54 protein-coding genes, 1 tRNA gene, 1 pseudogene and 1 riboswitch (1 of these 57 running past the window's edge) are annotated in these 55,091 nt (G+C 67.2%); of the genes and pseudogenes, 24 read left to right on the top strand and 32 right to left on the bottom strand.

Annotation, left to right across the window (positions count from 1 at the left end):
* Positions 1-265: 265 nt before the first annotated feature.
* Positions 266-643, top strand: coding sequence for a DUF5594 family protein (locus AC3WL8_RS31670; RefSeq protein WP_211980077.1), 378 nt, complete (start codon positions 266-268; stop codon positions 641-643).
* Positions 644-658: 15 nt separating this feature from the next.
* On the opposite strand, the gene AC3WL8_RS31675 is transcribed toward AC3WL8_RS31670, so the two are convergent.
* Both AC3WL8_RS31675 and AC3WL8_RS31680 read right to left on the bottom strand, forming a co-directional pair.
* Positions 659-1,561, bottom strand: a complete 903-nt coding sequence (locus AC3WL8_RS31675; protein WP_492379627.1) for an aldose epimerase family protein — start codon at positions 1,559-1,561, stop codon at positions 659-661.
* 77 nt (positions 1,562-1,638) lie between these two features.
* Complete coding sequence (locus tag AC3WL8_RS31680; RefSeq protein ID WP_211980075.1) at positions 1,639-2,853, bottom strand: polyhydroxyalkanoate depolymerase; 1,215 nt, start codon at positions 2,851-2,853, stop codon at positions 1,639-1,641.
* 252 nt (positions 2,854-3,105) lie between these two features.
* On the opposite strand from AC3WL8_RS31680, the gene AC3WL8_RS31685 reads away from it, so the two are divergent.
* Positions 3,106-3,759: a glutathione S-transferase family protein gene (locus AC3WL8_RS31685; protein WP_013957651.1), complete on the top strand. Its 654-nt coding sequence runs from the start codon at positions 3,106-3,108 to the stop codon at positions 3,757-3,759.
* Positions 3,760-3,792: 33 nt separating this feature from the next.
* Here AC3WL8_RS31685 and AC3WL8_RS31690 read toward each other — a convergent pair whose 3' ends face one another.
* Together AC3WL8_RS31690 and ubiD are read right to left on the bottom strand one after the other, a co-directional pair.
* Entirely contained in the window at positions 3,793-5,817 is a 2,025-nt protein-coding gene (locus AC3WL8_RS31690; protein WP_492379628.1) for an acetoacetate--CoA ligase, read from the bottom strand.
* A 108-nt stretch (positions 5,818-5,925) separates the two neighbouring features.
* The gene (gene ubiD / locus AC3WL8_RS31695; protein ID WP_011615865.1) at positions 5,926-7,455 is read right to left on the bottom strand and encodes a 4-hydroxy-3-polyprenylbenzoate decarboxylase; all 1,530 of its coding nucleotides are present in this window, start codon (positions 7,453-7,455) and stop codon (positions 5,926-5,928) included.
* A gap of 647 nt (positions 7,456-8,102) precedes the next feature.
* Between ubiD and AC3WL8_RS31700 the strand changes: the two genes are divergently transcribed.
* Positions 8,103-9,161 (top strand): lytic transglycosylase domain-containing protein, encoded by a 1,059-nt coding sequence (locus tag AC3WL8_RS31700; RefSeq protein WP_013957648.1) that lies wholly within the window; start codon positions 8,103-8,105, stop codon positions 9,159-9,161.
* A gap of 74 nt (positions 9,162-9,235) precedes the next feature.
* Here the strand turns inward: AC3WL8_RS31700 and AC3WL8_RS31705 are convergent, their stop codons facing one another.
* From AC3WL8_RS31705 to AC3WL8_RS31735, 7 genes are all read right to left on the bottom strand, one after another.
* Positions 9,236-10,417: a pyridoxal phosphate-dependent aminotransferase gene (locus AC3WL8_RS31705; protein WP_492379629.1), complete on the bottom strand. Its 1,182-nt coding sequence runs from the start codon at positions 10,415-10,417 to the stop codon at positions 9,236-9,238.
* Between the two features lie 146 nt (positions 10,418-10,563).
* The gene (gene nusB / locus AC3WL8_RS31710; protein ID WP_013957646.1) at positions 10,564-11,082 is read right to left on the bottom strand and encodes a transcription antitermination factor NusB; all 519 of its coding nucleotides are present in this window, start codon (positions 11,080-11,082) and stop codon (positions 10,564-10,566) included.
* Entirely contained in the window at positions 11,075-11,575 is a 501-nt protein-coding gene (gene ribH / locus AC3WL8_RS31715; RefSeq protein ID WP_013957645.1) for a 6,7-dimethyl-8-ribityllumazine synthase, read from the bottom strand. The genes nusB and ribH overlap by 8 nt, the downstream gene beginning before the upstream one ends.
* Before the next feature lie 72 nt (positions 11,576-11,647).
* A complete protein-coding gene (ribBA, locus tag AC3WL8_RS31720) occupies positions 11,648-12,757 on the bottom strand; it encodes a bifunctional 3,4-dihydroxy-2-butanone-4-phosphate synthase/GTP cyclohydrolase II (protein WP_013957644.1) in 1,110 nt (369 codons plus the stop codon).
* A gap of 295 nt (positions 12,758-13,052) precedes the next feature.
* Entirely contained in the window at positions 13,053-13,298 is a 246-nt protein-coding gene (locus AC3WL8_RS31725; protein WP_013957643.1) for a hypothetical protein, read from the bottom strand.
* Complete coding sequence (locus AC3WL8_RS31730) at positions 13,295-13,882, bottom strand: hypothetical protein (RefSeq protein ID WP_492379630.1); 588 nt, start codon at positions 13,880-13,882, stop codon at positions 13,295-13,297. Before AC3WL8_RS31730 ends, AC3WL8_RS31725 begins: the two co-directional genes overlap by 4 nt.
* A 19-nt stretch (positions 13,883-13,901) precedes the next feature.
* Entirely contained in the window at positions 13,902-14,198 is a 297-nt protein-coding gene (locus AC3WL8_RS31735) for a hypothetical protein (protein WP_013957641.1), read from the bottom strand.
* 467 nt (positions 14,199-14,665) lie between these two features.
* Between AC3WL8_RS31735 and AC3WL8_RS31740 the strand changes: the two genes are divergently transcribed.
* The gene (locus AC3WL8_RS31740; RefSeq protein ID WP_492379631.1) at positions 14,666-14,908 is read left to right on the top strand and encodes a hypothetical protein; all 243 of its coding nucleotides are present in this window, start codon (positions 14,666-14,668) and stop codon (positions 14,906-14,908) included.
* A gap of 9 nt (positions 14,909-14,917) precedes the next feature.
* On the opposite strand, the gene AC3WL8_RS31745 is transcribed toward AC3WL8_RS31740, so the two are convergent.
* From AC3WL8_RS31745 to glyA, 11 genes and pseudogenes are all read right to left on the bottom strand, one after another.
* Positions 14,918-15,538: a riboflavin synthase gene (locus tag AC3WL8_RS31745; RefSeq protein ID WP_492379632.1), complete on the bottom strand. Its 621-nt coding sequence runs from the start codon at positions 15,536-15,538 to the stop codon at positions 14,918-14,920.
* A 60-nt stretch (positions 15,539-15,598) separates the two neighbouring features.
* On the bottom strand, positions 15,599-16,714 hold the full coding sequence (ribD, locus tag AC3WL8_RS31750) for a bifunctional diaminohydroxyphosphoribosylaminopyrimidine deaminase/5-amino-6-(5-phosphoribosylamino)uracil reductase RibD (RefSeq protein ID WP_013957638.1): 1,116 nt from the start codon (positions 16,712-16,714) through the stop codon (positions 15,599-15,601).
* A 52-nt stretch (positions 16,715-16,766) separates the two neighbouring features.
* A pseudogene (locus AC3WL8_RS31755) lies at positions 16,767-17,313 on the bottom strand (GspH/FimT family pseudopilin).
* A 550-nt stretch (positions 17,314-17,863) separates the two neighbouring features.
* Entirely contained in the window at positions 17,864-18,397 is a 534-nt protein-coding gene (locus AC3WL8_RS31760; protein WP_492379633.1) for a GspH/FimT family pseudopilin, read from the bottom strand.
* Entirely contained in the window at positions 18,397-18,852 is a 456-nt protein-coding gene (locus AC3WL8_RS31765; RefSeq protein WP_153953703.1) for a type IV pilin protein, read from the bottom strand. The genes AC3WL8_RS31760 and AC3WL8_RS31765 overlap by 1 nt, the downstream gene beginning before the upstream one ends.
* Positions 18,849-22,691: a pilus assembly protein gene (locus tag AC3WL8_RS31770; RefSeq protein ID WP_492379634.1), complete on the bottom strand. Its 3,843-nt coding sequence runs from the start codon at positions 22,689-22,691 to the stop codon at positions 18,849-18,851. The genes AC3WL8_RS31765 and AC3WL8_RS31770 overlap by 4 nt, the downstream gene beginning before the upstream one ends.
* Positions 22,692-22,726: 35 nt before the next feature.
* Positions 22,727-23,335: a pilus assembly PilX family protein gene (locus AC3WL8_RS31775; protein WP_153953701.1), complete on the bottom strand. Its 609-nt coding sequence runs from the start codon at positions 23,333-23,335 to the stop codon at positions 22,727-22,729.
* The gene (locus tag AC3WL8_RS31780; protein WP_492379635.1) at positions 23,332-24,366 is read right to left on the bottom strand and encodes a PilW family protein; all 1,035 of its coding nucleotides are present in this window, start codon (positions 24,364-24,366) and stop codon (positions 23,332-23,334) included. Before AC3WL8_RS31780 ends, AC3WL8_RS31775 begins: the two co-directional genes overlap by 4 nt.
* 1 nt (position 24,367) lies before the next feature.
* On the bottom strand, positions 24,368-24,997 hold the full coding sequence (gene pilV / locus AC3WL8_RS31785) for a type IV pilus modification protein PilV (RefSeq protein WP_013957631.1): 630 nt from the start codon (positions 24,995-24,997) through the stop codon (positions 24,368-24,370).
* A gap of 131 nt (positions 24,998-25,128) precedes the next feature.
* Positions 25,129-25,596: a transcriptional regulator NrdR gene (gene nrdR, locus AC3WL8_RS31790; RefSeq protein WP_010813743.1), complete on the bottom strand. Its 468-nt coding sequence runs from the start codon at positions 25,594-25,596 to the stop codon at positions 25,129-25,131.
* Positions 25,597-25,751: 155 nt separating this feature from the next.
* Positions 25,752-26,999, bottom strand: a complete 1,248-nt coding sequence (glyA, locus tag AC3WL8_RS31795; protein ID WP_013957630.1) for a serine hydroxymethyltransferase — start codon at positions 26,997-26,999, stop codon at positions 25,752-25,754.
* Between the two features lie 127 nt (positions 27,000-27,126).
* Positions 27,127-27,272: riboswitch (ZMP/ZTP riboswitch) on the bottom strand.
* 155 nt (positions 27,273-27,427) lie between these two features.
* On the opposite strand from glyA, the gene ybgC reads away from it, so the two are divergent.
* From ybgC to AC3WL8_RS31850, 11 genes are all read left to right on the top strand, one after another.
* Positions 27,428-27,832, top strand: a complete 405-nt coding sequence (ybgC, locus tag AC3WL8_RS31800) for a tol-pal system-associated acyl-CoA thioesterase (RefSeq protein ID WP_010813741.1) — start codon at positions 27,428-27,430, stop codon at positions 27,830-27,832.
* Positions 27,829-28,512: a protein TolQ gene (gene tolQ / locus AC3WL8_RS31805; protein WP_035821070.1), complete on the top strand. Its 684-nt coding sequence runs from the start codon at positions 27,829-27,831 to the stop codon at positions 28,510-28,512. The genes ybgC and tolQ overlap by 4 nt, the downstream gene beginning before the upstream one ends.
* A 71-nt stretch (positions 28,513-28,583) precedes the next feature.
* Complete coding sequence (gene tolR / locus AC3WL8_RS31810) at positions 28,584-29,027, top strand: protein TolR (protein WP_078197462.1); 444 nt, start codon at positions 28,584-28,586, stop codon at positions 29,025-29,027.
* Between the two features lie 36 nt (positions 29,028-29,063).
* A complete protein-coding gene (gene tolA / locus AC3WL8_RS31815; protein ID WP_492379636.1) occupies positions 29,064-30,089 on the top strand; it encodes a cell envelope integrity protein TolA in 1,026 nt (341 codons plus the stop codon).
* Positions 30,090-30,294: 205 nt separating this feature from the next.
* Positions 30,295-31,668, top strand: a complete 1,374-nt coding sequence (tolB, locus tag AC3WL8_RS31820) for a Tol-Pal system beta propeller repeat protein TolB (protein ID WP_013957626.1) — start codon at positions 30,295-30,297, stop codon at positions 31,666-31,668.
* A gap of 15 nt (positions 31,669-31,683) precedes the next feature.
* A complete protein-coding gene (gene pal / locus AC3WL8_RS31825; protein ID WP_013957625.1) occupies positions 31,684-32,190 on the top strand; it encodes a peptidoglycan-associated lipoprotein Pal in 507 nt (168 codons plus the stop codon).
* A gap of 17 nt (positions 32,191-32,207) precedes the next feature.
* Positions 32,208-32,966 (top strand): tol-pal system protein YbgF, encoded by a 759-nt coding sequence (ybgF, locus tag AC3WL8_RS31830; protein WP_153953697.1) that lies wholly within the window; start codon positions 32,208-32,210, stop codon positions 32,964-32,966.
* A 127-nt stretch (positions 32,967-33,093) separates the two neighbouring features.
* Entirely contained in the window at positions 33,094-33,777 is a 684-nt protein-coding gene (queC, locus tag AC3WL8_RS31835) for a 7-cyano-7-deazaguanine synthase QueC (RefSeq protein ID WP_013957623.1), read from the top strand.
* 27 nt (positions 33,778-33,804) lie between these two features.
* Complete coding sequence (locus AC3WL8_RS31840; protein WP_013957622.1) at positions 33,805-34,920, top strand: YeeE/YedE family protein; 1,116 nt, start codon at positions 33,805-33,807, stop codon at positions 34,918-34,920.
* A gap of 56 nt (positions 34,921-34,976) precedes the next feature.
* Positions 34,977-35,052 (top strand) — tRNA-Lys (locus AC3WL8_RS31845).
* 117 nt (positions 35,053-35,169) lie between these two features.
* Positions 35,170-38,070, top strand: a complete 2,901-nt coding sequence (locus AC3WL8_RS31850; protein ID WP_211980066.1) for an EAL domain-containing protein — start codon at positions 35,170-35,172, stop codon at positions 38,068-38,070.
* 21 nt (positions 38,071-38,091) lie between these two features.
* Here AC3WL8_RS31850 and AC3WL8_RS31855 read toward each other — a convergent pair whose 3' ends face one another.
* The 3 genes from AC3WL8_RS31855 to AC3WL8_RS31865 form a co-directional block, all read right to left on the bottom strand.
* Positions 38,092-38,598, bottom strand: coding sequence for a DUF3318 domain-containing protein (locus AC3WL8_RS31855; protein WP_013957616.1), 507 nt, complete (start codon positions 38,596-38,598; stop codon positions 38,092-38,094).
* Positions 38,595-38,975, bottom strand: a complete 381-nt coding sequence (locus AC3WL8_RS31860) for a phage holin family protein (protein WP_010813730.1) — start codon at positions 38,973-38,975, stop codon at positions 38,595-38,597. Before AC3WL8_RS31860 ends, AC3WL8_RS31855 begins: the two co-directional genes overlap by 4 nt.
* Before the next feature lie 178 nt (positions 38,976-39,153).
* Entirely contained in the window at positions 39,154-39,480 is a 327-nt protein-coding gene (locus AC3WL8_RS31865) for an ElaB/YgaM/YqjD family protein (RefSeq protein WP_010813729.1), read from the bottom strand.
* Positions 39,481-39,734: 254 nt separating this feature from the next.
* Here AC3WL8_RS31865 and AC3WL8_RS31870 point away from each other — a divergent pair, with 254 nt between their 5' ends.
* Positions 39,735-40,373 carry a peroxiredoxin gene (locus AC3WL8_RS31870; RefSeq protein ID WP_211980065.1) on the top strand — a complete coding sequence of 213 codons (639 nt, stop codon included), beginning with the start codon at positions 39,735-39,737 and terminating at the stop codon, positions 40,371-40,373.
* A gap of 151 nt (positions 40,374-40,524) precedes the next feature.
* On the opposite strand, the gene AC3WL8_RS31875 is transcribed toward AC3WL8_RS31870, so the two are convergent.
* Positions 40,525-41,718 (bottom strand): acyl-CoA dehydrogenase, encoded by a 1,194-nt coding sequence (locus AC3WL8_RS31875; protein ID WP_013957614.1) that lies wholly within the window; start codon positions 41,716-41,718, stop codon positions 40,525-40,527.
* A 247-nt stretch (positions 41,719-41,965) separates the two neighbouring features.
* Here AC3WL8_RS31875 and AC3WL8_RS31880 point away from each other — a divergent pair, with 247 nt between their 5' ends.
* Complete coding sequence (locus AC3WL8_RS31880; RefSeq protein ID WP_013957613.1) at positions 41,966-42,775, top strand: IclR family transcriptional regulator; 810 nt, start codon at positions 41,966-41,968, stop codon at positions 42,773-42,775.
* Positions 42,776-42,800: 25 nt separating this feature from the next.
* On the opposite strand, the gene kynA is transcribed toward AC3WL8_RS31880, so the two are convergent.
* From kynA to kynB, 3 genes are read right to left on the bottom strand one after another with little or no spacing between them, the layout of a single operon-like run.
* Entirely contained in the window at positions 42,801-43,688 is an 888-nt protein-coding gene (gene kynA, locus AC3WL8_RS31885) for a tryptophan 2,3-dioxygenase (protein ID WP_013957612.1), read from the bottom strand.
* Positions 43,689-43,701: 13 nt separating this feature from the next.
* A complete protein-coding gene (gene kynU, locus AC3WL8_RS31890; RefSeq protein WP_153953692.1) occupies positions 43,702-44,958 on the bottom strand; it encodes a kynureninase in 1,257 nt (418 codons plus the stop codon).
* 35 nt (positions 44,959-44,993) lie between these two features.
* Complete coding sequence (gene kynB, locus AC3WL8_RS31895; protein ID WP_013957610.1) at positions 44,994-45,644, bottom strand: arylformamidase; 651 nt, start codon at positions 45,642-45,644, stop codon at positions 44,994-44,996.
* A gap of 158 nt (positions 45,645-45,802) precedes the next feature.
* Between kynB and AC3WL8_RS31900 the strand changes: the two genes are divergently transcribed.
* Positions 45,803-46,288, top strand: coding sequence for an Lrp/AsnC family transcriptional regulator (locus AC3WL8_RS31900; protein WP_013957609.1), 486 nt, complete (start codon positions 45,803-45,805; stop codon positions 46,286-46,288).
* Positions 46,289-46,294: 6 nt separating this feature from the next.
* Here the strand turns inward: AC3WL8_RS31900 and AC3WL8_RS31905 are convergent, their stop codons facing one another.
* Both AC3WL8_RS31905 and AC3WL8_RS31910 read right to left on the bottom strand, forming a co-directional pair.
* Positions 46,295-46,750: a MarR family winged helix-turn-helix transcriptional regulator gene (locus AC3WL8_RS31905; protein ID WP_211980063.1), complete on the bottom strand. Its 456-nt coding sequence runs from the start codon at positions 46,748-46,750 to the stop codon at positions 46,295-46,297.
* A 16-nt stretch (positions 46,751-46,766) separates the two neighbouring features.
* A complete protein-coding gene (locus AC3WL8_RS31910; protein ID WP_013957607.1) occupies positions 46,767-47,324 on the bottom strand; it encodes a flavin reductase family protein in 558 nt (185 codons plus the stop codon).
* A 159-nt stretch (positions 47,325-47,483) separates the two neighbouring features.
* On the opposite strand from AC3WL8_RS31910, the gene AC3WL8_RS31915 reads away from it, so the two are divergent.
* From AC3WL8_RS31915 to msrA, 5 genes are all read left to right on the top strand, one after another.
* Positions 47,484-48,554 (top strand): 2,5-dihydroxypyridine 5,6-dioxygenase NicX family protein, encoded by a 1,071-nt coding sequence (locus tag AC3WL8_RS31915; RefSeq protein WP_492379637.1) that lies wholly within the window; start codon positions 47,484-47,486, stop codon positions 48,552-48,554.
* Positions 48,551-49,372 carry an alpha/beta fold hydrolase gene (locus AC3WL8_RS31920; protein ID WP_013957605.1) on the top strand — a complete coding sequence of 274 codons (822 nt, stop codon included), beginning with the start codon at positions 48,551-48,553 and terminating at the stop codon, positions 49,370-49,372. The genes AC3WL8_RS31915 and AC3WL8_RS31920 overlap by 4 nt, the downstream gene beginning before the upstream one ends.
* 88 nt (positions 49,373-49,460) lie before the next feature.
* Positions 49,461-50,714, top strand: a complete 1,254-nt coding sequence (locus tag AC3WL8_RS31925) for an acyl-CoA dehydrogenase family protein (RefSeq protein WP_211980062.1) — start codon at positions 49,461-49,463, stop codon at positions 50,712-50,714.
* Positions 50,711-52,246, top strand: a complete 1,536-nt coding sequence (locus tag AC3WL8_RS31930; protein ID WP_492379638.1) for a class I adenylate-forming enzyme family protein — start codon at positions 50,711-50,713, stop codon at positions 52,244-52,246. The genes AC3WL8_RS31925 and AC3WL8_RS31930 overlap by 4 nt, the downstream gene beginning before the upstream one ends.
* Before the next feature lie 78 nt (positions 52,247-52,324).
* Complete coding sequence (gene msrA, locus AC3WL8_RS31935) at positions 52,325-52,867, top strand: peptide-methionine (S)-S-oxide reductase MsrA (RefSeq protein ID WP_013957602.1); 543 nt, start codon at positions 52,325-52,327, stop codon at positions 52,865-52,867.
* 35 nt (positions 52,868-52,902) lie between these two features.
* Here msrA and AC3WL8_RS31940 read toward each other — a convergent pair whose 3' ends face one another.
* Positions 52,903-53,649 (bottom strand): IclR family transcriptional regulator, encoded by a 747-nt coding sequence (locus AC3WL8_RS31940; RefSeq protein WP_211980060.1) that lies wholly within the window; start codon positions 53,647-53,649, stop codon positions 52,903-52,905.
* Between the two features lie 160 nt (positions 53,650-53,809).
* Between AC3WL8_RS31940 and AC3WL8_RS31945 the strand changes: the two genes are divergently transcribed.
* On the top strand, positions 53,810-55,091 hold the 5' portion of the coding sequence (locus AC3WL8_RS31945; RefSeq protein ID WP_492379639.1) for an acyl-CoA carboxylase subunit beta. It continues 338 nt past the right edge of the window; only the first 1,282 of its 1,620 coding nucleotides appear in the window; its start codon is at positions 53,810-53,812; its stop codon lies off the right edge, out of view.

Genomic DNA, 55,091 nt, shown 5'->3' on the forward strand with positions numbered 1-55,091 from the left:
CAGCTATCCCCAGGGGATAGCTGGCACAGCCGGCCTTCCAACGGCTGGAACACGTAGCCTACCTAAAAGGCCTTTTATAACCTTTTAAAGGTAAGGGGAATATGGAGCCCTGGGTCACCAGTGCTACTAGGGCGATGTGGAGCCACTCACCTGGCTGCTGGGTGTACCGGCCAGCCTGACGCCGGCTGGCGTGTAGCGGCTGGCACGATGGCGCACGGCTGTGTGCCGCCATCATTCCAACTCGCAACGTCAGGACGCCGCCACCTTGACCACCGATTTCTTCGCCCGCTTTGAAGCGGAATGCGTGCCGCGCATCGCCGCCGCGATTGGCCAGCATGACCGGCGCTTGCAACTCCACTCCCTGCCCGCCGAGGCCCCCGGCCGGCCGCCGCGCTTGCGCGTGACCGGGGAGGGTCCGCCGGACCTGCGGCGCCACCCTTATGCGCTGGATATCACGCTGGCGTGGGATGGGCTGGAGGTGCAGCGCTTGTTCGCGGGGGGTGGCGAGGTGCGCCTTGCCGGTTACCTGGCGGCGTTGCCGGCCAAACTGCGCGCCTGGCAGGAACCGCGCGGGATCGACTTCCGCTCGCTATCGCAGGCTGACCCGGCGATCCTGATCGGCGGGCTGGAATTCGAGCACTGAGCCTGGTGCACTGGCTCAGCCAGCCACCCGCAGCCGGCATACCGCGCTTTCCGTTTGCCCCGGCGCGATCCAGCGCAGCCCCTGGCCGTGGTGGATCGCGTCGGGCAGGCCTGCCCACGGTTCCACGCAATAGAAGTCAGAGGTTTCGTTTTCGGACCAGGTCGTCACGGCATGCCATGGCGCGCTGCCGGCGAGGTCGAGTTCGAACGTGACGCGGCGGTCTGGCATCGCCAGCGTGGCGGACGGGCTGTCGCGGAAGACGTGGAACGTGTCCTGCAGGCGTGGATCGTCCAGCTGGTAAGTCGTCTCGCCTGGCTCTGCGGGCCCGGGGCTGCCATCGGGTAGCTGGCGCATGCGGTCCGTGCCCGGCAATGCCAGCGATGCGGTGGCACGTTGCGCGTGCGGCAGCGCGAAATAGAAATGGTGGCCGGGATAGCAGGGCAGGCGCTGCGTGCCGGTACTGGTGGTGCGCAGTGTGACCTCGAGGCCGTCGGGCAGCAAGCGGTAGATGGCGTCGAAGGCGAATGTAAAGGGGTAGCCGGCGCGCGTTGCATCGCTGTCGCGCAGCGTCATCGTGATCGCGCCTTGTGCGTCGATGGCGCTCACGTCGAAGGGCAGGTCGCGCGCAAAGCCGTGCTGCGCCAGCGTGTGCACCGTCCCTTGTCCGTCGCGCCACTGCCCGGGATTGCCATTGGCAAAATGCCGGCCGATAAACGGAAACAGCAGCGGGTTGCCGCCGCGGACCTTGGCCGGGCGGGACCAGTCGGCGGCGTCCGGCCAGTAGAGGATGTCCTGTCCGCGGTGCACCCAGCGGACCAGCCGGCCGCCGTGTTGCGGGGCGAGCAGCAGGAACGTGTCGGCAGCGCCGATCCGGACCAGTGGCTGGCCCTGGAAGTCTTGTGTCGGAAGCAATGGCATGTTGATCGTTGGTGCCGCGCCGTTCGCGTGCCGCCCGGCGCAGCTGCCATGATAAGCCAGGCCAGCGCGCTGCCGTCCTAGCTGCTGGTGTAGATGGTGTTGCGCACCAGCGGGTACACCTGCGTCTCCCATCGCCTGCCGTTGAACACGCCATAGTGCCCGACTCCGGTCTGCACATGATGCATGCGCATGTAGGGGCTCAGGCTGGCGCACAGGTCTTGCGCCGCCACGGTCTGGCCGATGGCGCAGATATCGTCGCGCTCGCCCTCCACGGTCAGCAGGGCGGTGCGGTGGATGGCGCGCGTGCACACACGGCGACCGCTCACGTCAAGCAGGCCCTGGGCCAGCAGGAAGCGCTGGAATACCAGGCTGACGGTTTCCAGGTAGAACTCCGCGGTCAGGTCCATGGTGGCGAAGTACTCGATGTAGAAGTCGCGGATGGCGTCGGCCTTGTCGTGCTCGCCGCGCTCGCGCAGGGCGTAAAGCTCGCGCAGCGCCTGTTCGTGCCGCTCCGGGTTCATGCTCATGAAGGCCAGCAGCTGCACGTGGCCCGGGTAGACGCGCCGCATCGCGCCGGCAAAGCGCAGCGGCACCATGCCAATCAAGGTGCGCTCAAACCATTCGAGGGATTGGCTCATGGCCAGCACGTTGACCTTGGTCGGATTGACGCGCGCGTCGATGGGGCCGGCCATCAGCGTCAGGCTGGGCGGCTGGGCAGGGTCTTCGTCCTCGGCCATGAGTGCGGCCGCCGCCAGCGCTGCCACGGTTGGCTGGCAAATCGCCACCAGATGCGTGCCGCCGCCCAGCGTCTGCAGGAAGCCGATCAGGTGCTGCACGAATTCATCGAAGCCGAAGCGCCCGGCCAGCAGCGGAATGTCGCGGGGGTTGTGCCAGTCAGTGAGATAGACGTCGTGGTCGGCCAGCATGGTCTGGACCGTGCCGCGCAGCAGCGTGGCGAAGTGGCCGGACATCGGCGCCACCAGCAGCACGCGCGGCTGGCCGACGATGCCGTGGCGGCGGAAGTGCAGCAGCGAGCAGAACGGCGTGCGCGCGACGACTTCCTCGGTGACCGGCACCGGCTGTCCGCCGACGGTGGCGTGGTCGATGCCGAAGGCCGGCCGGTGGTGTGTGAGCCGCACCAGCGCGATGAGCTCGCAGGCGGCGCGCAGGCGGGGCACCGCATCGAAACCGCCGGACCTGGGATTCGCCGCCAGCGTCGCGGCAGCCAACTCCGCCAGCGTGCAGGCCGGCAGTATCATGTCCGCGTAGATCTGGTAGGCGTGGTACAGCATGGCTCGGCTCCCCGCTATTCTGGTACTTGCCAGCCGCAATATGTATGCCATCAGTTTAGACCTGGCACGCGCCTTGCGCTTTGTGCGGTGAGCGGGGCGGACGATGCCGCGCAAGTAGCGAGGCATGCGCCTGGCGCATGGGCGTGGCGCCGCTTCGCGGCGCATTGCGCGCAGCGGCTTCAGACTGGTGCCTGCCGGATGCACTGCATAGGTGCGCGGCCACGAGCGGCAACAAGCAGTAAAGGAGGCGCGATGTCCAAGACCACACTCACCATCAGCAGCAAGACCTATTCCTCATGGTCGCTGCGCGGCTGGCTGCTGGCGCGCTTTGCCGGCCTGGAATTCGAAGAAGTGGTGGTGCCGCCGGACGACGCCGCGGCGCGTGCGGAAATCCTGCTGCTGTCCCCGTCGATCCTGGTGCCGTGCCTGCGCCACCACGGCGTGACGGTGTGGGACACGCTGGCTATCGCCGAATACCTGAACGAAATCCACCCCAAGGCCGGCCTGCTGCCGGAAGACCGCGCCGCGCGTGCCCACTGCCGCGCCATCTGCGGCGAGATGCATTCCGGGTTTGCCGCGATGCGTTCGGCGCTGCCGATGAACCTGAAGGGGCATTTCCCCGGGATGAAGGTGTGGTCGCGTGCGCAGGCGGACATCGACCGCATCACGGCGATCTGGACCGAATGCCTGACGCGCTATGGCGGGCCTTACCTGTTCGGCACGCGCACCATGGCCGACGCCATGTACGCGCCGGTGGTGACGCGCTTTGTCACCTATGGCGTGATGCTCGATCCCGTGCCGGTTGCCTACTGCAAGCAGATCCTGTCGATGCCTGAACTGCAGGAGTGGATCGCGGCGGCGCGCGAGGAACCCGACGAAATCAGCGAACTCGATGTGGAGTTCTGATGTCCTCGCTGGCAACCGCCGCGGCCGCCGGCGTTACGCCGTGGCGGGGTCGGCCTGCCGTGCCTTCAGGAAGCGCTCGGCATAGTCGAAGTACCAGTCGAGCGTGTCCGGGTTGGCCATCGCGTCGCGGTTGGCGATTCCCTGCGGCGCATGGCCGAGCAGCAGCTTCTTGATCGGCACTTCCATCTTCTTGCCCGACAGCGTGCGCGGCACGCCGGGTGCCTGCACGATCTCGTTGGGCACGTGGCGCGAGGACAGCGCTTCGCGGATGCGCAGGCGCAGGGTGTCGCGCAGCGCATCATCCAGCACAAGGCCTTCGCGCAGCACCACAAACAGCGGCATATAGGATTCGCGGCCCAGGTATTCCAGGTCGACCACCATGCTGTCGAGCACTTCCGGCAGGTCTTCCACCACGCGGTACAGCTCGCTGGTGCCCATGCGGATGCCGTGGCGGTTGATGGTGGCGTCCGAGCGCCCGTAGATCACCGCGCCGCCGCGTTTTGTGATCTTGATCCAGTCGCCATGCCGCCAGACGCCGGGATAGGTGTCGAAATAGCTGTCGCGATAGCGCTTGCCGTCGGCGTCGCCCCACAGGTAGAGCGGCATCGACGGCATCGGCTCGGTGCAGACCAGTTCGCCCACCGCGTCGAGCAGCGGCTGGCCGTTGTCGTCGAAGGCCTCCACTTTGGCGCCCAGGCAGCGGCATTGCATCTCGCCGGAATAGACCGGCAGCAGCGGGCAGCCGGCGACGAAGGAGCCGGCAAAGTCGGTGCCGCCCGACATCGGCACCAGCCAGATGTCTTCGCGCACATGGCGGTAGATCCAGTCGTAGGCTTCCACCGGCAGCGGCGAGCCGGTCGAGCCGAGCCCGCGCAGGCGCGACACGTCGGCGATGCGTGCAGGTTCGATGCCGGCCTTCATGCAGTTGGTGAAGAAGGCCGCGCCGGCGCCGAACAGCGTCACACCGGCGTCGTCGACAAAGCGCCACAGCACGCCCGCGTCGGGCCAGGCCGGGTTGCCGTCGTAGAGCGCGATGGTGGTGCCCAGCAGCAGCCCGGCCACCTGCGCGTTCCACATGATCCAGCCGCTGCTGCTGTACCAGTGGAAGACATCGTCCGGGCCCAGGTTGTTATGGAAGGCCATCAGCTTGAGCTGCTCGATGACGATGCCGCCATGGCCATGCACGATCGGCTTGGGCATGCCGGTGGTGCCGGACGAATAGACGATCCACAGCGGATGGTCGAACGGCACCGGCTCGATCGCCAGCGGCACGTCGTGCGCCAGCACCTCCTGCCAGGCATGCGCGCGCACGCCGGCAGGCGGCGCTGCAGGGCTGCCGATCTGCGGCACCAGCACCAGGTCGGTCAGCGAGGGCAGGGCGGCGATCAGGTCGGCAAGCACCGGGGTGCGGTCGTAGACCTTGCCGCCATAGCGGTAGCCGTCGACGGCGATCAGCACCTTGGGCCCGATCTGGCGGAAGCGGTCGATCACCGCCACCTGGCCCATGTCCGGCGCGCAGCCCGACCAGACCGCACCCAGGCTGGCGGTGGCCAGGAAGGCGACGATGGTGGCGGGGATATTAGGCAGGTAGCCGGCAACGCGGTCGCCGCGCTGCACGCCCATCTGGCGCAGCGCATGCGCCAGCGACGCCACCTGCGCTTGCAGCGTGTCCCAGCTGAGATCGGCCAGCGGCTGGGCCTCGCCGGCATGGCGGATCGCGGCGCGCTGGCGGGCGCTGCCCGTACCGGCGTGGCGGAATACCTGCTGCACGTAGTTCAGCGTGGCGCCCTCGAACCAGCGCGCGCCCGGCATGGTGCGGCGGTCCAGCACCTGCGTGGCGGGCGTGTCGAAGCGTACGTCGAAATAGGCGCGCACGGCGTCCCAGAAGGCTTCCAGCTCGGTGACCGACCACTGCCAGAGGCTGTCGTAGTCGTCAAAGGCCAGGCCGCGCTCGGCCCGCAGCCAGTGCATGAAGCGCGCGACCTGGCTGCTGTCGCGGAACGCCGCGGAGGGCGTCCACATCAGGTTCCCTTCGGTCAGAGGGGCGGGGGTGCTCATGTCTCCTCCTCGGGCCCGTCTGTCGCGGGCATCGGATGGTGGCGATGGGTATGCCGGGCGCCTGTGGCGGCAGCTGGCATCAGCCTGCCATGATAACGGCCCTTAGGTTCAGTTGCCGGCCGGACGCTCGAACAGGCTTTCCCACATGGTGTCGACCTTCGCCTTGACCGCGGCATCCATGGAGATCGGCGTGCCCCATTCCCGCGTGGTCTCGCCCGGCCACTTGTCGGTCGCGTCGATGCCCATTTTGGAGCCCAGGCCCGACACCGGCGAGGCGAAGTCCAGATAATCGATCGGGGTGTTGTCGACCAGCACCGTGTCGCGGCTGGGATCGACCCGGGTGGTGATGGCCCAGATCACTTCCTTCCAGTCGCGCACGTCGACATCGTCATCGACCACCACGATGAACTTCGTATACATGAACTGCCGCAGGAAGCTCCACACGCCGAACATCACGCGCTTGGCATGGCCGGCGTACTGCTTCTTCATGCGCACCAGCGCCATGCGGTAGCTGCAGCCCTCGGGCGGCAGGTAGAAGTCGGTGATCTCCGGGAACTGCTTCTGCAGCAGCGGCACGAACACTTCGTTCAGCGCCACGCCCAGCACCGCCGGCTCGTCGGGCGGCTTGCCGGTGTAGGTGGAGTGGTAGATCGGGTCGCGCCGCATGGTGATGCGGTCGATGGTGAACACCGGGAACCAGTCCTGCTCGTTGTAATAGCCGGTGTGGTCGCCGAACGGGCCTTCCAGCGCATGCTGGTAGCCGGAGGGGTGGTTCGGGTCGGGCTGGATATGGCCTTCCAGCACGATCTCGGCCGAGGCCGGCACGCTCAGCTCGGACAGCGTCGGCGTGAGGCAGCCGGCCAGCGCCGTGCGGCTGCCGCGCAGCAGGCCGGCGAACTGGTACTCGGACAGCGTATCGGGCACCGGCGTCACCGCGCCCAGGATGGTGGCGGGGTCGGCGCCCAGCGCTACCGCGATCGGGAACGGCTTGCCGGGGTTGGCCAGCGCATGCTCGCGGAAATCGAGCGCGCCGCCGCGGTGTGCCAGCCAGCGCATGATGACCTGGTTGCGACCGATCACCTGCTGGCGGTAGATGCCCAGGTTCTGGCGCTTCTTGTGCGGGCCCTTGGTCACCACCAGGCCCCAGGTGATCAGCGGCGCAGCGTCGCCGGGCCAGCAGGTCTGGATCGGCAGGCGCGCCAGGTCGACGTCGTTGCCCTCCCACACCACCTCCTGGCAGGCCGGGCTGCTGACGCGCTTTGGTGCCATATCCCACACAGATTTGGCCAGCGTGAACAGCTTGCCGGCCTCGCGCAAACCGCGCGGCGGCTCCGGTTCCTTCAGTGCTGACAAGACCCGGCCGATGTCGCGCAGGTCTTCCATCGATTCGGCGCCCATGCCAAGTGCGACTCTGTGTGTCGTGCCGAACAGATTGGCCAGTACGGGGACGCTATAGATACCGCCATCGGTGCTGGCTCCGGAAGGTTTCTCAAAAAGGACCGCGGGGCCTCCAGCGCGCAGCAGCCGGTCGCAGACTTCGGTCATTTCCAGGTTGGGCGCGACCGGCCGGGCGATGCGCCGTAGCTCGCCCATGCCTTCGAGTTGGCCGATGAAATCGCGCAAGTCTTTGTATTGCATAGTGAATTCTGTTGTGGTGCGGGGCGGGGGAAAGCGTCCGCAAGGCGGCGTCCAAGTCGGTGACGATACACATTCACCGGCGCCGCGGCAAAAAAATCATCAAAACCAAGCCGCGCAAATTGTAAGTTTTTTGTCGCTGACAGCGTACTTTTCCGAGCGACCAGCCAAGGCCAGGCCTGCGTTTGCGGGCAATCGGGTGCTCCGATGCCGACATGGCAACCATTGTTACAAATAACTATAAGTAGTAGAAATCGAAGTTATTATTCTTGACGGGATATAACACCGTTCCTACAATCCGGTCTTGCTCCATGGAGTGTTGCGTCGCAACATGGAATTTCCCCCTGTGTCAAGGGGTGCACATCAAGTAAATGTGCCAGAAAGTCCCTCCAGCAAAGACCGATGGTCAGGCCCGAATGCAAGCGGGCCGGCCGGTCGCCTCCGGCGACTTGCCGGAGCGTAGTGAGTTTAGTCGTGGCAGGATGCGCTCCCCCAGAGCGTAGCCTGTTTCCAGTTGGGCGCACGGGGAGCGCCTGCCAACAGATGCTTGGTCGTCACTGCTAGACGGCGCGGCATCCTTACTTGAGTACGTTGAGATCGGGCGCGTGCCGCAGTCGGGCGCGCGAAGCGGGCAACGGATGGAGGTAAGCATGAGCGGTTGGAAAACCCTTCATCTTCCCGGCATCGGGCGGGCCTTGCAGGTCCGTCTCCGACAGCCGGTACCCGGAGTGAGTCGGGCATTGCAGGTCCGTCTCGCGCATCCGGTCGCGGGCCGCGCGTTGCGCGGTGGCCGCACAACGCTGAAGTACGCCCTGAACAGCCTGGGCGTGGTCGCGGTCGTTTCGGCCGTGTCGCTGTCGCTGAGCCAGGAATGGCGCACCACGCTGGCCGCGCTGCTGGCGGGTGACGAAGCACCCGCAGTGCTGGTTGGCGCCGCCATGTCGGCCGCGCCTGCCGTGGCCAGCACTGCCGTGCCGCCGCATTCGGCGGACGTCGCTGCGGCCAAGCTTGCCTTTGGCAAGGGTGGCCTGCCGACCGTGTCGGGCGTGGACGAATGGAGCCTGGCGGCTGCCGCCAAGGTGCCGTCGGTCGCGCACCTGGCCGCGCAGATCCCGGTGACGCGCGTGGCGATGGATGCCCGCAGCACCAGCACGCTGGGCACCGCCCGCGAACAGGCGGCCGTGGCCGACTACATCGCCCGCAAGTACCGCGTGGCGGCCCAGGCCACCGCGCAACTGGTGAAGGCGGCCTACCTGACCGGCCGCGAGGTCGGTATCGACCCGCTGCTGATCCTGGGCGTGATCGCGATCGAGTCCAGCTTCAACCCGTACGCTGAAAGCGGCGTGGGTGCGCAGGGCCTGATGCAGGTCATGACCAAGGTCCACCAGGACAAGTACGAGGCCGTCGGCGGCGTTGCCGCGGCGCTGAACCCGTACGCCAATATCAAGATCGGCGCGCTGGTGCTCAAGGACTGCATCGCCCGCGCTGGCTCGATCGAAGGCGGCCTGAAGTACTACGTCGGTGCCACCACGGCCACCGATGGCGGCTACGGCGCCAAGGTGCTGGCCGAGCGCGCCCGCCTGCGCCAGCTGCTGGGCGTGCGCAACGCGCCCGCCAACGCCGAAAAGCCGGTCGAGGTCAAGGCCCCTGCCGAGCACCTGGCTCCGAGCGAGAAGCTGGAAGCGAACAACGGTCCGCACAACGCCTGAGCGCGGATCGCCAATCAGAAAAGCACCCCGCGGGGTGCTTTTCTTTTGCCTGCTTCAGCCGCGGCAGAGGCCGGTCAGCGGAACAGCTTGCCGAGGCGCGCCATCGCCTCCTCGATGTTCTCGCGCGAGGTCGCGTACGAGATCCGGATGTAGTCCTTCGCCGTATACGGGCCGAAATCCTGCCCCGGCACCATGACCACGCCCGCATCGTGCAGCATCGCCTGCGTCAGCCGGTCGGCATCGCCGGCGGCGGGGTGGTTGACGCCGCGGCAGTCGGCATAGACATAGAAGGCGCCGTCCGGACGCACCGGCACGCGCAGGCCAAGTGTCTCCAGCGCTGGCACGATCAGGTCGCGGCGGCGGCGGAACTCGGCCTTGCGTTCGTCGTAGATCGCCAGGGCCTCGGGGGTGAAGCAGGCCAGCGCGGCGTACTGCGCCACGGCCGACGCGCAGATAAACAGGTTCTGCGCGACCTTCTCGAAGGCGTCCACCAGCGCCTCCGGCACCACCAGCCAGCCCAGGCGCCAGCCCGTCATGTTGAAGTACTTGGAGAAGCTGTTCACCGTGACCACGTTCTCGTCCAGGCTCAGTGCCGAGACCGGCGGGGCGTCATAGGACAGCCCCTGGTAGATCTCGTCGAGGATGGCAAAGCCGTTGCGCGCGCGCACGGCCCGCAGGATGCGGGCGAGCTCGTCGGGCAGGATCGAGGTGCCGGTCGGGTTGGAGGGCGATGCCAGCAGCACGCCGCGCGTTTGCTCGCCCCAGTTGGCCTCGACCTGCGCGGCGGTCAGTTGGAAGCGCTCGGCCGGGCCGCTCGGGATCATGCGCGCGGCGCCGTCGAAGGCGGCGACGAAGTGCCGGTTGCACGGGTAGCTGGGGTCGGGCATCAGCACCTCGGCACCGATCTCGACCAGCACCGCGCACGCCAGCAGCAGCGCGCCCGAGGCGCCGGCCGTGACGATCACGCGCCGGGCCGGGATATCCAGCCCGTAGGCCGTCTTGTAATAGCCGGCGATGGCCTCGCGCAGCGGCTGGATGCCGAGCGCACCGGTGTACTGCGTGACGCCGCGGCGCATGGCGGCTTCGGCCGCGCGCACCACCGGCTCGGCGGCGGTGAAGTCCGGCTCGCCGATGCCCATGTGCACAATGTGGCGGCCGGCGCGCTCCAGCGCGGCGGCCTGCTTGGCCAGCTCCATCACGTGGAAGGCGTCGATATTGGCGAGGCGGGAGGCGGTGGCCAGGTGCTGCGTGTCCATGGTGGTCCGGGACGGGCCTGGGGCCCGTTCAGCAAGAGGGTGGGTAGGAATGAAAACACCCGCCGGGGCGGGTGTCGTCTGCATCATTGCCGGCGCAAGCCAGCCGTGATGGCGTGGGCCGGCCCGCGGGCGGCTCGGTTGGCAACTCAGCGGCGCGCCGCGACCTCGGCCGCGCGCACCTGGGCGGCAAGCTTGTCCAGCACGCCGTTCACGTACTTGTAGCCCTCGACGCCGCCAAAGGTCTTGGTCAGCTCGACGGCTTCATTGATCACGACCTTGTACGGGATGTCGAGGCAGTGCACCAGCTCATAGCTGCCGACCAGCAGGGCGGCACGCTCCACCGGCGACAGCTCGTTCACGGTGCGGTCCAGGAAGGGCTCGAACGCGGCGGTCAGGCGGGCTTCTTCGCGCACCGCGCCGTTGAGCAGCGCGTCGAAGTGCTCGCGGTCGGCTTTGTTGAAGCCTTGCGCATCATGCAGGTGGGCCTGGATTGCGCCGATGTCGTTGCGGTTCAGCAGCCACTGGTACAGGCCCTGCAGCGCCAGCTCGCGCGAGCGGCGGCGCGCGCTCTTGGGCGGCGCCTTGGCCTCGGTGCGGGCCGCGGCGGGCTTGCCGCCGGCTGCCTTGCCGCCGTCGTTGTCGGGGGTGTTCGACGTATCACTCATCGTCGTCCTCGTCTTCATCTTCCTGGCCACGCAGCGAATCGAGCGCGACGACCAGGTTGGCCATCTCCACCGCGGCGCGGGCGCAGTCGCGGCCTTTCTCGCGGGTGCGGGCGTGGGCCTGCTCGTCGGTATCCACGGTCAGGATGCCATTGGCGATCGGCACATTGAAGTCCAGGCCGACGCGGGTGATGCCGGCGCCCGACTCGTTCGAGACCAGCTCGAAGTGGTAGGTCTCGCCGCGCACCACGGCGCCCAGTGCGACCAGGGCGTCGAACTGGCCGCTCTCGCACATCTTCTGCAGCGCCAGCGGGATTTCCAGCGCGCCGGGGACGGTCACCACCAGGGTGTCTTCGCCCTCGACGCCGAGCTTTTCCAGCTCGGCCACGCAGGCTTCGAGCAGCTCGGCGCAGACCGGCTCGTTGAAGCGGGCCTGCACGATGCCGATACGCAGGCCTTCACCGTCGAGGTTGCTGGGGTAGAAGCCGTGATCCATTGTTCAGTTCTCCAGTTTTCGGGGCGGCAACGGCGCTGGTGCGCGCTGCCGGGGTGTTCGGGTGGCGCAGGCTCAGTCGGCCTGGCCGTTCATGGGTTGGTAGCCGGTGACTTCGAGGTCGAAGCCGGTCATGCTGGGCATGCGCTGCGGCGACGCCAGCACGCGCATCCTGCCCACCCCGACGTCCTTCAGGATCTGCGCTCCCATGCCGTAGGTGCGCAGGTCCGGCTTGCGGCGCGGGCGCGACTGCGGCGCGTCCAGCGCGCTGAACTGCGTGAACAGCTGGTCGGCCGAGTCGCCGCAGTTCAGCAGCACCACCACGCCATTATCGGCGCCGGCGATGGCTTCCAGCGCGGCGGGGATGCTCCACGAGTGCGTGGTGCGCTTCACTTCCAGCAGGTCCAGCACCGAGAAGGGCTCGTGCACGCGCACCAGCGTTTCCTGGTCCGGCGCGGGCGAACCCTTGACCAGCGCCAGGTGCGCCTGGCCGGTGGGCTTGTCGCGGTAGGCGATGCTGCGGAAGGTGCCGTAGGGGGTCTGCATGTCGCGCTCGCCCACACGCTCGATAATGCTCTCAGTGCGGCTGCGGTAGTGGATCAGGTCGGCAATGGTGCCGATCTTCAGGTCATGTTCCTGCGCGAACTCGATCAGGTCCGGCAGGCGCGCCATGGTGCCGTCGTCCTTCATGATCTCGCAGATCACGGCCGCTGGCGTCAGGCCTGCCAGCGCGCCCAGGTCGCAGCCGGCCTCGGTATGGCCGGCGCGGATCAGCACACCGCCGGGCTGGGCCGTCAGCGGGAAGATATGGCCGGGCTGGACCAGGTCGGCCGACTTGGCGTCGCGGGCGACGGCGGCCTGCACGGTGCGGGCGCGGTCGGCGGCGGAAATGCCAGTGGTCACGCCTTCGGCGGCCTCGATCGACACGGTGAAGTTGGTGCCGTGCTGGGTGCCGTTGCGGCTGACCATCGGGTGCAGGTCCAGCTGGCGGCAGCGCTCGGCGGTCAGGGTCAGGCAGATCAGCCCGCGGCCGTGCTTGGCCATGAAATTGATCGCTTCCGGTGTGACGAAATCGGCAGCCAGCACCAGGTCGCCTTCATTCTCGCGGTCTTCCTCATCGACGAGGATGACCATGCGGCCGGCGCGGATGTCGGCAATGATGTCTTCGGTACGGGCGATTTTCATGGCGTGCTGAACGGCAAATTGGGGCGAATCGAGCGAAAAACCGGCGAATAGCTGGGGCAGGAACCATGGCCGCGGTTGAAAGCGGCCGGACTGAGGCGGGGCGTCGGGCCGGGCCGGCCAGGCCATATACGCCCGGCAGGTCGCCCAGTCAAGCCGGGTATTGTACGCCAAGGCAGGCAATGCGGGAGGCGACGGCACCGGAAAGTACGGCGCCTGCCTGAAGCGGGTGAGGAGTGCGGTGCTGCATGAGCCGCCCCGTTGCCGGCAGGGCGCCGGCGCCAGGCTCGGCTGGGGCCTATGCGGCGACGGCCAGCGGTGTGGCGTCGTGGCCTGCGGTGCGCAGCCGCGAGGTCCTGGCGATGCGCGCCCTGGCCGCGCGGGTCGCGTCAGCCAGCGCGAGCTCGCGCGTGAGGAAGCCGGCGTTGGGCTTGGTGAACCTGGCATGCGCGTCCAGCGCATAGGCCCATTCCCACTTGCCGAAGGTGACCTCGGCCAGTGTCACGACGACGTGGCAATGCTGATAGAAAAAACTTTCGCTCATGCTTGTTTCCTTTGTGGGACTGCACGCTGGCCATGGCCTGAAAGCCATGCGGGCCAGTGGCGGTCCGTCAGCCAGCCGCGCAGGTGCAGCCGGCTATGCTGTGTGTCAATGGCGGCGGCGCCGGCATCCTGGGCGATCTCGCAGAGCCGCCCCTTTGCGTGCGGGTCGCACGCGCAGATCATCATCAGCTGGCCTGCCGTCATTTGCCGCTTCTGCCGCCTCAGGCCGCCGCGCATGACCCCGGCACCGATCACGCTGCCCAGCCACCGGCCGATCACGGCGCCAAGCGCCATGCCGCCGAGGTAGGCCATGAAGCCGGCGGCCGCGTTGGCCGGCGTGCCGTAGCGGAACACGATCCAGGCCACCAGCAGTGCGCCGGCGACCAGGCCGGCCGCCGCGACTTCATTGCGATAGGTGATCTGCGCCGCGTGGGGCGAGGGCAGGCCTTCGGCCGGCTGGTCGTCGCGCAGGAAGAACCAAGGCCCGTCGATGCGTGCGAGAGTCGCGGCCAGCTCGCCAAGCTGCGCGTGCGCGCGCCTTGCCGCGGCAATGTCGTTCAGCCGGAAATACAGTAGGGTGAGCATGGTGATGCCTCGCTTGGTGTCAGGTCCATTTGCCGCTGGACCACGGAAAGCCTGCGAAACGCCGGGCGCCGGGGCGCCGGAATGTCTTCGCCAGGGGTGAGGACGGTGGCTGCAGCCGCGGCCATCCGTCGCCCACGGCCTGGTCCCAGTCGATCAGCAGCGTGACGGCACGGTGCAGGTGGGTCGCGGCCAGGCGCACAAAGCCAAGGCGCGCGCGCATCGGCGCAGTGGGATGCCGGTCACGCAGCAGGCGCGTGGCCGGAAGTCGCTGATACAGGATTCTGGCGGTGGGATCGGGCACAGTGAGTTCCTTCATGGGTGCCGGGCAGCAATCCGGCCGGCAATCGAAAGCAACGGCGGGGGCGCCAGCTCGCGGACGAGCGCGCGGCGCGGCGGGCAGGGGTGCATGAAGGTCCAGGTGGTCCCCGTGAGTGGCTTCAGCAGCCACCAGTGCTAGACGTTGTCGAGGGGGGAGGCCCGGGAACGAGTGGCGAGCGCCTGTGGGCATACATGGACTGCAAGCGCTGCTTAACCATTCTAGGCCTAGGGCGTTGCAGGAACCAGCTGACTTACAACAAAGCCGCCGGGCCTCGCGCGGCGCACCTTCCCCGGGGGGCGACAGCGCAAGCAAATTGCCACAGGAGGGGGTTGTCAGCGTATGCTCGGGACAAAAGGGCACGCTCCGCCCTGAATGCCGCCGCGCTGGCAGGCGGCGGTTCGGACTTCAAATCAGGGCGCTAGCCCGATCGCGCCCGCGGACTTTGCACAACAAAGGAGACAAAGATGTCGAGGCAGATCAAGAACAAGGCCGAACTGCGTGCCCTGGTACGCGCCGAGCAGTCGAAGTTCGCCGCTTGCGAGGGCGCCTGCTTTGGCGATGTGGTCTGGCACGCGCCGGACACCGGCGGCTGCAACTGGAGCCTGTCCACGATGGAGGGCGGCAACAGCAGCGCCTGCGTGGAAGCGCTGCGTCCCTTCACCGACAAGCTGCGCGAGGCCTATAACGTGCCCGACGAGGGCAAGTAGCCCGCGGTATTACGCGGGGGCCTGCGCGGTCGACAGCATCCGCTCCACATAGCGGGCGATCAGGTCGATCTCCAGGTTCACACGCACGCCCGGCTTGAGTTCCTGCAGCGTGGTGACTTCCACGGTGTGCGGGATCAGGTTGATGGAGAACACGCAGCCATCGGCTTCGTCATTGACGCGGTTGACGGTCAGCGACACGCCGTTGACCACGACCGAGCCCTTGTAGGCCAGGTAGCGTGCCAGTTCGCGCGGGGCGCGGATGCGCAGTTCATGCGATTCGCCCACCGGGGCGAAGTGCACGACTTCGCCCAGGCCGTCGACGTGCCCGGACACCAGGTGGCCGCCCAGGCGGTCGGCCAGGCGCAGGGCCTTTTCCAGGTTGACACGGCCGGTGCTCTCCAGCCCCACGGTCTTGTCCAGCGACTCGCGCGAGACTTCGACGTCGAAACTGTCGGGCGCCATGGCGATCACGGTCATGCAGGCGCCCTGGATGGCGATGCTGTCGCCGATGATGACGTCCGACAGGTCCAGTCCGCCCGCGGCGATGCGCAAGCGCACGCCGGCATCGGCGGCGCCCAGCGGGGTAATGGATTCAATGCGGCCGACTGCCGCGACAATGCCTGTAAACATGATGGTGTCTTCTGCTTAGGGTATTTGGAATCTGGATACGCGGTGCCGGTGTGTGTCGCACTACGCGTCGTTGCGCCGGGCGATCAGCCGCAGGTCGTCGCCGATCTGCCGGATCTCATGCCAGCGGAACTGCGCGGCGTCCTGCAGCCGCGCCAGCGGCGGCAGGTTGAACATGCCCTGGGCATCGCCCAGCAGCTTGGGCGCGAGGTAGATCAGCAGCTCGTCGGCGCAGTGCTCGCGCACCAGCGAACCGTTGAGCTTGAAGCCGGCCTCCACGTGCAGCTCGTTGATGCCGCGCCGGCCGAGTTCTTCCAGCATGCGGCGCAACTCGACCTTGCCGTGCGGGTTGGGCAGGACCACGACTTCGGCGCCACGGCTTTCCAGTGCGCGCTGGCGCTGCCGGTCCTCCACCGCGCAGAACACCAGCACCGGCTTGGCGAACTCGCCAGTGTCCGGCGTCAGGATCCGCGCGTCCAGCGGGACCTCCAGCCGCGAATCGACCAGCACCCGCTGCGGCTGGCGCAGCGTGGCGATGGCCCGCACCGTCAGCGCGGGGTTGTCGTCGCGCACGGTGCCGATGCCGGTCAGGATCGCGCACGCACGTGCGCGCCAGGCATGGCCGTCGTCGCGCGCGGCCTGGCCGGTGATCCACTGGCTGGTGCCGTCATGCAGCGCAGTGCCGCCGTCCATCGATGCCGCCACCTTGACGCGCACCCACGGTAGCCCGCGCGTCATGCGTGAGACAAAGCCGATATTCAGGTCGCGCGCTTCCTTTTCCAGCAGGCCGCAGCGCACGTCGACGCCGGCCTCGCGCAACCGCTGCAGGCCGCGCCCGGACACCGAAGGGTTGGGGTCTTCCATGGCCGCCACCACGCGCGCCACGCCCGCGCGCACCAGCGCATCGGCGCACGGCGGCGTGCGCCCGAAATGGCTGCACGGCTCCAGCGTGACATAGGCGGTGGCGCCGGCCGGGTCCAGCCCGCGCGCCAGCGCGTCCTTCATCGCCTGGATCTCGGCATGATCCTGCCCGGCCGGCTGGGTGAACCCCTGGCCGATGACCTGGCCATCCTTGACGAGCACGCAGCCGACGCGCGGGTTGGGCGTGGTGTTGAACATGCCCCGCGCGGCGAGCGCAAGGGCCTGTTGCATGGCGGCGTGGTCGGTATCGGAAAACATTCGGCGGTTGCGTTTGCCTTGGCGCAGCGATCTGGAATACAGGGCTGCCGGGTTATGGTGGTCCGGAGGACTCCGTCGCATCGCAGTCAGCGTCGCGGCCGGGTGTGCAGAGTCGGATACGTCCCTGCGCGCCCAGCCTGACTTGCCGCTGCTCGCCACGGCAGCCGAGCGTGAAAGTGGCGGCCTGGAAACCGCCCTGCTCAGATCGAGAGTATCCCACAGGCAGGAATTTCAGCACATTCGTGCCGCGGGCGGTCTGGCGCCGTCACCCACAGGCAGGGCATGCCCGGTTCGACCACGGACAGCACCGCGCGTCGCTCCGCGTCGCCGTCTGCCGTGACCAGTTGCCAGCCGGGGCCCAGCGTCGCCTCGCCCGGCAGCGGCTGCAGCGTCACCTCGAGGCGGCGCGCCAGTGCGGTGGCCCGCGCCAGCGCCAGCGACGCCGCCAGCCGGTCGGCCGCAGGTGTGACCTGTTGCCGGGCGAGTAGGCCGCTGAACGCCGGATAGGATGCCGCCGCCAGCAATGCCAGGATGGCCAGGCCGGCGAGCAGCTCGGCCAGGGTCAGGCCATGGCGGCGGCGGAGTGCGTGGCGGGCCATCGCGCCTTCAGCAATGGACGGAAGAGGCTGCGGCACGGCTTCACCTTCGGGCAGCGCCAGCCACTGTCCAGTGCTGCGCAGGATCAGCACGCCGCACTCCGGGTCGGGCCACTGCGGGACGGCATGTAATTCAACACAGGTATCCAGGGCGGCCTGCGGGTATGCCGCGGCTGTCACGATATGACGCACGGTGCCGGCAGCGGGTACGGGAAGTGGCCATTCCCCGGCGGCCACTTCGGCACCGGGCTCGGCGGCAAACGTCATGGCGGCGGCGTGGCGCTCCAGTTGCAGCATTCCCTCGGTCAGTGCGGTACGCGCCTGCGCCCGCCATCCCTGCATCATGTGGCCGTGCCACACGGGAATCGCGATGGCAGCGCCTGCGACGGCGGCGCCGGCGCCGGGTGTTGGGGTCGGCGCCTTATGGGCGGTCACCGAGACTGGCAGGGACCGTCAGACTAGCTGTCGCGAGCAGGCGAATACGTGCCTAAGCGTGAAGGATTTGCAGAATGTTGTTTCGGTCTTCCTGGGAACAGCTACCAAGCAGCCTCGCTTACTGACACACCGAGGTTTGTGTCGTCACGGGCGCGCATACGCGGACCCTGCCCAACTGGCTGATATCGATGAGTTTCTGGTTGCCGGTGCCCAGTCCCATCAGCACCTGGGCAGACTGCATCGCATCCGCCAGCGTGCGTGTATAGCCTACGGGCGAATAGGAGAGGACCGCCGACTGCGGCGTGCTGGAGAACGCTACAGTCAATCCCTGGGCGGAGGGGACATGCTGAACCAGCGCGGTTTGGCCAGTGCAGTCCGCGTTTCGATTGGGGTTCAGGCAGACAGTCCAGCCGTTGTGCCAGTCATTGCTGACGGGCGCCACGGTGACCCAGCTATTGCGCGATAGCGCACTGGCCCGTGCCAGGGAAAGCGACGAAGCCAGCGCGTCCGCTTCAGTGGCAAGCGTGTTGCGCTGAATGAACGAAGTGTAGGCGGGTGCCGCCATGCCGGCGAGGATGGCCAGCACGACCAGTGTGACCAGCAGTTCGATCAGCGTGAACCCGGTCTGAGGTTGGGGGGATTGATCGCGCATCACCAGCATCCCTGGGGCAGGTTCGCGAAGGCGGTGACATTGTTGATCAGCACGCCACGCTCGCCGGTGCTGCGTAGCAGCAGCGTGCCGCACCGGTTGTCGGCGATGACGGGCGTGGCGCTGACCTGCACGCATTCGTTGAATGCCAGGCCCGTGCACGCGCCGGATGCGATCGTGTAGTTGCCGCTTTCCGAGGTTTGCGGGAAGCCGCGCCAGGCGCGCGTGCTGTCGGCGGGGTCGACGTAGGAGTTGGCCTGTGCGTAACGACGCTCCAGTGCCTGCATGGCCGTCATCAGTGCGGCCTTGGCTTCGGTGCGGCGCCCGCGGGCAACATGTTCAGCGTAGTTGGGATACGCAATGCCGGCGAGGATGCCAAGGATGGCGATGGCAATCAGCATCTCCATCAGCGTGAAGCCGCTGGCGTGGTGACGCCAGTGACGGTGGCAGCGTTTCATTTTGCGGCTCCGAAATTGCGAATCTCGCGCCAGCCAAGGCGCCCGGTGGTGGGATGCCCCCCGTCGGTGGCCGTCTTGCCGGACACAAGCGGCCTGCTGGACAACGACGCGCCTGCGCTGCGGCCGCCACCCGATGCGCCGAACGAAAACACGTCGATGAACTTCAGCGTAGTGATCTGGCCGACAGCATTGCGTTGCGGATCCACCGTGGTCCTGGTCTGGATCAGCACCGGCGCACCCAGGATGCCGAAGGTGGAGGGATCGCCGGTCGATGTCCCCGTGGCGGGCATGCCGGTCAGCGCATTGATCTGGTAGCGGCCGCTGTTGCTGGAGGCACCGCAAAGGTCATCACCGGTCATCAGCGAATTGAACCAGATCTTTCCGTAAGCCGGCACGAGCGCGGTGACCTGGCGTTCTCCGTTGCCCGGGAAATCAAAGTACCACCCCGCCTTCTGTCCCGTCTTTGAGCCGAGGCTATAGCTGCGTGACGAATATTCGTAAGCGCCCTTGCTGTTGCGGGTCAAGGTGACCGGGTTCAGCATGCTGCGGTCTGCAATCGACTGGGAGCCTCCGGCATCGTAGATGCCGTACATGGCGTTCCGGGTCAGCGTGCCGGTGGTGATGGTGTCGGCAGGCTCCAGGTACTTCCCGGTGCCGAACACCACCATATAGCCTCCGGGCGCGTAGACCCATTTGGGCTGGACCGTGATCGGCTGCGGTTTTCCGCTGGCATCGCGGGCCTGGAACAGCGGCCGGCCGTAGTTGCCGCCGCCGTAGTAGGGTAGTGCCCCGGCAGCGTTCCAGGTGGATGGGCCGCCATTCAGGATGAACTTCCAGAGGCGGCCCTGGAGGTCGCCGGCGTAGGCGGCGACGGTCTGCCCGTCGGTCAGCCGCACCAGCGCCGGCGAGCTCAGCCCGTTGGCAATGCTGGCGGTGGCGTCCGCTGCCATCGAGATCTTCCAGTAATTGACGCCCAGTTGCCACGGCGTCCCGGCCGGCTTGTCCAGTGCCACGATGAACAGCACCGAAGGCGCAGCCGGATTGCTCGTGCCATCCGCATCGTTGGCATTCAGGCCGTTGCCCGTCATGGCAAACCACTTGTACACAGGCTTGTTGTCGGAGTCCTTGCCGGCAAACAGCTTGACGATCTGGGGCGGCGACATGACGTTGCCCATGTCGGCATCATCCTTATCCGTGAACTCCCACAATACATTGCCGGTTCCGACGCTGGCAGGATCGCTGACATTCAGCGCAAAGAGGCCTTGCGCGCCGCCACCCATGCCAGAGACCAGCACGGTCTGCCAGGCGTTGCCCACCCTGGCTTCCGCCACGGCAGGCGTGGCGTCCACGTACGGCCGATGGATATAGCTCGGCGAGGTCAGCTGGGCCAGGTTGGCGAACACTGCGTTTGGCACGTAGGCAAACAGTTCAGAGCCATTGGCCGCATTGAAGGCGTGGAGCATGCCATCGTTGGCGCCGATAAATACGGCGGCAGTACGCCGGCTGTGGGCCTTGTAGAACGTGGTGTAGTCGCTTTCCGCGATGGTCCCGGACGGGGCCGCCATATAGACGGGGCCCGAATTGACGATGTCGCCCAGCAGTGAGTCGCGCAAGCGCATGGTCCCCGTGCTGCCGGTGGCTTGTTCCTGGCTGCGCTCGCCACGCAGGTAGCTGAGCCGGCTCTGGGCTACGGTGTCAGTCTCTGTCGGCACGATCTTCAGTGCGGCCTTCTGCGCGGCGTTGAGAGATTTCCATTCGAAGGTGGCGCCCGCACCCGCGCCGGTTCCTGCATTGTCGGCCGTGCCCGACGGGACCCAGGTCAGCAGATTGCGGGCAGCGGTGCGCGCAGTCAGCACCTTGCCGGCCTCCCAGGTTTCGGTGTTGGAGATCTGAACGCCGGTGTTGGGATCATTGGTCACCGCCAGTGCCGACAGGCGCCCGTTCCAGCGCCGGTCGAATCCGGGGGTGAACAGGAGGGTGTCGCTCGCGACCTGGGAAGAGGTCAGTGCCACGCCAGACAATGTGCCGGCCGCATTGACGATTTGCGCGAAGACCTTCTTGATGGAAGCAATCATGGCGGCCGGCTGCCCGGCCAAGAACCAGTTGGCGGGGACATTCGATCCGCCCGACGATTCCCATTCGGCATTGCTGGTGACGGTGGTGCCGCTGGCCCCCTTGGTGCGGAACGGATTGCCATCACCGTTCTGGTCGTCAAAGCCGCCGTACTTTGCCGCCAGGTACATCTGGCTGCGGCGCTGTTCATCGCCCACGCTGCCGTTCCCGTTCTCATTGACGTCGATGCTGAACGTGGTGACGCGCAATTCCGGCATATCCGGGCGGAAGCTGTAGGTATGGGCCCAATACGCGACGCCGGCCATATAGTAGGTGCCGTGGCCGCTGGAGCCGGTGTCGGCGCCAGCCAGGTTGGCGAGCGAGGCATCGGGGCGGCTGTTGCCGGATGTTCCCGAACTCTCAAGATCGGCCACCGCCTGCGTCCAGGTCATGACATCGAAGCTGTACTTGCTGAATTTCGACATCGCGTCTGCCGGCCTTGCCGGGTCGTTGGCAGAGACCGGCTTGCCACCGGAGAGGTAGGTCGTCCTGCCGTTGCCAGGGATGTATCGGTCCCAGTGCGTGTTGATATCGGCAATGGCAAGGACGTAGTTCTTCTGGCAACTGGCAAGGATGGGGTCTGTCCATTGCGTGTAGACCGGAAATCCATCCTTGTACGCGCTGGCGTTGTCGATGGCTTCGGGCGTTGGTTGTCGGCCTTGCAGGTAGCGGATGCTCTCGTAGTAGAGTTCGCCGACGGGATCCAATGACTTGTAGGCGCCGGAACGCCCGAACTGATTCAGGTAATTGATGACACCGCTGATGTTCTCTGACGCGCTCTCGGGGTTCTGGATGAATACGCCGTCGTCATCCCATTCCCGGCGCAGGTTGTTGGCTTGATTGAAATTGCTGTCGACAGTGTTTGGCCCCACATACTTCAGGGGCGCGCGCAAGACACCGCCATAACGGGTATTGGCACTGTCGTTCAGATAGCCAAACGCGCCAAAGCGGACCTTGTCGGCGTTGCGCTGCATTTCACCAGCCGGCTTGTACCCGGTGCGATACAGCTTGCAGAGATCGGTGCGGGACTTGGCTTCGCTTGCATCGCAGACTTGCACCCGTACCAGGTAGGTGCCCTGGTTCTTGTACTTGCCGGGGCTCGCGCAGCTGGCGCCGGATTCGGTGCTGTCCCCGAAGAACACCTTGTTGCCGCATGAAGTGATGTAAAGGGTCCGGCTGGTGAAAGGCGTGACCGAGGACGCCTTGTCGTAAGTCTTGCGGGGGAAGTAGGAGCTGCTGTTGAAAAAACTGTCCTGCAGCACGGCACGTTGCAGGATGGTCTGCGTGGCGGTGTCAACCACGCGGTCGCCCCCGGTCAGCGCGTATCGCAGCATATCGATGGCCGAGGCCGTGGCCCAGTTCATGAAGTTGCCGCTGAACTGGCCCGCGCATGTGTGATCGGCCGTGTTGGCATCGCCAGCAATGACAAAATAGCCGTTGCTGTCGCCCCCGCTGTAGTTGTAGCACTTGAGCGGATTGAAGTAGCCGATGTATTCGGTGGCCGGTGAATACGTGCCGGAGCGATAGGCTGCCCCAACCGTGGGGAACTCTACCGAGAGCGTCAGCAGCAGGTTGGGGTGGATATTCTGATTGCGGCCGTACAGCGGTGCCTGCGCGATCTTGACGGTCGCGAGGCTGCTCGGTTCTGTCGCGGCAAGCAACGCGCCGGCGGGCAGGCTGAGAAGCGCAGCCATGGCCGCGAACAGGAATTTCCGGATGCGGCTCATTTGCCGTGCTCCGCGACAGTCATGGGCGTTGCCATTCATTCCCCCTTTCGGTAGTACGACTGCAACATGACCCGGGTCGCCGGGTTTGCGCCAAAGCCGACGGCCGTGACGCGGAAGATGTATGCGCCCTCGCTCGCGCCTGGCGACATGTCGTTGATCGGCTCGATGATGTAGCGCGGCAGCGCGGCAGGCAGCAGCCCGCCGGTCGCGGTCGGGAACCTGCGGCCGGTGAAGGTGCCATAGGCGGTGGTGCGTGCGTTGGCGCCAGTCTGGCTGAAGTCAACGGTGAGCCAGTTCGGCGTACCGTCGAGCACCGGGTCGCACAGTCCCTGGAAGGGTGAGGCGCCTGTCACGCCCGTATTGCAGCCCGCCACGAACGGCAGGACATTCATCGTGGTGCCGGAGAAGATGGCCGACCGGCTGGTTGGCGCGGCGACACCCTGGATGTCGATTTCTGCATCCAGCAAGGCTGCCTCGGCCGCTTGCTGAGCCAGGTCCCGGTCGCGCTGGTTCGATGCCATGCGCTTGCTGCCAATGGCCAGCCGGGCGCCGGCGATGGCGATGACGCTGATGATCAGCAGCATCACCAGGGCGGTGATCAGCGCGATGCCACGCGGGTTGGGTTGCGCGGTGCGGGCGTTCATGTCGGCGAGCACGTGGTGCAGGTGGCCATGTTCCGGAGCTGTACTGTGACGGTGTACAGTCGTCGCATCCGCTGCAGTTGCGTGGCTGGTGTGAAGGACGTGTCGTTGCCCGGCGAGCCCGGGAACAGGCGCCCAAACAGGCGGAAGGTTGGCGGATCCTGGGGCGATGCGCTGGCGGTATCGCCCATCAGCACCATGGCAATCTTGATGGCGACGACGTTCTGCCAGGTGGTGGGCAGGGCCAGCACCTCGGTGGCTGACAGGAAGCGGTCCGGGGTCTGGTCGAAATTCGTATCCACGCCGTAGAGCACCTGGAAGACTTCGACGCCTGAGATCATTGGAACAGCCTGGTACGCCGTGCCGGCCGTGAGGATTTCCTTGTTGGCGGTGTCCCGTGGACGATAGCCACACATCAGCTGAGGCATGCCGCTGGCATCGTTGCTGACATAGAAGACCGCCATGCCGCGCGCGAGGTCTGCGTCTTCCCAGGCCTGCGGCTCGGCGACGCCGTTGCCGGAGCAGTCGATCATGCTGTTGTCCGGAACGGTGCGGTCCTGCTGCGTGCCCGAACCGAAGAAGCGGACCTGCAGCACATCGCTCTTGTTCACGGCGCCCGCCTGGACAGGACACGCGAGGTTCTGCGCCGGATTGCCGAGGTCTTGCGTGGGGGCGCTGCAGTTGTCGAGGCCGCTGATGGTCGGCGACAGGCTCGTGGTCGTGAGCATGACGCCTCCAGGGCTGGGCGCGGGTGGCCCGCTGGCGCCGGGCGAGGCCGCGGCGCTGTTGCCCGCATAATTGCTCCAGGCGGCCTGGCGCACGATCCGCACCACGGTATCCACCGCAAAGCGGCCTTTCTCATCCAGCGCCGTGGTGTCGTCGATGCTGTTGTAGTTGGCTCGCCCGGTCAGGTAGAGCGCCGCGGCAGCCATGATCAGGAGCAGGCTCAGCGTCATCGCTACCATCAGCTCCACCAGCGACAGCCCCAGCTGACGATGCCGGCCGGGGTTGAGATAGGTCCTGGCGTTCCGCATGTCAGTTCACCGTACCCTGCGTGGCCACGATGACCACCTGGGGGCGCGTGCCCATGTCGGACATGTCGACCCGTGCCGCGACGGTTTTGGCGGCAAGCCGCGAGATCCAGCCGATCTTGATGACAATCGGTGCGTCGTCCGGGCGGCCAGTGGCCGATGGCGTGCATCCCCATGAGAAGCCGGTGGTCTGGTCGTACGCAACCATGTCCCGGCAAATCACGGCGCGTCCGCCAGGCAGGCCTGTGCTGACACGCTCCCAGAACTCGGCGACATCGAAATCCGCCAGTTGCTGCGCGCACCCGGCCGCCGTGCCCGAGCAGGCGATCGCGTACGGGCTGTTTGCTGCCGTGAGCGCGGGTGGCTGCCCGGTGGCGGTGTCGATGAAGTAGCGGTTCGGGGTGATGGCTTCCGCCGCCGCGCCGGTTTGCGAGACGGCAGGATTGGCACGCATGCGCTCGGCCATCTCGGTGGCCAGCTGCATGGCAGTGGTGTCGTAGGAAGCTTGTTGCGTGAAGCGGGATGAATTCAGCAGCAGGCTGGCGACGCCGAGCACGCCAACCGCCAGAACGACAATTGCCACCAATGCTTCGAGCATGGCAAAGCCGGCTGCCCCGCGGCAGCGTTGACCCATTCTGACCCCCGTCAAAAGACGTCCGACTTCGTTAACTTCTTTTTTTGGTCTGCAATCCGGGCCCTTTTAATATGCGACAGCGGGCCTTGCGGAAATGCAACGGGGATTAAACAACGATTTTGTTACTTTTACTACCCCTTCCGGGGGGTGGACGCCGCAAATTCATCCAGCACGTCGCGGAATTCCGACACGTCCTCAAAGCTCCGGTACACCGAAGCAAAGCGGATATACGCAATCTTGTCGAGCTTGCGCAATTCGCGCATCACCAGCTCGCCGACCTGGCTGCTGGGGATTTCCTTTTCGCCCAGGGCCAGCAGTTTTTCTTCGATGCGGGTGATGGCTTCGTCGATGGCTTCGGCGGAGACCGGGCGCTTGCGCAGCGCCAGGCGCATGGAATCCTTCAGCTTGGCGCGGGTGTAGTCCACGCGCGAGCCGTTTTTCTTGACGATGGCGGGGAAGAACAGCTCGATCCGCTCATAGGTGGTGAAGCGGCGGTCGCAGGCTTCGCAGCGGCGGCGCCGGCGCACGGCATCGCCGTCTTCCGACATGCGCGTGTCGAGTACCTGGGTATTGGAATGACCGCAAAAGGGGCATTTCATGCCGGACCACCTTCAGTTGAACCCCGTCGCCTTGTCCGTGTTGTCGTTCTGCGGTGGCGGGGCGGGTTGGCGAGGCCCGCAAGCCGGTGCCCCGGGGCGCCGGCTTGCGGAGCTGCCGGCCGCTCATGCGAACCCGCATGGGCGGCCTCGATGCATCAGCCGTAGACCGGGAAACGCTTGGTCAGGGCTGCCGCCTGCTCGCGCACGCTGGCGATGTTGGCGGCGTCGTGCGGGTTGTCCAGCACATCGGCGATCAGGTTGCCGACGATGCGGGCTTCTTCTTCCTTGAAGCCGCGCGTGGTCATGGCCGGCGAGCCCAGGCGGATGCCCGAGGTCACGAACGGCTTTTCCGGATCGTTGGGGATGGCGTTCTTGTTGACGGTGATATGCGCCTCGCCCAGGATGCGCTCGGCTTCCTTGCCGGTGATGTTCTTGGCGCGCAGGTCGACCAGCATCACGTGGCTTTCGGTACGGCCCGAGACAATGCGCAGGCCGCGCGCGATCAGGGTCTCGGCCAGCACGGCGGCGTTCTTCACCACTTGCTGCTGGTAGGCCTTGAACTCAGGCGTCAGCGCTTCCTTGAACGCGACCGCCTTGCCGGCGATCACGTGCATCAGCGGGCCGCCCTGGATGCCGGGGAAGATCGCCGAGTTGATGGCCTTCTCGTGCTCGGCCTTCATCAGGATCACGCCGCCGCGCGGGCCGCGCAGGCTCTTGTGCGTGGTGGTGGTGACGAAGTCGGCGTGCGGCACCGGGTTCGGGTAGACGCCCGCGGCGATCAGGCCGGCGTAGTGGGCCATGTCGACCATGAAGTAGGCGCCGATCGACTTGGCCACCTTGCTGATGCGCTCGAAGTCGATGCGCAGCGCGAAGGCCGAGGCGCCGGCGATGATCAGCTTGGGCTTCTTCTCTTGCGCCAGCTTTTCCAGCGCATCGTAGTCGATGTCTTCCTGGGCGTTCAGGCCGTAGCTGACCACGTTGAACCACTTGCCGCTCATGTTCAGGGCCATGCCGTGGGTCAGGTGGCCGCCTTCGGCCAGGCTCATGCCCATGATGGTGTCGCCCGGCTTGAGCACGGCGAAGTACACACCCTGGTTGGCCTGCGAGCCCGAGTTGGGCTGCACGTTGGCGGCTTCGGCGCCGAACAGCTGCTTGACGCGGTCAATGGCCAGCTGCTCGACCACGTCGACGTACTCGCAACCGCCGTAGTAGCGCTTGCCGGGATAGCCCTCCGCGTACTTGTTGGTCAGCTGCGAACCCTGGGCGGCCATCACGGCCGGCGAGGTGTAGTTCTCGGAGGCGATCAGCTCGATGTGGTCTTCCTGGCGCTGGTTTTCCTGCTGGATGGCGGCAAAGACCTCGGGGTCGATCTGGTCGATCGTAAAACGGCTGCGTTCGAACATGGCGAAACTCGTCTGAAAAATAGGGAATCCGATTCACGCATCGGGGGTAGGGCGCGCGGGGAAGGCTAGCGGCGACCAGCACCGGCGGCACGTTGTAACCGTCGGTGCAGGGCGCACCCTGCTTCCCATTCGCTGCCCAGGCGAGCGGCAGGCGCAAGCAACTTCACGCCTAGGCGTGCTGAACGTTACGCGAACGCGCAATGAACGTCACGCCAGAGAACTTGCGCTTCCTCGTGGTAGTGCCCACTGACTTCGCCAGTCGCGCAAGATGGAATGGTTGCGCGCAGTGTAGCGCGAGGCGGGCGCCCGCCGCAAGCCGTCGGCCCCGCCAGGCAAGGACTGGCAAGGGCTGGCCAGCAACTTGCTGTTGCAAAGTCGTCATGCGGGTTTACACGAAACCGCTATCGCTCTCCGTTACAATCGCGGCCATGACAAACTTTGTCTGGACCCTGCGGGTGTACTGGGAAGACACCGACGCGGGTGGCGTAGTGTTCTACGCCAACTACCTGAAGTTCTTCGAGCGCGCCCGCACCGAGTGGCTGCGTGCGCTCGGCATCGAGCAGCAGTCGCTCGCCGACGAGGCGGGCGTGGTCTTTATCGTCCGCAGTACGGCGGTGGACTACAATGCGCCCGCCCGGCTGGATGACCAGCTCGAGATCCGCACGCGCATCGACCGGGTCGGCCCGGCGTCGGTCCAGTTCACCCAGGAAGCCTGGCGTGGCGAGCTGATGCTGGCATCTGGCGCGATCCGCGTTGGGTGTGTCGATCGAAGCACTTTCCGTCCCGCCCCGATTCCCGACCCCGTTCTAGCTACCATCAAGTCCGCACGATGAATCCCGTGACCGTCACGCAAGACATGTCGATCGTAACGCTGGTGCTCCACGCCAGCCTGCTGGCACAGGCCGTCATGGTGCTGTTGCTCGTCATGTCCCTGTTTTCGTGGACCTATATCTTCCGCAAGCACCTGGCGCTGCGCTCGGCGCGCACCCAGACCGAGGGGTTCGAACGCGACTTCTGGGCCGGCGGCGACCTGCAGGCGCTATATAACAGCGCCGTCAACAACCGCCACAACACCGGCGCGCTGGAGCGGATCTTTGAATCCGGCATGGGCGAGTTCCTGAAGGCGCGCGAGCGCGGCAACGAAGCCGGCGCGCTGCTCGATGCGGCCCGGCGCGCGATGCGCGCGGCCTACCAGCGCGAGATGGATGTGCTGGAATCGCATCTGCCGTTCCTGGCGTCGGTGGGTTCGGTGAGCCCGTATATCGGCCTGTTCGGCACGGTATGGGGGATCATGAACGCATTCCGCGGCCTGTCGAATGTGCAGCAGGCGACGCTCGCATCGGTGGCCCCCGGTATTGCCGAGGCGCTGGTGGCGACCGCGATCGGCCTGTTCGCGGCGATTCCGGCGGTGATCGCCTACAACCGCTATGCCACGGAGATCGACCGCCTGGCGATCCGGTTCGAGAGCTTCATGGAAGAGTTCCTGAACATCCTGCAACGGCAGGCACGCTAACTGCACACGTATCGAATCTAATCCAGACGGTCCGGGCGCAAGCCCGGGCCGGCGTTTCCAGGAGTCCTGCAATGGCAGCCATTCAGCGCCGCGGCGGCTCGCGCCGCCGGGCCAGCGCCGAGATCAATGTCGTGCCGTATATCGACGTCATGCTCGTGCTGCTGGTCATCTTCATGGTGGCGGCGCCGATCGTGAGCCCCGCCACCGTCGACCTGCCCACCGTAGCCAACGCCACGCCGCAGCAGAAGGCGCCGCCGATCGTGGTCACCGTGCACGAGAGCGGCCAGCTCACCGCGCGCGGCAAGGACAACGCCGGCAATGCCTTCGAGCGCAAGCTCGACAAGCAGGGCCTGCTCGACTTTGTGCACCAGCGCCAGAACGAGAATCCCGACCAGCCGGTGGTGATTGCCGCCGACCGCTCGGTCAAGTACGAGGCGGTGCTGGACGTGATGTCGATCCTGAAAGCCGATGGCATCAAGCGCGTCGGCCTGATGGTCAAGTCCAAGACCTCCTGACGCATTGAAGCGCCTATCTGATTGCCGTTGCGCCTGATGAAGACCGTCGCCGCCTATCCCTACCAGCCGGTCAAGGAGCGGGGAACCCTGCGTTCCTTCCTGTTCGCGCTCTTCATGCACATGCTGCTGGCTGTCGTGCTGTACTACGGCGTGCGCTTGCAGAGCAGCACCCCGGTCGGCGCCGAGGCCGAGCTGTGGGAAGAGATTCCGGCCGCCACCGCGCCCCCGCCGCCGCCGCCGGCGCCGGTGGTGCAGCCGCGCCCGGCCCCGCCGCTGCCCGAGGTGAAGAGCAAGGTCGAGGACGACGCCGACATCGCGCTGGAACGCCAGAAGCGCCGTGCCGAGGCGGCAGCGCGCGAAGAGGCCGAGCGCAAGCAGGCGGCCGCGCGCAAGGAAGCCGAGCGCAAAGAGGCGGAACGCAAGGAAGCCGAGCGCAGGGAAGCGGAACAGCGCGAGGCCGAGCGCAAGGAAGCCCAGCGCAAGGACGACGCGAAGAAGAAGGCAGCGCAGCAGCAGGAACAGCAGCGCAAGGAGCAGGCCGAGCGCAAGGAAGCAGAACGCAAGGAAGCGGACGCCAAGGCCAAGGCCCAGGCGGACGCCAAGGCCAAGGCTGACGCCGAGAACAAGGCCAAGGCCAAGGCGGATGCCGACGCCAAGGCCAAGCGCGAGGCTGCGGCCAGTGCCCAGCGCAAGAGCGAGCTGGCGCGCCTGCAGGCGCTGGCCGGCGGCTCCGGCGCGGGCGGTGGCGGCGTGGGCAGCACGGCCGGCGCGGGTGCCGGCGGCGGTGGCAAGGCTTCGCCCGGCTATCCCGACCGCGTACGCCGCCGCGTGAAACCGAACATCGTCTTCACCGACGACGTAGACGGCAACCCGACTGCGGTGGTGTCCGTGCGGCTGGCGCCGGACGGCTCGCTGATGTCGGCGCGGCTGGCCAAGTCCAGCGGCAACTCGGCGTGGGACAACGCCGTGCTGCGCGCGGTCGAGCGTTCCGACCCGCTGCCGCGTGACGAGGACGGCAAGGCGCCGGCCAGCTTCACCATCACCTTCCGGCCGAAGGACTGAGTGGCCCGTAACGCATGATTTGCAACATAATGCAACCTTCATCGCCGGGTTTCAGTCCCATCGCTACCATGGCAGGTTGCCTGACGCGGCCGGCAGTGTGCAGCACGCACGCAGATCGGGCATGCGCCATGCGCAGCGCCCGACCTGCCCGTTTTGCCGATTGCCTGCCGTGCCCGACGAATCTTGTAATCGACTGAGGAGCAGCATGCGAAAGCTTTGGGCCCCCAACTGGCTGTCCGCGAGGCGGCACAACGCAACCCAACCCGAATCCCAACGCGCCATCGGCCCGGCCCCCCTGGCCGGCCGCCGCGCGCTGATGGCCTGGCTGGCCGCGGCGATGACGATGGCAGCCGGCGCCGCGCACGCGCAACTCAACGTTGAGATCTCCGGGGTCGGTTCCAGCCAGATTCCGGTTGCGACCGCCAACTTCCAGGGCGAGGCCCAGGCCCCGCAGAACCTGACCGCGATCATCCGCGCCGACCTGACGCGCAGCGGGCGCCTGCGCAATGTCGATCCGGGCGGCGCCACGGTGGCGGAATCCGCCAATGTCGACCTGGGCAGCTGGAAGTCGCGCGGCGCCGATGCCTTCGTCGCCGGCAGCGTGACCCCGGCCGCCGGCGGCAAGTATGAGGTCCGCTTCCGCCTGTACGACACCGTCAAGGGCCAGAGCCTGGGCGGGCTGGCCTTTACCGTCAACCAGTCCCAGCTGCGCGTGACCGCGCACAAAATCGCCGACTACATCTATGAAAAGCTGCTGGGCGAGCGCGGCGTGTTTGCCACGCGCCTGTCCTACGTGTCGAAGGTGGGCGGCCGCTACCAGCTGCTGATTTCCGACTCGGACGGCCAGAACGCGCAGGTGGCGCTGACCAGCAACGAGCCGATCATCTCGCCGTCGTGGTCGCCGGACGGCGCGCGCGTGGCCTATGTCTCGTTCGAGGCCAAGAAGCCGGTGGTGTATGTGCACGACCTGGCCAGCGGCAAGCGCACGCTGGTGTCGAACCAGAAGGGCAACAACAGCGCGCCGTCGTGGTCGCCTGACGGCCAGCACCTGGCACTGGCGCTGTCGCGCGACGGCAATACCCAGGTCTACCAGGTCAATGCCGACGGCTCCGGCGTCCGCCGCCTGTCCCGCAGCAGTGCCATCGACACCGAGCCGCAGTACTCGCCCGACGGCAAGAGCATCTACTTCACCAGCGACCGCGGCGGTGCGCCGCAGGTTTACCGCATGCCCGCTTCTGGCGAGGAAGGTGGCGGTGCGCAACGTGTCACCTTCAAGGGCAGCTACAACGTGAGCCCGCGTATTTCGCCGGACGGCAAGTACCTGGCGTACATCTCGCGCACGGGCGGCTTCAAGCTGCAGCTGCAGGACCTGAGCAACGGCGACGTGACGTCGCTGACCGATACGGCCAACGACGAAGCGCCCAGCTTTGCCGCCAACGGCAAGTACATCCTCTATGCCACCCGAGTGGGCGGTCGCGCGGTGCTGGCGGCGGTTTCCACTGACGGGCGTACCCGGCAGGTTCTGTCCCTCCAGTCCGGCGATGTTCGCGAGCCGTCCTGGGGTCCTTTCATGCAATAACAGGAGTCATTCACCATGCCCCAACTGATGAGCAAAACCCTTGCCGTTGCCGCACTGCTGGCCCTTGGCGCCTGCAGCTCCGGCGTCAAGCTGGACGACACCGCCAAAGCCGGCGCCGGCGCGGGCACCGGTGCCGATGCGCGCGCCGTGACCCCGGTGACGGCCGCCGATCCGCTGAACGATCCGAACAGCCCGCTGGCCAAGCGCAGCGTGTACTTCGACTTCGACAGCTACAGCGTCAAGTCTGACTACCAGGGCATGCTGGGCGAGCACGCCAAGTACCTGGGCTCGAACAAAGGCCGCAAGATCCTGATCCAGGGCAACACCGACGAACGCGGCACCAGCGAGTACAACCTGGCGCTGGGCCAGAAGCGTGCCGAAGCCGTGCGCCGCTCGCTGGCCTCGATGGGTGTGCCCGACACCCAAATGGAAGCCGTGAGCCTGGGCAAGGAAAAGCCCAAGGCCGCCGGCCATGATGAAGCCTCGTGGGCCGAAAACCGCCGCGCGGACATCAACTACTGATCTGCGGATAGCCATCCATGAAAGCACGCGTTTCCACCTTGTTGTGGCTCGCCGCCGTCGCCGGCGGCGGCATGCTGCCGCTGTCGCAGGCGCATGCCGGAGTGTTCGACGATGACGAGGCGCGCAAGGCGGTCATCACCCTGCGCGACCAGTTCAACGGTTTCCAGGCGACCGCGACGCAGCGCATCGAGCAGAACAGCCGCACCACGATCGACATGCAGAACCAGCTCGAGGGCCTGCGCCAGGAAGTGGCCCGGCTGCGCGGCCAGAACGAAGTGCTGCAGAACACGGTGGACGCGCTGCAGAAGCAGCAGAAGGACTACTACGCCGACCTGGACGCGCGCCTGAAGAAATTCGAGCCGCAGCAGGTCACGGTCGAAGGCCGCGAAGGCCTGTCGCAGCCTGGCGAAAAGCCCGAATACGATGCCGCGCTCAAGCAGTTCCAGGCGGGCGACTTCAAGAGCGCCGGGAGTTCGTTCTCGGCGTTCGTCAAGAAGTACCCGCAGAGCCCGTACGCGCCGCTGGCACAATACTGGCTCGGCAACTCGCTGTATGCGCAGCGCGACTACAAGGGCTCCACCTCGGTGCTGCAGAACATGATCAACGCCAACCCGACGCATCCCAAGGTGCCGGACGCGATGATCGCGGTTGCCAACAACCAGCTCGAGTCCGGCCAGAAGGCGGCCGCGCGCAAGACGCTGGAGCAGGTGGTGGCCAAGTATCCTGGCACCGAAGGCGCGCAGGCGGCCAGCAACCGGCTGAAGACGTTGAAGTAACTCCGGAAGCGGCCGGCACGCCCGGTCCTGTCTGCAAGGCCCGCTTCGGCGGGCCTTTTTCTTGGGTCGCGCTAAAATACGCGATTCGCCTGAATCTTTTGCGCGCCCAGACGGCGCGCTCCCGATCATGACCCAACGCGCCATCGTCCTGCTGTCCGGCGGACTCGACTCCGCCACCGTACTCGCCATGGCCCGCGCCCAGGGCTTCGAGACCTATGCGCTGTCGATGCGCTATGGCCAGCGCCACTCCTCTGAACTGGAAGCCGCCAAGCGCGTGGCGGCCGCGCTGGGCGCCACCCGCCACGAGATCATCGACCTGGACCTGCGCCGCTTCGGCGGCTCGGCGCTGACCGACGACACGCTCGCGGTGCCGACCGACGGCGCTTCCGGTGGCATCCCGGTCACCTACGTGCCGGCGCGCAACACCATCATGCTGTCGCTGGCGCTCGGCTGGGCCGAGGCCGTCGGCGGGCGCGACCTGTTCTTCGGCGCCAATGCGGTCGACTACTCCGGTTACCCGGACTGCCGCCCGGAATACGTCGCGGCCTATGAAACGCTGGCCAACCTCGCCACCAAGGCCGGGGTCGAGGGCGACCGCTTCCGCGTGCATGCGCCCATCATCGACATGACCAAGGGCGAGATCATCCGCGCCGGCATCGCGCTGGGGGTGGACTACAGCCTGACGGTGTCGTGCTACCAGGCCGACGACGACGGCCGCGCCTGCGGCGTGTGCGATTCGTGCCGCATCCGCCGGGCCGGCTTTGAAGCCGCCGGTGTGCCCGATCCGACCCGCTACCAGGCCGCTGCCTGATCTCAAGCCGCCGTTCACGCCCCCGACATGCCTGAAATCGACCTCGCCGCGCTCTCGCGCACCGTGCTGCTGAGCACGTTCGTCCTGACCTTCCTGTTTGGCGCCGTGCTGCAGCGCACGCACTTCTGCACCATGGGCGCGGTCTCTGACATCGTCAACATGGGTGACTGGAGCCGCATGCGCATGTGGGTGCTGGCGATCGGCGTGGCCATGATCGGCACCGGCGTGCTGGCCTGGACCGGCGCGATCGACCCCACCAAGACCATCTACACCGCCAGCAAGCTGGGCTGGCTGTCGGCGCTGGCCGGCGGGCTGATGTTCGGCTTCGGCATGGTGCTGGCGTCGGGCTGCGGCAGCAAGACGCTGGTGCGCATCGGCGCCGGCAACCTGAAGTCGCTGGTGGTCTTTGTCTTCCTGGGCCTGTCGGCCTACATGACGCTGCGCGGGCTGTTCGGCGTGGTGCGCGTGAATACCGTCGACGCGGTGGCGCTGACGCTGCCCACCACGCAAGACCTGCCGTCCGTGCTGGCGCAGGGCACGGGGCTCGCGCGCGGCGCGCTGCAGCTGGGCCTGGGCCTGGCGCTGGGCGGCGTGCTGGTGCTGTGGGCGCTGGCCGGCCGCGGCTTCCGCTCGTTCGACAACCTGCTTGGCGGCATCGGCGTCGGGCTGATCATCGTGGCGATGTGGTATGTGTCGGGCCACCTCGGCTACGTGGCCGAAGACCCCAACACGCTTGAAGAACTGTTCGTCTCGACCAACAGCGGCCGCATGGAAAGCCTGAGCTTCGTCGCACCCTATGCCTACACGCTCGACTGGCTGATGATGTTCAGCGACAAGAGCAAGGTGGCGACGGTCGGCATCGTCAGCGTGTTCGGCGTGATCGCCGGCGCGGCGGCCTATGCCCTGGCCACGCGCACGTTCCGCTGGGAAGGCTTCGGCAATGCCGAGGACGTCGCCAACCATATGGTCGGTGGCATCCTGATGGGTGCGGGCGGCGTGACCGCGCTGGGCTGCACGGTCGGGCAGGGGCTGTCGGGCGTGTCGACCCTGGCGCTTGGCTCGTTTATCGCGCTGGCGGGTATCCTGGCCGGCGCGGTGCTGGCATTCCGCTACCAGATATGGCGTCTGGAGCGCATGGCCTGAGGCGCATGCTTGACACATCGAGAACTGCATCCCTATAATCGCGGTTCTGTTTTTTCGGGTCGTTAGCTCAGTCGGTAGAGCAGCGGACTTTTAATCCGTTGGTCGCGTGTTCGAGTCACGCACGACCCACCAGTATTACGAAGGGCCTGTGGCGCAAGTCACAGGCCCTTTTTGCGTCTGGCATGCCCCGACAGTGGGGGGTGCTTTAACTAGTTCGAGGTAGAGACTTGGATCTGCCTGCGCAGCACAATGGGTCAGCCGCGGCGTGTTGACCGCGGTCCATCAGGACGGCCGCGAGACACGGCCCACCAACAAGACCCTATGCGGCAAGCAGGCGTTTCCTTGCCGGCCAGCGGGCACGTGCTGCGCATCATCTGGCCGTTCGTACCGGTGGTCGTTGCGCTGGCGTTGTTCAGCATCGCCAGCCTGGACCTGTTGTCGGCTGCACGCGCCTTTGTCGCGGGCGAGAGCCAGTGGTCCAAGGGCCAGAAGAACGCCGTGCTGCACCTGCTGCGCTACGGCGAGGATCGCGATCCGGCGGATTTCGAGGCATATCTGGAGTCGATCGCGATCCCGCTGGGCGACCACCACGCGCGCCTGGAGCTCGACCGCGACGAGCCTGACCTGGGGCGCATCCATGAAGGGCTCCTTGCCGGCGGCAACCATCCCGAAGACATTCCGCGGATGGTGCGGCTCTACCGGAATTTCCGCCATATCCAGGAGGTCGATGCCGCGATCCGCGTGTGGGCCGCGGGCGACATCGAGATCGCTGCCCTACACGAACAGGCACTGACCCTGCGCCGGCTGATCCGCCAGCCCGGCTGCAGGGACGATTGCGTGGCGCCGGTGCTGCGCAACATAGCGCAGATCGACGCCAGGCTGACGCCGCTGGAGCAGGCCTTTTCGGGCCATCTGGGCCAGGCCTCGCGCCGCGTGACGCGGCTGCTGACCACCGGCAGCGCGGTGATGGCGGCGGCGCTGCTGATGTCGGCGATCCTGCTGTCGGTGGCGCCGCTGCGGCGCGAGCGCCGGCTGCGCGAGGCGCTGGCGCAGCGCGAAGAGCAGTTGCAGCTGGCGGTGGAGGGCAGCAACGACGGGTTATGGGACTGGCATCTTGGCCGTGGCGAGCTGTACTTCTCGCCGCGCTGCGCGCAGATGCTCGGTTACCACGACGACGAGCTGCCGCATGCGCGCGAAACCGTGCTGGGCCTGCTGCATCCTTCCGACCTGGCCGCCTTCGAGGCCAAGCTGGCCCACCATCTGCGCAGCGGCGAGCCCTACGACGCCGAATTCCGCCTGCGCAACCGCGCCGGCGATTACCTGTGGGTGCGCGCCCGCGGCCGGCTGGTGCGCGGGGCGGGGCGCCGGCGCGCGCGCATGGCGGGGTCGCTCACGAATATTTCCGACCACAAGCGCTACGAGACCCAGCTCTTTGCCGAGAAGGAGCGCGCCCAGGTCACGCTGCAGGCCATCGGCGACGCGGTGGTGACGGCCGATGTGTGGGGGCGCGTGGAATCGCTCAACCCCGCGGCCGAGGCCCTGACCGGCTGGCGCGAAGCCGACGCCCGCGGCCTGCCGCTGAGCAACGTCTGCGTGCTGCGCGACGAGGACAGCCTGGCGCCGCTGCCCGATATTGTCACGCTGGCGCTGCGCCAGCGCTGGCGCAGCCGGTCGGCGCAGCTGGTGCGGCGCGATGTGTCCGGGCTGCCCGGACAGGCGCTGGCGGTCAAGCCATCGGTGGCGCTGATCCGCGACCGTGCCGCGCAGGCCATCGGCGTGGTGGTGGTGCTGCACGATATCAGCCAGGAACGCGCCCATGCGGCGCGCCTGGCGTACGAGGCCAGCCACGATGCGCTGACCGGCCTGGTCAACCGCGCCGAGTTCGAGCGCCGGCTGGGCGCGGCGATCACGCGGTCACGCGAACAGGGCACCACCCATACGCTGATGTACCTGGACCTGGACCAGTTCAAGGTGGTCAACGACACCTGCGGGCATGCCGCCGGCGACGAGCTGATCCGGCAGATGGCGGAGGTCATGCGCAGCCAGCTGTGCCGCAGCGACACGCTGGCGCGGCTGGGCGGCGACGAGTTCGGCGTGCTGCTGGAGCATTGCGGCACCGGCGATGGCGAACGCGTGGCCGAGGCCTTGCGCCACGCCATTGCATGTTTCCGCTTTGCGCATCACCAGCGCACCTTCACGCTGGGCGTCAGCATCGGCCTGGTCACGCTGGACCGACAGACCGTCAACGTCGCCGAGGCGCTGAGCGCGGCCGACGCGGCCTGCTACGTGGCCAAGGAGGGCGGGCGCAACCGCGTGCAGGTCTACCATCCGCTGGACAGCGTGGTGCAGGCGCGCCACGGCGAGATGGAGTGGGTCAGCCGCGTGCATGCGGCGCTGGGGGCCGGCCGCTTCTGCCTGTACTCGCAGGAGATCGTGCCGGCGCACGATGGCGCGTTGCCGCAGACGGGCCGCCATGTGGAACTGCTGCTGCGCATGGTCGATGAACGTGGCCGGCTAGTGCCGCCGATGGCCTTCGTGCCGGCCTGCGAGCGCTACAACCTGATGCCGATGATTGACCGCTGGGTGGTCGAGACTGCGTTTGCCACCCTGGCGGGGCGGCAGGCGGAGATTGCCACCTGCGCGATCAACCTGTCAGGCTCGTCGCTGGCGGACATCCAGTTTCCCGATTTCGTGCGCGAGCAGGCGCAGCGCTTCGGCATCGCGCTGGACGGCATCTGCTTCGAGATCACGGAAACCGCGGCGATCTCCAACCTGGCGCAGGCCGGCGCGTTCATCCTGCAGCTGCAGCAGCTGGGCTGCAAGTTTGCGCTGGATGACTTCGGCGCGGGCATGTCGTCGTTCACCTACCTCAAGCACCTGCCGGCGGCCTACCTGAAGATCGACGGCAGCTTCGTGCGCGACATGCTGGCCGACCCGGTCAACCTGGTGATGGTGGAGGTGATCCAGCGCATCGGCCACGCCATGGGCAAGCAGACCATTGCGGAATTCGTTGAGAGCGAGGCCATGCTCGAACGGCTGCGCGAGCTGGGCGTGGACCTGGTGCAGGGCTATCACATTGCGGCGCCGGTGCCGTTTGCCCCGGCGGATGCCGAGGCCGGCGACCGGCCGGCGCTGGCGCTGGCGGGCTGAGCGGCCAGGCCCGGCCGCGGGTCAGGGAACGAGCGGATCGCGGAAGCCGGTATCGGCGCCGGGCGGGGTACCGGCCGGCGCGGGTGTTGGCGCGGTTGCGGGCGGCACGGCCTGGTGCCTGGCCTCGCGCCAGGTGTTGTACACCCAGTAGGCGGCGCCGGCTGCCAGGCCGACCTTGGACAGCTTCCAGGTCCAGCGCAGCACCGGCGTGCGCTTGACCAGCGGCAGCGCCAGCGTCAATACGGTGCTCAGCAGCGGGTAGTCCTTGGTCATGCCGACCACTTTCATCCACGACCCCGGACGGGCGATGCGCGGCAGCCAGTGGCCGATAGTGCCAAGGCGGTGCGCGCCACCCCGCACCTCGTGCAGGGCCTGCAGGCAGTCGTAGCGTTCCAGCGCGGCGCGGGTCAGCAGCAATTCCTTGCGCACCGCCAGTGGCAGGCGTACCTCTTGCGTGAACCGGGCCCGCCGCGGGTGATCGCGGCGGTTGTGTCCGGCTGCGCTGTCGTCGGGTTCCAGGGGGCTCATCGGCGCAGGATCTCCCGGTCTTTGTCGATTTCGGCGAGCGTGGCCTCCAGCATCGGCGGGGCGTTGCGCACCAGGTTGCGTGCGTACGCCAGGCAAATCGCGCACAGCACCAGGTAAAGTACCGTCAGTGCGCCCAGCGCCTGCCAGCGGTAGGTGTCCCAGAACAGGATGGCGATCAGCCCGGTCAGGGTGACCAGCCCGATGCCAAAGAACACCAGGCCGAAGCAGGCCAGCAGCGCGACCTTCATCAGGCGCGTGCGTTCCTCGGCAAGCTCCACGCTGGCGAGTTCGAGGCGGGTCTGGATCATTGCCACCAGCGAGCCGGCCAGGTTGCGCACGGATTCGAGGAACTTGGGGGAAGGGGGGGATTCGCTCATGCGGCTCCGGCGTGAAAGAGCGGCGCGACGGCGTGGCCGTACGCGCCTTTCCAGCAGGCGGGGCCGGGTGTGGCGTCATGGTGTGTCGCCAACATGCTTGCGCCCCGGCCACTGGCAACCCGATGACCGGGTTGCCGCTCAGGCGCGGCATCAGCATGCCGCGCCGGGTTGGAATCGCTTACTTGCGGTTCAGCAGCAGACCGATCAGCAGGCCTACGCCGGCGGCCACGCCCACGGCGCGCCACGGGTGGTCATGCACGTAGTCGTCGGTGGCGCGTGCAGCGGCCTTGCTCTTGGTCACGACGGCGTCTTGCAGGTCCTGGGCCTTTTCCTTGGCTTGCTTGAGCAGGCCCATGCCACGCTCGCGCAGTTCGGCGGCCTTTTCCCCGGTGGTCGAGGCGGCTTGCTTCAGCAGTTCCTCGGCGTCGGACAGAACGGTCTTGACATCGCTCATCAGTTTCTCCTGTTTGCGGGCGGTTGGTTCGGTTTGTGCGGATTCTGACATTTTCTACGCTCCGAGGCTAACGGCATTTGTCGGTCTGATACTTAGCATATGTGGCGGGCGGCCGTGGTTTCAAGGCTACACGCCAGCAAGCGCGACGCCAGTGCCTAGTATCGCAAGCATGCCGGAAAGCACGCGTGATGACTGTCAGAAAATGTTTATATGACTTCGAGTGATTTTGTAGTGACTTTATATTCGTTTGGGTTGGATATCAATCCGGATACTCTGGTTCCACCCCGAAATCAGGAGAACAGAACATGGCATTGCGTCTTGGCGATATCGCCCCGGACTTCGAGCAGGATTCGAGCGAAGGCCGCATCCGCTTCCATGCGTGGCTTGGCGACAGCTGGGGCGTGCTGTTCTCGCACCCGGCCGACTACACCCCGGTGTGCACCACGGAACTGGGCCTGACCGCGAAGCTGAAGGATGAGTTCGCGCGCCGCGGCGTCAAGGCGATCGCGCTGTCGGTGGACGGCGTGGAGTCGCACCATGGCTGGATCCGCGACATCAACGAGACCCAGTCGACCACGGTCAACTTCCCGATCCTGGCCGATGGCGACCGCAAGGTGTCGCAACTCTACGACATGATCCACCCGAACGCGAACGAGACCCTGACGGTGCGCTCGCTGTTCGTCATCGACCCGAAGAAGAAGGTGCGCCTGATCATCACGTATCCGGCCAGTACCGGGCGCAATTTCAACGAGATCCTGCGCGTGATCGACTCGCTGCAGCTGACCGACAACCACAGCGTGGCCACGCCGGGCAACTGGCAGGACGGTGATGACGTGGTGATCGTGCCCTCGCTGAAGGACGAGGCGGTGATCCGCGAGAAATTCCCCAAGGGCTACCAGGCGGTACGGCCGTACCTGCGGCTGACGCCCCAACCCAACAAATGAACGCGGCCCCGCGTGAAGGCGGGGCCGGCGTGCAGGACAGGTGTTTTATCGACGGGGGCAGCCTCGTCGTCTCCTTGGTAGTGTGCTTGGCCCGGCTTTGCAGCCGGGCCTTTTTATTGCGGAGAGCCTGTGCGCAAGTCGCGGATGGCGATCAGAAGAAGGCCTGCAGGCCGGTCTGGGCGCGGCCCAGGATCAGCGCGTGGATGTCGTGGGTGCCTTCATAGGTGTTGACCACCTCCAGGTTCACCACGTGGCGGATCACGCCGAACTCATCCGAGATGCCGTTGCCGCCCAGCATGTCGCGCGCCACGCGGGCGATGTCCAGCGACTTGCCGCACGAGTTGCGCTTCATGATCGAGGTGATTTCCACCGCGGCGGTGCCTTCGTCCTTCATGCGGCCCAGGCGCAGGCAGCCTTGCAGGCCCAGCGTGATCTCGGTCTGCATGTCGGCCAGCTTCTTCTGCACCAGTTGCGTGGCGGCCAGCGGGCGGCCGAACTGCTTGCGGTCCAGCGTGTACTGGCGGGCGGTGTGCCAGCAGAACTCGGCGGCGCCCAGCGCGCCCCAGGCGATGCCGTAGCGGGCCGAGTTCAGGCAGGTGAACGGGCCCTTCAGGCCGCTCACGCCCGGCATGATGTTCTCTTCCGGCACGAACACCTGATCCAGCACGATTTCGCCGGTGATCGAGGTGCGCAGGCCGACCTTGCCGTGGATGGCCGGCGCCGACAGGCCCTTCCAGCCCTTTTCCAGGATAAAGCCGCGAATCTCGTCCTTGCCGTTATCGCCCTGCAGCTTGGCCCAGACCACGAACACGTCGGCGATCGGCGAGTTGGTGATCCACATCTTGGCGCCGGTCAGCTCATAGCCGCCGTCGACCTTCTTGGCGCGGGTGACCATCGAGCCCGGGTCGGAGCCGTGGTTCGGCTCGGTCAGGCCGAAGCAGCCGATCCATTCGCCGGTGGCCAGCTTGGGCAGGTACTTCTGCTTCTGCGCTTCGGTGCCGAATTCATGGATCGGAACCATCACCAGCGACGACTGCACGCTCATCATCGAGCGGTAGCCGGAATCGACGCGCTCGACTTCACGCGCGATCAGGCCGTAGCTGACGTAGTTCAGGCCGGGGCCGCCGTATTGCTCGGGGATGGTGGGGCCGAGCAGGCCCAGTTCGCCCATCTCGCGGAAGATCTCGATGTCGGTCTTCTCGTTGCGGAAGGACTGAAGCACGCGCGGCATCAGCTTGTCCTGGCTGTACGCCGCGGCGGCGTCGCGCACCATGCGTTCTTCGGCGGTCAGTTGCTGGTCCAGCAGCAGGGGGTCGGCCCAGTGGAATTCGGCGTTGGCAGCCATGCAGGTCTCCTTCGGTAGCGCGGGGGAAGCATCGGGGGCGGGCGAATGGTCGCTTGCCGCACCGGCGCTTCCGGGAATCATGACGGGTTCGGTGATCTTCGCGGAGGGTTTTTGTGGTTCCGCATTGCGGAACTGTGTTCCGTTGAATTAGTATATCGCAATGGGTTTGCCGTGCAACAGGCAAAACCCCCGACACCCATGCCTTTGTGCGATGAGCGGACAACCGCCGACCTGAGAGGAGCCGCCCTTGACCAGTCCGTCACTTTCTCCCGATGCCACGCCGCCCGCGCCGGTGCGCGACAGCGATCCCAACTTCGTCACCGCCCTGGCGCGCGGGCTGGAACTGATGCGGTGCTTCCGCACCGGTGAGGCAATGCTCGGCAACCAGGACTTCGTGCGCCGCACCGGCTTCCCCAAGGCCACGGTGAGCCGGCTGGCCGGCACGCTGGTGCAGTTGGGTTACCTGCGCTATGACGAGAGCCTGGGCAAGTACGCGCTGGATGCCGGCGTGCTGGCGCTGGGCTATGCCTACCTGTCAGCGTCAGACGTGGTGTCGCTGGCGCGGCCGCATATGCTGGCGTTCGCCCAGTCATACGGGGTCTCGGTCTCGCTGGGCAAGCGCGAGCGCATGGAAGTGATCTACCTGGAATCGATCCGCAACGATGCGGGCGTGATGCTGGGGCTGGGCGTGGGCTCGCGGCTGTCGCTGGTGTCGAGTTCGATGGGGCGCGCGTACCTGGCCGCGCTGCCGGCGGCGCGGCGCGAGCGGGTCATGGCTGAGTTCAGCCAGGCGTTCCCGGAGCAGTGGAAGCAGCAGGAGACGGCCACGCGCGCGGCCTTGGCCGAGGCGCAGCAGCGCGGCTATGCGGCGTCGTTCCGCGACTGGCATCCGGCCATCCATGCCTGTGCGGTGGCGTTCCGGCCGGTGGGGGAGAAGGAGTTGCACATGCTGAGCTGCAGTGCTTCCTATGGGGCGGTGGATGAGGCGGTGTTCCACCAGACGCTGGCGCCGGCGTTGCGGGCGCTGGCGGCAAGGCTGTCGGACCCGGCGGGCTGACGGCCAGGTCCGACGTGCGCAGGTGTTACAGGTCCGTGCGCAACTTCCACAATTCCGGAAACAACACTACATCCAGCATCTTGCGCAGATAGCTGACGCCTTCCGTGCCGCCGGTACCACGCTTGAAGCCAATCACCCGCTCAACCGTGGTCACATGCCGGAAGCGCCATTGCCGGAACGCATCTTCCAGGTCGACAAACTTCTCGCCCAGTTCATACAGTTCCCAGTGCGCACCGGGATTGCGATAGACCTCCAGCCAGGCGGCCTCGACCGACGCGTTATACGCGGTGGGCTGCGTCCAGTCCCGTTCGACGCAGTCCGCATCGATCGCAAAACCACGCCTGGCCATCAACCGGATCGCCTCGTCATACAGCGACGGCGTCTTCAGCGCGGTTTCCACCAGCGCCAAATGCTCCGGCCGGTGCGCGTGCGGCTTCAGCATGGCAGCGTTCTTGTTGCCGAGGATGAACTCGATCTCGCGGTACTGATACGACTGGAAGCCTGACGACATGCCCAGGTAGGGCCGCATCGCCGAGTATTCCGGCGGCGTCATCGTCGCCAGCACGTTCCACGCCTGCACCAGCTGGTCCATGATGCGCGACACCCGCGTCAGCATCTTGAACGCCGGCGGCAGGCTGTCGGTCTTGACCGATTCGCGCGCGGCGCGCAGCTCGTGCAGCATCAGCTTCATCCACAGCTCGGTGGTCTGGTGCTGCACGATAAACAACATCTCGTTGTGGTCCGGCGACAGCGGGTGCTGCGCGTTCAGGATCTGGTCCAGGCCGAGATAGTCGCCATAGCTCATGTCCTTGGCGAAATCCATCTGCGCGCCGTGCCAGTTGTCACCTTGCGGCGCAGCCTGGCCTGCGGTGCCGGCCGCGCCGGAAAAAGGGCATCCCTTGAATTCACTCATGATGCGCTCCCGATCAGGTCACCTGGCCGCGCGTCTGGAACCGCGCGTCGCGATAGGCGCCGCTGTCCAGCACATCGCGCAGGATTTCCACAGCATCCCACACCTCGGTGAAGCTGGTGTACAGCGGCGTGAAGCCAAAGCGGGCGATGCGCGGCTCGCGGTAGTCGCCGATCACGCCGCGCTCGATCAGGGCCTGCACCAGCGCATAGCCGTCCGGGTGCTCCAGGCTGACCTGGCTGCCGCGGCGCGCGTGCTCGCGCGGCGTGACCAGCGTCAGTGGGTGGTGGCCGCAACGGGCTTCCACCAGTTCAATGAACAAGTCGGTCAGCAGCAGTGACTTGGCGCGCAGCACCTGCATAGTGGTCTGGGCGAAGATGTCCAGGCCGCATTCCACCATCGCCAGCGAAGTCACCGGCTGCGTGCCGCACAGGAAGCGGCGCACGCCGTCGACCGGGCGGTACTGCGGCTCCATCGCGAACGGCGCGGCGTGGCCCCACCAGCCCGACAGCGGCTGCCAGAAGGCATCGCGCAGCGCCGGCGCGACCCAGACGAAGGCGGGCGAGCCCGGGCCGCCGTTCAGGTATTTGTAGGTGCAGCCGATGGCGTAGTCGGCCCCGGCCGCCTTCAGGTTGACCGGCACGGCGCCGGCGGAGTGGCACAGGTCCCACACCGTGAGCGCGCCGCGGGCATGGGCCAGCTCGGTCAGCGCGGCCATGTCCAGCATCTCGCCGGTCTTGTAGTTGACGTGGGTGAGCATCAGCACGGCGGTATCGGCGCCCACGGCGGCGTCGATCTCGGCCGGCGAATTGACCAGGCGCAGCGAATAGCCCTGCTGCAGCAGGTCGGCCAGGCCCTGCGCGATGTACAGGTCGGTGGGGAAGTTGCTGGCCTCCGACACGATCACCTTGCGCGCCGGGTCGCGCGTCTGCTGCACGCGCAGCGCCGCGGCCAGCACCTTGAACAGGTTGATCGAGGTGGTGTCGGTCACCACCACTTCATCCTGGCCCGCGCCGACCAGCGGGGCCAGCTTGTTACCCAGCCGCTGCGGCAGCTCGAACCAGCCGGCGGTGTTCCAGCTGCGGATCAGGCCCTCGCCCCATTCTTCGGCCACCACCTGGGCGGCGCGCGCGGCGGCGGCGCGCGGGCGGGCGCCCAGTGAGTTGCCGTCGAGGTAAATCACGCCCTCGGGCAGCGCGAACTGGTCGCGCAGCGGGCGCAGCGGGTCTCGCTCATCGAGCCGAATACAGTGCTCGCGGTCAAATGTCGTCATGTCGTGGGATTGGCCAGGGGTTGTTCGGGAGTGGTTCAGTCGAGGCTGCGCAGCACCGCGCGCACCGGGCTGGCATCGAGCCCGGCAAAGCGCAGCGGCAGCGCGATCAGTTCATAGTCGCCGGCATCGACCTCGTCCAGCACGATGCCTTCCAGGATGGCCAGCCCGTGACGGCGCACGGCGTTGTGCGCGTCCATGGTCTTGGATTCCTGCGGGTCCAGCGACGGTGTGTCGATGCCCACCAGTTGCACGCCGTGCGCGGCCAGCAGCGCGATGGTCTCGGCCGCGACCGCGCAGAAGTGCGGGTCCCACTGCGCCAGCGGCGCCCGCCGGTAGGTACGCAGCAGCACGCGCGGCGGCAGGCCGGCCAGCGCGTGTTCGATATGGCGCGGCTCCACCACTGGCGAGGCGCCGATGCAATGGATCACGCGGCAGGTGCCGAGGTAGGGCGTGAGCGGCACGGCGCCGATCGGCGCGCCGTCGGCGGCGTAGTGCAGCGGTGCGTCGGCGTGCGCGCCGGTGTGCGGCGACAGCGTGATGCGGCCGACATTCACCGGGCAGTGCTCGTCCATCTGCCAGGCCGGCTGCTGCTGGAACGGCGTGTCGCCGGGCCAGACCGGGGTGGCGGGGGAGAGCGGCGGGCTGATGTCCCACAGCCGGCGTGGGTCTTGATTGGGGGCGGTCATAAGGGTGCGCGGCGCCTTTGCAAGGCGCCGTCGTTGTCTGCCTCGATGTCGGAAATCATAGTCAAAATTGGCGGCAAGAGGCTTGCTAAATGGACTGTCGATACGGTCTTCTTTCGCATAAAATGCGAAGAATTGATGATTTGTCGAAGGAAATTCGAATGAACCTCGATCCCACCGATCTGCGCATCCTGACCTGCCTGCAGGAGAACGGCCGCATCAGCAACCAGGACCTGGCTGACCGCGTGGCGCTGTCGCCTTCGGCATGCCTGCGGCGGGTGCGCCTGCTGGAAGAGTCAGGGGTGATCGGCGGCTACCGCGCCTGGTTCGACGCCGAGCAGCTCGGGCTTGAGCTTGAGGCGATCGTGCAAGTGTCGATGCGCCATGACGTGGAAGGCTGGCACGACACCTTTATCGCCGCGGTGCAGTCGTGGCCGGAAGTGCTGTCGGCGTACATCATCACCGGCGACAGCAATTACATCCTGCGGGTGCAGGCGCGCAACCTGAAGCACTACTCGGACTTCATCGTGAACCGGCTGTACCGCACCAAGGGCGTGATGGATATCCGCTCGAATATCGTGCTGCAGCGGATCAAGGTGGACAGTTCGCCGCTGGCGATCCTGAAGGCGGGCGCGGAGGGGGCCTAGCCTAGCCTAACGTTGCGTATGCAGCGCAATCAGCTGCCGCAGGGTTTCCTTGAGCAGCGCGCCCTGGCGCGGGCCAAAGTCGTCCAGCACTGCGCGCTCGTGCTGGGCGGCGCGCGCCAACAGCGGCTGGGCCTGCGCGAGGCCGCGCGGGGTGATCGAGATCAGCGCCTGGCGGCGGTCGGTCTGGCCGGCGCGGCGCGTCACCAGCCCGTCGGCGGCCATGCGGTCGACCAGCTTGGTCAGCGTCGGCTGCTTGGTCAGCGTGATTTCGGCGAGCGTGCCGATGGTGCAGTCGGGGCGGTCGGCCAGCGTGGCCAGCACGCGCCATTCCTGCACGGACAGGCCGCTGGCTTCCACTTCGCGGTGGAATTCGCCCGAGATCAGGTGGCTGGCGCGGGCCAGCAGGTAGGCCAGGTAGCCATCGACAAAGGGCAGGGGGGATTGCGCGGGCAGGTCCGCCATGATGGCTCGGTGCCGTTCAGAGGTCGAGGGGGGCGGTGGTGGTGAACTGGCCGCCCTGGAATACCAGCGGGCCGTCGCTGCCATCGAGCACGCCGCAGCGCTCGACTTCACCCACGAAGATGATGTGGTCGCCCTCGTCGTAGCGGCTGCGGTTGTGGCATTCGAACCAGGCCAGCGCATTGGACAGGATCGGCAGGCCGGTGGCCGAGAGCCGGTAGTCGACGCCGGCGAATCGGTCGCCTTTGAGGGTGGCAAAGCGCTGGCACAGCTCCAGCTGCGAGGCCGACAGCACGTTGATGATGTAGTGCGTGCCGTCGCGGAACATCGGCAGGCTGTTGGCGCGCGTGGCCATGCTCCACAGCACCAGCGGCGGATCCAGCGACACCGAGTTGAACGAACTAGCGGTGATGCCGATGAACGGCGGCGCGCCGGCGGCGACAGACTCGGCGCTGGCGCGCGTAGTGATCACCGTCACCCCGGTCGCGAACTGCGACAGGGTGCGGCGGAAGTGCTGCGCATCGAAATCTGGTGCGGCGGCGCTGGCGATCTGTGGCTGGGCCTCAGGCATGCCCATGGGGGCTCCGCTGGAGTTCATGAAATTTCATATATATTATTTGCGCCAGGGGCAGCAAGTTCAAGCCCGGCCGTGCGCTTATTTGCGGCCGCGGCGCTGGGCTGGCGCACACAACAAGGCGGGCACTGCCGCCGATACAACAAGCAGGAGACTAACGTCATGCTCATCGAGCAGATCGAACACCGCTGGCTGGCGGCGTTCCGGCGCACGCTGGAACTCTGTGCCCTGCAGGGTGCGGAAGTCGTTGGAATTGTAACGGAGTCGCAATCCCGCCCTGTCAACGTGGCCTTGGCCGAACTGGCCGTGCAGTCGCTGGGCGCCACCCCGGTGCGCATCCAGGTGCCGACACCGGCACTTAGTGCGCCCGCGCCGGTGCGCTCGACCGGCGCCAGCGATGCCTTGCAGAGCCTCGCGCCGGTGGTGGCGGCCTTGTCGCGCTGCCACCTGGTGCTGGACTGCACGGTGGAAGGCCTGCTGCACGCGCAGGAACTGCCGCTGATCCTGCGCGGCGCCGACGGCATCGTGCCGCGTATGCTGATGGTCAGCAACGAACACCCCGAGATCCTGGAGCGCTGCCAGCCCGACCCGGCGCTGGAAGGCACCGTGCGCGCCGCCATGAAGCGCCTGCGCGGCGCGCGCGAGATGCGCGTGCATTCGCCGGCCGGCACCGAGTTGCGCATCGGCCTGGCCGACGCCCGCGTGGGCGGGGTCTGGGGCTTCTGCAGCAAGCCCGGCCAGGTCTCGCATTGGCCCGGCGGGCTTTGCCTGGCGTTCCCGGCCAGCCGCCAGGTCAACGGCACGCTGGTGCTGGCGCCGGGCGACGTCAACCTGACCTTCAAGACCTACCTGCGCGATACCGTGGTCTGCCATATCGAGGACGATTACATCGCCGGCGTCGAGGGGCAGGGCGTGGATGCCGACATGATGCGCGGCTACTACCAGGCCTGGACCGACCGCGAGGGCACGCGCGATGCGTACGCGGTCTCGCACGTGGGCTGGGGCCTGAACCGGCTGGCGCGCTGGGACGCGATGACCTTCTACGACAAGCGCGACTGCAACGGCACCGAGCTGCGCGCGTTTGCCGGCAACTTCCTGTTCTCGACCGGCGCCAACGAGGTGGCCGGGCGGCATACGCTGGGCCATTTCGACCTGCCGCTGCGCAACTGCACGGTATCGCTGGATGGCCGCAATGAGGTGGAAGCAGGCACGCTGGTGGAGGTGGCGGCATGAGCGCGAGCGCGACGATGCAACGCCACGCCAACGGCATCGCCACGCTGGCCTGGGGCGATGGCCCGGTGGCGGTGGTGATGCTGCACGGCATCGGCGGCGGCAAGGCCGCCTGGCCCGCGCAGGGCGAGGCGCTGGCGCAGGCCGGCTACCGTGCCGTGGCCTGGGACATGCCCGGCTACGGCGACAGCGCCCTGATCGATCCCTATGACTTCGACGGGCTGGCGCAAGCGCTGGCGCCGCTGCTGCAGGCCGAGCGCGACGCCGGCCGGCGCGTGGTGCTGCTGGGCCACAGCATGGGCGGCATGGTGGCGCAGCAGGCCTGCGCGGCCGCGCCCGCGCTGATCGACGGCATGGTGCTGTCCGGCACCTCGCCCGCCTTTGGCAAGGGTGACGGGCCCTGGCAGCGCGACTTCGTCGCCGCGCGCACCGCGCCGCTGGACGCCGGCAGGACCATGGCCGAGATGGCCGCCGGGCTGGTGCGCACCATGGTCGCGCCCGATGCCGAGCCACAAGCCGTGGCCTTTGCCACGGCGGTGATGGCGGCGGTGCCGGCGCCCACCTACCGCGCGGCACTGGGCGCGCTGGTGCGCTTCAACCAGCGCGACGCGCTGCCGCGCATCGCGGTGCCGGTGCTGGCGCTGGCCGGGCAGCACGACACCAATGCCGCGCCCGAGGTGATGGAGCGCATGGCCCAGCGCATTCCGGGCGCCGAGTACCGCTGCCTGCCGGATGTCGGCCACCTGGCCTGCATGGAGCGCCCCGCGCTGTTCAACGAGGCGGTGCTGGATTTCCTGCACCGGCGCTTCCCCGTGCACTGAACCACGCCGCTTTCCGGCAACGCAACACAAGAACCACCGCCGCGCCGCGACCGCATCCGGTGCGAGCAGGAAAACAGGAGACCGCGACATGCCAACCGGCCAGCTCGACTTCATCCCCGCCATCGGTACGGCGGACTTCACCCCGCAACAAGCGCACCTGCTGGCGCTGGCCAACCGCCTGGGCCGCGAACGCTTCGCGGCGCGCGCAGCCACCTGGGACCGCGAGGCCAGCTTCCCCTTCGCCAACTATGCCGACCTGCGCGAGGCCGGCCTGCTGGCGCTGTGCGTGCCGCGGGCGTTCGGCGGCGAGGGCGCGGACTTTGCCACCTACTGCATGGTGGGCGCCGAGATCGGCCGCTTCTGCGGGGCCACGGCGCTGACGTACAACATGCATATCTGCTCGACCATGTGGACCGGCGTGCTGTCCGACGGCATCGACATGACACCTGACCAGCGCGCCGAGCACGAAGCCCGGCGCGAGCTGCATTTCGCACGCGTGGTGCGCGACGGCGCCGTCTATGCGCAGCCGTTCTCCGAAGGCTCCGCCGCCGCCGCGGGCAAGGCGCCGTTCGGCACCACCGCGCGCAAGGTCGATGGCGGCTGGGTACTGAACGGGCGCAAGATCTTCGCCTCGCTGTCGGGCGCGGCCGACTACTACGGCATCCTGTGCACCGAGGACCGCGGCGACCAGCATCCCGACATGCGCGACACGCTCTACATTGCCGTGCCCGGCAAGGCGGAAGGGCTGACCGTGACCGGCGAGTGGGACCCGATGGGCATGCGCGGCACGGTGTCGCGCACGCTGCTGCTCAAGGACGTGTTCGTGCCCGACCACGAGCAGCTGATGCCGCGCGGCGTCTACTACCGCGCGGCGCAGACCTGGCCGGCGATGTTCTTCACGCTGTCGCCGACCTACCTGGGCGTGGCCCAGGCCGCCTACGACTTTACCGTGCAGTACCTGCGCGGCGAGGTGCCGGGCCAGCCGCCGGTCAAGCGCCGCATGTACCCGACCAAGCAGATCGCGGTGGCGCAGATGCGCATCCAGCTGGAAACCATGCGATCGCTCTTCTGGCGCGTGATCCATGAGGCGAAGCCCAATCCGACCAAGGACGAGCGCCTGCGCCTGTACGCCGCGCACTACACCGTGATGGAAGGCGCCAACGACATCGCCCGGCTGGCGATCCGCACCTGCGGCGGGCAGTCGATGCTCAAGGACCTGCCGCTGGAGCGGCTCTACCGCGACTCGCGCTGCGGCGCGCTGATGCTGCCCTGGACCGCCGAGCTGATCCTGGACCGCATGGGGCGCGAGACCCTGTACGAATCCGGCGAGCGCGACGAATGAGCGCCGCCCGTCGCGCCATGCGTGCGGGCGCCGCCGGGCTGGGCGCGCTGCCGGCCATGCTGCATGGCCATGCCGCCGCGGCGCCGGGGCGGCCGGCGTTGCACTACCTGGGCCGCACCTTCACCTACGGCAAGCTGTGGCGGCGCGTCGAGCGTGCCAGCGCCCACCTGGCAGCGACGTGGGGCATCCGCGCGGGCGAGCGCGTCGGCACGCTGTGCCTGAACCACGAACTGCAGCTGGTGCTGCTGTTCGCCTGCGCGCGTGTCGGGGCGATGTTCGTGCCGCTGAACTACCGGCTGGCGCCGGCGGAGCTGCGTACCATCGCCGCCCACGCGCAGCTGGCCGCGCTGTTCCATGACGAGCGCCATGCAGGGCTGGCGCAGGAGGCTGGCGGCGGCTGCCAGGTCGCGCATCTCGACCGGCTGGTCGACCATCCCGCGCCGTTCGGCGTGCCCCACCCGCCGGTGCCGGACGAGGCGCCGCTGCTGCTCGCCTACACCTCCGGCACCACCGGCAAGCCCAAGGGCGCGGTGCATACGCAGGCCGGGCTGCTGGCCAATGCGCGCGCCAGCTGGTGGGCGCATGGCATGACCGCGGACGATCACGTGCTGTCGGTGCTGCCGATGTTCCACGTCGGCGGGCTGTGCATCCAGACGCTGCCGGCGCTGCTGGCCGGGGCGCAAGTCACGCTGCACGACCGCTTTGCGCCGGATGCCTGGCTTGGCGCGGTCGCGCAGGCGCGGCCGAGCCTGTCGCTGATGGTGCCGGCCACGTTGCGCGCGGTGCTGGAGCATCCCGGCTGGCCCGGGGCCGACCTGTCGGCGCTGCGCGGCGTGATGGCAGGTTCGTCGACCATCCCGCTGTCGTATATCGCGGCCTTCCATGCGCGTGGCGTGCCGCTGGGGCAGGTCTATGGCGCGACCGAGACCGGTCCGGTGTCGGTGGTGCTGAAGCTGCAGGATGCGCTGGCCCGGCCTGGCTATGCCGGCTGGCCGCAGCCGGAGGCGCAAGTCCGGCTGGCCGGCCCGGACGGTGCCGAGGTGGCGCAGGGCGCAGTCGGTGAACTCTGGGTGCGCGGCGCCAACGTGATGGCGGGCTACTGGAACCAGCCTGATAACGGCCTGGCCGACGGCTGGTTCCATTCCGGCGACCTCGCGCACCGCGATGCCGGCGGCTGCCTCGAAGTCGTCGGCCGCAGCAAGGACATGATCATCTCGGGCGGCGAGAACATCTATCCCGCCGAGATCGAGAACGTGCTGGTCGGCCTGCCCGGGGTGCAGGAGTGCGCGGTCGTCGGCGTGGCCGACGCGCGCTGGGGCGAGGTGCCGGTGGCGGTGATCGTGCCCGCGCCGGGCGCGCCGCGCGACGCGCTGGGGGCGGAGCCGCTGCGCGAACTGCTGGCTACGCGCATTGCCCGCTTCAAGCTGCCGCGCGAGGTGGTGCTGCTGGACGACCTGCCGCGCAGCGCGCTGGGCAAGGTGCTCAAGCCGCAACTGCGCGCGATGCTGGAGGCGCAGCGCCAGCCTGGCTGAATCTGCTGCAAGGGCGCCAATCTGCGCTTATGCTTGAGGCCGTGACACCACAGACGACAACGCAAGGGGGCGGCGCAAATGGAACATGGACTTGAAACGGCCACGCTGGGCGGCGGGTGCTTCTGGTGCCTGGAAGCGGTTTTCCAGCAGGTCGATGGCGTGGTGGCGGTGGAGTCCGGTTATACCGGCGGGCATGTGGATCACCCGACTTACCAGCAGGTCTGCGAGGGGGATACCGGGCACGTCGAGGTGGTGCGTGTCACCTTCAATCCGTCGGTGATCAATTTTCGGCAGATCCTGGAGATCTTCTTCGCCATCCACGACCCGACCACGCCGGACCGGCAGGGTAACGATGTGGGGCCGCAGTACCGGTCGGCGATCTTTACGAATTCGGAGGCGCAGCGGGCCACGGCGGAATACGTAATGCGGGAGTTGGCCGCGGCCAAGGTTTTTGATGCGCCGATCGTTACGCAGGTCGAGCCGGAGCAGCCGTACTGGCGCGCCGAGGCAAGTCACCAGAACTACTATCAGGACAATCCGAGCCAGGGGTACTGTGCCTTGGTGATCTCGCCGAAACTGGCCAAGTTTCGAAAGCAGTTTGAGGGGAAGTTGAGGAAGTAGGGACTGGACGCCTGGGTCGGCGCCAGAAACCGGCCCTAATTTCCCTGCGCAAACATCGCGCCGACAATCGCTCCCATCTCATGCCGCCGCGCCGCCGGCATCCGCGACGCGGTAGACATGATGCTGATGGCCGCCTCGGCGCCCATTTCCAGGGGCAGTGCAATGCCCACGCCTGCCACCCCCTCCGCGCCGGCAAGCGCATAGCCCAGCTTGCGGGCGCGCTCTACACCGCGCAACAGCCTGAGCAGGCTCAGGCCCCCGGCTGCGTACTCGGCGCGGTGCCGCTCGTAATGCGCACGCACCGCCTCGTTGTCCATCTTCGCCAGCAACGCCATGCTGCCGGTGCCCTGGCCCAGCAGGCGGGAAGTGCCGGTCAGCAAGTGGAAGGTCTTGATCCGGTGGCTGCCTTCCTCGGTATGCAGGCAGTGCCCATGGTCGCCGATGCGCACGGTCAGGAACACCGCGTCGCCCGTGAGCCGGGCCAGCGCCTTCATCTTGCTCACCAGCGCGCTGTTGGGCGGCGGCCGGTTCATCGCGCGCAGGCCCAGCGCCATGGCGGCAGTGCCCAGGTGATAACGCTTGCCCCCCGACTCGCGCTCGACATACCCCGCGGATTCCAGGAAGCGCGCCATCCGGTGCGCGGTGGTACGGTCGATCTCCGCTATCGCGGCGAGCTCGGGCAGGGTCAGTCCCGCCTCGTGATGCTCGGCGAGCAGCCGGAGCAGGGCGAAGGCTCGGGACAGGCTCTGCACGCCGCCGGGCGAGGGGGTCTTGGTGGGCATGGGAAGGTGCGTCGGGGGGCGCTTTGGGGGTGGCGGATGCCGCGCCCCGCGTCCCGGGTTTCTGGCTTGTGCACATTATGCACAACCTGAGCGATTGCGGTTGTCCCGGGCAGCGTGGTGGTTTGCAATCCATGCATCACGGAACCTCACGCAAGCCGCCATGATTCCCATCGACTCACGCATCGACTCATCTTCCGACGCCTTTGCCAGCCGGCGCGCCGGCATGCAGGCCCTGATCGACCGCCTCCATGGCCTCGAACAGCGTGCCGTGGCCGCCTCGGAGCGCGCCCGGCCCACCTTTGCCAGACGCGGGGCGCTGCTGCCGCGCGAGCGCATCGGCCGCCTGCTGGACGCAGGCGCGCCGTTCTTGCCGATGGCCACGCTGGCCGGCTTCGGCATGGACGATCCCGACCCCGAGACCTCCATCCCCGGCGGTTCGCTGGTGGCCGGCATCGGTTTCGTCTGCGGCGTGCGCTGCATGGTGCTGGCCACGGATTCCGGCATCGACGCCGGTGCCATGACCGAGGCCGGCAACATGAAGCTGATGCGCTGCCAGGAGATCGCGCTGGAAAACCGGCTGCCATTCATTCACCTGGTGGAATCGGCCGGCGCCAACCTGCGCAAGTACCGCGTGGACAAGTTCGTCCGCGGCGGCGCGCTGTTTTACAACCTGGCTCGCCTGTCCGCGGCCGGGCTGCCGGTGATCACGGTCGTGCATGGCTCGTCCACGGCGGGCGGCGCCTACATGCCGGGGCTGTCCGACTACGTGGTGATGGTGCGCAATCGCGCGCGCGCCTTCCTGGCGGGGCCGCCGCTGCTGAAGGCCGCCACCGGCGAAATCGCCACGGATGAGGAGCTGGGCGGCGCCGACCTGCATGCCACGGTCAGCGGCCTGGCCGAATACCTGGCCGAGGACGACGAGCACGCTATTGCCACCGCACGCGACATCGTCGCCAGCCTGGACTGGCCGACCGTGGCGACGGAGCCCGCGCAGCTCGCCCGCCCTCCGCGGCTCGATCCGTCGGAGCTGGACGGCGTGATGACGCTCGACATGAAGCGCCCGGTGGACATGCGCGAAGTGATCGCGCGCATTGTCGACGACTCCGCCTGGCTGCCGTTCAAGCCCGACTATGGTCCCGGCACGGTGTGCGGCCACGCCCGCATCGAAGGCAATACGGTCGGCTTCATCACCAACAACGGTCCTATCGACCCGGCCGGCGCCACCAAGGCCGCGCAGTTCATCCAGCTATGCAACCAGTCGGACACGCCGATCGTGTTCCTGCAGAACACCACCGGCTTTATCGTCGGCCGTGCCTCGGAAGAGGCCGGCATGATCAAGCATGGCGCCAAGATGATCCAGGCGCTGTCGAACTCGACGGTGCCGCAGATCACACTGTACTGCGGGGCCTCGTTCGGGGCGGGCAACTTCGGCATGTGCGGAC

The organism is Cupriavidus sp. FW305-F7 (assembly GCF_058782875.1).

Excerpts from the sequence above, each read along its gene's own strand:
- AC3WL8_RS31675 (WP_492379627.1), bottom strand. The coding sequence starts at position 1,561 with ATGCCATTGCTTCCGACACAAGACTTCCAGGGCCAGCCACTGGTCCGG.
- AC3WL8_RS31680 (WP_211980075.1), bottom strand. The coding sequence starts at position 2,853 with ATGCTGTACCACGCCTACCAGATCTACGCGGACATGATACTGCCGGCC.
- AC3WL8_RS31685 (WP_013957651.1), top strand. The coding sequence starts at position 3,106 with ATGTCCAAGACCACACTCACCATCAGCAGCAAGACCTATTCCTCATGG.
- AC3WL8_RS31690 (WP_492379628.1), bottom strand. The coding sequence starts at position 5,817 with ATGAGCACCCCCGCCCCTCTGACCGAAGGGAACCTGATGTGGACGCCC.
- ubiD (WP_011615865.1), bottom strand. The coding sequence starts at position 7,455 with ATGCAATACAAAGACTTGCGCGATTTCATCGGCCAACTCGAAGGCATG.
- AC3WL8_RS31700 (WP_013957648.1), top strand. The coding sequence starts at position 8,103 with ATGAGCGGTTGGAAAACCCTTCATCTTCCCGGCATCGGGCGGGCCTTG.
- AC3WL8_RS31705 (WP_492379629.1), bottom strand. The coding sequence starts at position 10,417 with ATGGACACGCAGCACCTGGCCACCGCCTCCCGCCTCGCCAATATCGAC.
- nusB (WP_013957646.1), bottom strand. The coding sequence starts at position 11,082 with ATGAGTGATACGTCGAACACCCCCGACAACGACGGCGGCAAGGCAGCC.
- ribH (WP_013957645.1), bottom strand. The coding sequence starts at position 11,575 with ATGGATCACGGCTTCTACCCCAGCAACCTCGACGGTGAAGGCCTGCGT.
- ribBA (WP_013957644.1), bottom strand. The coding sequence starts at position 12,757 with ATGAAAATCGCCCGTACCGAAGACATCATTGCCGACATCCGCGCCGGC.
- AC3WL8_RS31725 (WP_013957643.1), bottom strand. The coding sequence starts at position 13,298 with ATGAGCGAAAGTTTTTTCTATCAGCATTGCCACGTCGTCGTGACACTG.
- AC3WL8_RS31730 (WP_492379630.1), bottom strand. The coding sequence starts at position 13,882 with ATGCTCACCCTACTGTATTTCCGGCTGAACGACATTGCCGCGGCAAGG.
- AC3WL8_RS31735 (WP_013957641.1), bottom strand. The coding sequence starts at position 14,198 with ATGAAGGAACTCACTGTGCCCGATCCCACCGCCAGAATCCTGTATCAG.
- AC3WL8_RS31740 (WP_492379631.1), top strand. The coding sequence starts at position 14,666 with ATGTCGAGGCAGATCAAGAACAAGGCCGAACTGCGTGCCCTGGTACGC.
- AC3WL8_RS31745 (WP_492379632.1), bottom strand. The coding sequence starts at position 15,538 with ATGTTTACAGGCATTGTCGCGGCAGTCGGCCGCATTGAATCCATTACC.
- ribD (WP_013957638.1), bottom strand. The coding sequence starts at position 16,714 with ATGTTTTCCGATACCGACCACGCCGCCATGCAACAGGCCCTTGCGCTC.
- AC3WL8_RS31760 (WP_492379633.1), bottom strand. The coding sequence starts at position 18,397 with ATGCGCGATCAATCCCCCCAACCTCAGACCGGGTTCACGCTGATCGAA.
- AC3WL8_RS31765 (WP_153953703.1), bottom strand. The coding sequence starts at position 18,852 with ATGAAACGCTGCCACCGTCACTGGCGTCACCACGCCAGCGGCTTCACG.
- AC3WL8_RS31770 (WP_492379634.1), bottom strand. The coding sequence starts at position 22,691 with ATGAGCCGCATCCGGAAATTCCTGTTCGCGGCCATGGCTGCGCTTCTC.
- AC3WL8_RS31775 (WP_153953701.1), bottom strand. The coding sequence starts at position 23,335 with ATGAACGCCCGCACCGCGCAACCCAACCCGCGTGGCATCGCGCTGATC.
- AC3WL8_RS31780 (WP_492379635.1), bottom strand. The coding sequence starts at position 24,366 with ATGCGGAACGCCAGGACCTATCTCAACCCCGGCCGGCATCGTCAGCTG.
- pilV (WP_013957631.1), bottom strand. The coding sequence starts at position 24,997 with ATGGGTCAACGCTGCCGCGGGGCAGCCGGCTTTGCCATGCTCGAAGCA.
- nrdR (WP_010813743.1), bottom strand. The coding sequence starts at position 25,596 with ATGAAATGCCCCTTTTGCGGTCATTCCAATACCCAGGTACTCGACACG.
- glyA (WP_013957630.1), bottom strand. The coding sequence starts at position 26,999 with ATGTTCGAACGCAGCCGTTTTACGATCGACCAGATCGACCCCGAGGTC.
- ybgC (WP_010813741.1), top strand. The coding sequence starts at position 27,428 with ATGACAAACTTTGTCTGGACCCTGCGGGTGTACTGGGAAGACACCGAC.
- tolQ (WP_035821070.1), top strand. The coding sequence starts at position 27,829 with ATGAATCCCGTGACCGTCACGCAAGACATGTCGATCGTAACGCTGGTG.
- tolR (WP_078197462.1), top strand. The coding sequence starts at position 28,584 with ATGGCAGCCATTCAGCGCCGCGGCGGCTCGCGCCGCCGGGCCAGCGCC.
- tolA (WP_492379636.1), top strand. The coding sequence starts at position 29,064 with ATGAAGACCGTCGCCGCCTATCCCTACCAGCCGGTCAAGGAGCGGGGA.
- tolB (WP_013957626.1), top strand. The coding sequence starts at position 30,295 with ATGCGAAAGCTTTGGGCCCCCAACTGGCTGTCCGCGAGGCGGCACAAC.
- pal (WP_013957625.1), top strand. The coding sequence starts at position 31,684 with ATGCCCCAACTGATGAGCAAAACCCTTGCCGTTGCCGCACTGCTGGCC.
- ybgF (WP_153953697.1), top strand. The coding sequence starts at position 32,208 with ATGAAAGCACGCGTTTCCACCTTGTTGTGGCTCGCCGCCGTCGCCGGC.
- queC (WP_013957623.1), top strand. The coding sequence starts at position 33,094 with ATGACCCAACGCGCCATCGTCCTGCTGTCCGGCGGACTCGACTCCGCC.
- AC3WL8_RS31840 (WP_013957622.1), top strand. The coding sequence starts at position 33,805 with ATGCCTGAAATCGACCTCGCCGCGCTCTCGCGCACCGTGCTGCTGAGC.
- AC3WL8_RS31850 (WP_211980066.1), top strand. The coding sequence starts at position 35,170 with ATGGGTCAGCCGCGGCGTGTTGACCGCGGTCCATCAGGACGGCCGCGA.
- AC3WL8_RS31855 (WP_013957616.1), bottom strand. The coding sequence starts at position 38,598 with ATGAGCCCCCTGGAACCCGACGACAGCGCAGCCGGACACAACCGCCGC.
- AC3WL8_RS31860 (WP_010813730.1), bottom strand. The coding sequence starts at position 38,975 with ATGAGCGAATCCCCCCCTTCCCCCAAGTTCCTCGAATCCGTGCGCAAC.
- AC3WL8_RS31865 (WP_010813729.1), bottom strand. The coding sequence starts at position 39,480 with ATGTCAGAATCCGCACAAACCGAACCAACCGCCCGCAAACAGGAGAAA.
- AC3WL8_RS31870 (WP_211980065.1), top strand. The coding sequence starts at position 39,735 with ATGGCATTGCGTCTTGGCGATATCGCCCCGGACTTCGAGCAGGATTCG.
- AC3WL8_RS31875 (WP_013957614.1), bottom strand. The coding sequence starts at position 41,718 with ATGGCTGCCAACGCCGAATTCCACTGGGCCGACCCCCTGCTGCTGGAC.
- kynA (WP_013957612.1), bottom strand. The coding sequence starts at position 43,688 with ATGAGTGAATTCAAGGGATGCCCTTTTTCCGGCGCGGCCGGCACCGCA.
- kynU (WP_153953692.1), bottom strand. The coding sequence starts at position 44,958 with ATGACGACATTTGACCGCGAGCACTGTATTCGGCTCGATGAGCGAGAC.
- kynB (WP_013957610.1), bottom strand. The coding sequence starts at position 45,644 with ATGACCGCCCCCAATCAAGACCCACGCCGGCTGTGGGACATCAGCCCG.
- AC3WL8_RS31900 (WP_013957609.1), top strand. The coding sequence starts at position 45,803 with ATGAACCTCGATCCCACCGATCTGCGCATCCTGACCTGCCTGCAGGAG.
- AC3WL8_RS31905 (WP_211980063.1), bottom strand. The coding sequence starts at position 46,750 with ATGGCGGACCTGCCCGCGCAATCCCCCCTGCCCTTTGTCGATGGCTAC.
- AC3WL8_RS31910 (WP_013957607.1), bottom strand. The coding sequence starts at position 47,324 with ATGGGCATGCCTGAGGCCCAGCCACAGATCGCCAGCGCCGCCGCACCA.
- AC3WL8_RS31915 (WP_492379637.1), top strand. The coding sequence starts at position 47,484 with ATGCTCATCGAGCAGATCGAACACCGCTGGCTGGCGGCGTTCCGGCGC.
- AC3WL8_RS31920 (WP_013957605.1), top strand. The coding sequence starts at position 48,551 with ATGAGCGCGAGCGCGACGATGCAACGCCACGCCAACGGCATCGCCACG.
- AC3WL8_RS31925 (WP_211980062.1), top strand. The coding sequence starts at position 49,461 with ATGCCAACCGGCCAGCTCGACTTCATCCCCGCCATCGGTACGGCGGAC.
- AC3WL8_RS31930 (WP_492379638.1), top strand. The coding sequence starts at position 50,711 with ATGAGCGCCGCCCGTCGCGCCATGCGTGCGGGCGCCGCCGGGCTGGGC.
- msrA (WP_013957602.1), top strand. The coding sequence starts at position 52,325 with ATGGAACATGGACTTGAAACGGCCACGCTGGGCGGCGGGTGCTTCTGG.
- AC3WL8_RS31940 (WP_211980060.1), bottom strand. The coding sequence starts at position 53,649 with ATGCCCACCAAGACCCCCTCGCCCGGCGGCGTGCAGAGCCTGTCCCGA.